We start from the raw sequence: 57,671 nt of genomic DNA on the forward strand, positions 1-57,671 counted from the left end.
CAGGAGCAGGACCTTGCTCGCGACCTGCGCCGTCGAGGTCCAGATCTTGCGGCCGGAAACGCGGTAGCCCCCCTCGACCTTCGTCGCGAAGGTCGTGATGTTGGTGGTGTCGAGCCCGGCATTCGGCTCGGTCACGCCGAAGCAGACCTGATCCTCGCCCGAGACCAGCCGCGGCAACCAACGCGCCTTCTGCTCGGGCGAGCCGTGGACGACGATCGGATGTGGGCCGAACATGTTGATGTGGATCGAGGAAGCCGCCGCCATGCCGCCGCCGTGATTGGCGACCGTGTGCATGACGAGCGCCGCTTCGGTGACGCCGAGCCCGGCCCCGCCGAACTCCTCCGGCATGGTTACGCCGAGCCAGCCATCGGCCGCCATCGCCTGGTGGAACTCGCGCGGGAAGCGCGCCTCGCGCTCGCAGGCGGACCAGTACTCGTCGTCGAAGCGCCTGCACACGGCGGCGACGCCGTCGCAGAGGGCGCGCTGGTCGTCGTTCAGCTCGATCATCACGGATTTCTCGCTGGTTCTAGAATGCGGTCTTGTCGGCGCCCTTGAGGCCGAGCATGGCGCGGGCATCGGCCGGGCTTGCGACCTCGAGCGAGAGCTCGCCGAGGATGCGCTTCATCTTCTCGACCTGCTCGGCGTTGGAGCGCGCCATCACGCCCTTGCCGAGATAGAGCGAGTCCTCCAGCCCGACGCGCACGCAGCCACCAAGGATCGCGCCCATCGTCACAAGGCTGGTCTGGTGGCGGCCGGCGCCGAGCACCGAGAGGATGTAGTCGCTGCCGAACAGGCTGTCGGCGACGCGCTTCATGTGCATCAGGTTCTCGGCATCCGGGCCGATGCCGCCGAGTACGCCGAAGATGCACTGCACGAGGAAAGGCGGCCGGACGAGCCTGCGCTCGACGGCCCAGGCCAGATTGTAGAGATGGCCGACATCGTAGCACTCGAACTCGAAGCGCGTCCCATGCTCGCTGAGCTCACGGATGCCGCGTTCGATCTGCGCGAAGGTGTTGGAGAGGATGAAGTCGCGCGTCATCTCCAGATAGCCCTGCTCCCAGGGCTGCTTGTAGGACTTCATCCTCTCGGCTGCCGGGAACAGGCCGAAATTGAGCGAGCCCATGTTCATCGAGGCGAGCTCCGGCTTCAGCGTGTTGGCCGCCAGCAGGCGCTGGTCGAGGCTCATGCCGAGGCCGCCGCCCGTGGTGATGTTCACCACCGCGTCGCAGCCCTGCCTGATGCGCGGCAGGAAGCACATATAGTCCTCGGGCGCCGAAGAGGGCGAGCCGTCGGTCTCGTTGCGGGCGTGCAGGTGCAGGATCGCCGCCCCTGCCCTCGCCGCGCCCAGCGCCTGCTCGGCGATCTGGTCGGCATTGACTGGCAAGGCATCGGACATTGACGGGGTGTGGATCGAGCCCGTCACGGCGCAGCTGATGATGACCTTGTCGAGACGCTTCATGTTCTAGGCTCCGGCTTGGCGGCAGGCGGCGACGATCGAGGCCGCCACAGTGCGGATCTCGGCATCGACCGCCTCGACATGGTTGTGCAGCCGGGCGAAGCCGTGCGGCAGGCCCGCCGCGCAACGATGGCTCGCCGGCACGCCGGCCGCCGCGAGCTTTTGCGCATAGGCCTCGCCCTCGTCGCGCAGCACGTCGTATTCGGCGGTAACGATCACCGCCGGCGGCAGGCCCGACAGGTCGGACGCACGCATCGGCGCGATGTCCGGGTCGTCATGGCGCTCGCGCGGCGCGTAATGGTCGAAGAACCAGAGCATGTCCTGACGCGTCAGCGGCAGGCCCTCGCCATGGGCGCGATAGCTCGGCCGCTCGAAATCGCTGTCCGTCACCGGATAGAGCAGGAGCTGGAGCGCAAATTCGGCACGCCCACGCAGCCTGCGGGCCGCGACCGTGCCGAGATTGGCTCCGGCGCTGTCGCCGGCCACGATTAGCGGGACGCGCGCGCCAGCAAGTTCAGCGATCGAGGTCGTGGCGAAGATGAGCGCATCCTCGCAATCATCGAGCCCCGCCGGGAAGGGGTACTCCGGTGCAAGCCGATAATCCGGCAGCAGAACGGCGCAGCCGCTCAACGCGACGAGCCGGCGCGCCAGGACCTCATAGTCGTCGAGCTCGCCCAGCACCCAGCCGCCGCCGTGGAAATAGACGACGAGCCCGGCGGGCGCGGCCTTCGGCAAGAGCAGCCGCGCTGGGACCGCGCCGGTGCGAGTCGGAAGCGCAAGGTCGCGGACGCTGCCGATCTCCGCACCCGGCCCGAGCGCCGCCCTCCCCGACGCGACGAGCGCCCGGCCCTGCTGCGGTGTGCCGGCCGACAGCGCCGGTCGCCCCGCAGCGGCGAAGCTTGCCATCATTGTCTCGAAGAACGGATGCAGCGCCATCGCCCGGCCTCAGGGCGTCAGCACGACGCGGCCGACGACCTTGCCGAGGCGCAGGTCATCGAGGGCGGCGGCGGCTTCCGCAAGCGGCCGTCTTTCGACCGGCGTCGAAGGCAGGCCACGCTCGCGCACCAGCGCCACCAGCTCGCGCAACTCGTCGGGACTGCCGATATAGCTGCCCTGGATCGTCAGCGCCTTCATCGGCACCAGCGGCACGGCGAGGTTCATCGCCCCGCCGAACAGGCCGACGATGACGAGCCTGCCGCCCTTGTCGAGCGTCTCGACGGCCAGCGTCGCGGTCTCGCCGCTGCCGACGAGGTCGAGCACGCCGAGCACGCTGCCGCCGAGCGCGGCGCGCAACTGGGCGGTGGCGTCCGGCACCCTAGGATCGATCGTTGCCAGCGCGCCCGCGGCCATCGCCGCCTCGCGCTTGCGCGGATCGAGCTCGACCACCACCGCGCCCTTGCCGCCGAGATGCTTGAGCAGGCCGATCGCGATCAGGCCGAGCCCGCCGGCACCGATGACGGCGAGCGGCTGGCGTTCGAGCAGCGGCCCGAACTTCTTCAGCGCGCTGTAGGTGGTCAGGCCCGAGCAGACCAGCGGAGCCGCGGCGACGGGATCGAGATTGCCGATCTCGACGAGGTAGCGCGGGTGCGGCACGAGGATGTACTCGGCATAGCCGCCATCGCGGTTCACGCCCATGAAGCGCGGCGCGGTGCAGAGATGCTCGTCCCCGGCCGAGCAGGCGACGCATTCGAGGCAGCCGATCCAAGAGCAGACCAGGCAGTTCGCGCCCATCGCGACGCCTTGCGCCTGCGGACCGAGCGCCACCACCTCGCCCGCCGATTCATGGCCGAGCGTCAGCGGCAGCTTCAGCCGATCGGCGAAGGAGAGCCGGCGCTCGCCGCCGAGATCGTAATGCCCTTCCCAGAGATGCACGTCGCTATGGCAGACGCCGGCGCCGCGCACCTTGACCAGCACCTCCGTCCCGGTCGGCTCCGGGCGCAGCTGCTCGCTTTCGGCAAGCCCCTGCCCGAAACCGGTCAACTGGTAGCAGCGCATCATCGCACGCATCGGCCTGTCTCCTCCCGGCGGCGCTTCTTCGGCATCGCGCCTAGCTCGATAGGCATATGGCTACTCCCCAAATATTTAATCGTCAAATGGTTTGACCATTTAACATCGCCTTGCTATCAGAACCGAAACGGGAGGATGGGATGGATGCGCTCGCGACGCCGATCGCTGGGACTGCGGCCGGCGGCTATCCCGCGGACGGGCTGCAGCTGCTGATCGGCGGAAAATGGCAGGCGGGACGCGGCTCTCCGCTTCGCATCAGCAACCCGGCGACAGGCCAGACCCTGGCCGAGCCGACCGGCGCCTCGCAGGAGGATCTCGACGCCGCGCTGACTTCCGCCGAAACCGGCTTCGCACTCTGGCGCCGGACGCCGGCGACCGCCCGCGCCGCGATCCTTTCCCGGGCAGCGCAGCTGCTGCGCGAGCGAACGAAGCCGCTCGCCCGGCTGCTCACCCTCGAACAGGGCAAGCCGCTGGCGCAGGCGGAACTTGAAATCACGCTCTGCGCCGAGACCTTCGACTGGTACGCGGCTGAGGCCGGGCGTGCCTATGGCCGGATCATTCCGGCGCGCAGCCCTGGCGCGCGGCAGATGGTGCTGCCGGAGCCGATCGGCCCGGTCGCCGCCTTCACGCCGTGGAACTTCCCGGCCCTGCTCGCCGCCCGCAAGGTCGCGCCGGCGCTGGCGGCGGGTTGCAGCTGCATCCTGAAGCCGGCGGAAGAGACGCCCGCCGCGGCGCTCGGGCTCGGCCGCGCCCTCGCGGATGCCGGCCTGCCGGACGGCGTACTCAACATCGTCTTCGGCGATCCCGCTATGATCTCGCGTCATCTCATCGCCTCGCCGGTGATCCGCAAGATCACCTTCACCGGCTCGGTCCCGGTCGGCAGGAGCCTCGCCGTCCTGGCGGCGCAGCAGGTCAAGCCCTGCACGCTGGAGCTGGGCGGCCATGCGCCGGTGATCGTGCTCGACGACGCCGATATCGACGCGGCCGCCGCCCTGTCGGCCATCGGCAAGACGCGCAATGCCGGCCAGGTCTGCACCTCGCCGACGCGCTTCTACGTCCAGCGGCCGGCCTATGAACGGTTCGTCGAGCGCTTCGGCGCGGCGCTCGGGCAAATCGCACTCGGCGACGGCCTAGACCCGAGATCCGAGATGGGTCCGCTGGCGAATGCCCGCCGGATCGAGGCGATGGAGCGGCTCGTCACCGATGCCACCCGGCATCAGGCGGAGATCGTGACCGGGGGAGCCAGAGAAGGCGACCGCGGCTTTTTCTGGTGCCCGACCCTGCTCGCCAACGTGCCCGACGACGCAGCGGCGATGACCGAGGAACCGTTCGGCCCGCTCGCTCTGGTGAGCCCGTTCGACGAGCTCGACGAAGCCATCGCCCGCGCCAATCGCAGCGCTGTCGGCCTCGCCGGCTACGCCTTCACCCGCTCGGCCGCCGCCGCGGTCCGGCTCGGCGAGGAGTTGGAAGTCGGCGTGCTCGGCCTCAACTCCTTCGCGGTCTCGCACACCGAAGCGCCGTTCAGCGGCGTGAAGGACAGCGGCTACGGCTACGAGGGCGGCAGCGAAGGCCTCGCCGGCTTCCTGCACCAAAAATACGTCCACCACAGCTGACGGAAGAAACGCGCCGGACAGGCCTCGACGCCCGTATCGGCAGATAGACGCTCAGGGAGGAGCAGCCATGTCATCGAACGCCTTCGTCCAGTCGCCGACCTCGCGCAGCCGGCGCTGCCTGCTCGGCAGTCTCGCCGCCCTGCCGCTCGCGCTTTGCCTGGTGCCCGGCGCACTCCACGCCCAGCAGCCGGCCCCTTTCAAGATCGGCGCGCTCAGCGACATGTCGGGCATCGTCGTCGACCTGTCGGGACCGGGGACGGTCACCGCGATGAAGCTCGCAGTCGAGGATTTCGGCGGCTCCGTCCTCGGCCGGCCGATCCAGATTCTCGAGGCCGACCACCTCAACAAGCCCGATGTCGGCATCACCGCGGCCCGCAAATGGTACGATGAGGGAGTCAGCGCGATCTTCGACATCGGCATCACCTCGGTCGCGCTCGGCGTGCAGGAACTCGCCAAGGACAAGAACAAGCTCGTCGTCTATCTGAGTTCGGCTTCCAGCGACCTCACCGGCAAGAACTGCAGCCCAAACGGAATCCACTGGACCTACAACAACTACAGCCAGGCGCTGGGCGTCACGAAATTCTACACGGATGCCGGCGAGAAGAACTGGTACTTCATGACCGTCGACTACGCCTATGGCGTCAACGTCCAGCGTGACACGACCGCGATGATCGAGGCGGGCGGCGGCAAGATCACCGGCGCCGCCCGCCATCCTTTCGATACCAAGGACTTTTCCTCCGACCTGCTTAAGGCACAGGGTTCCAACGCCAACGTGATCGCGCTCGCGACCACGACCGCGCATGTCGCCAACATCGTCAAGCAGGCCGACGAGTTCGGCATCCGTCCCAAGCAGAAGCTCGCCGCGCTCAGCCTGACCTTGCACGACGTCAAGGGCATGGGCCTGCCGACCGCGCAGGGGCTGATCGTGACCGCCCCCTTCTATTGGGACCAGAACGACGAGAGCCGCGCCTTCGCCAAGCGCTATTTCGAGCGCTTCAAGAAGATGCCGAACATGGTCCAGGCCAGCGCCTATGGCGCCGTCATGCACTATCTCAACGCGGTCAAGGCGGTCGGTGAGGACGATGCCGCCAAGGTTGCGGCGAAGATGAAGGAGACGCCGATCAACGACTTCATGACCAAGAATGGCCGCATCCGCGCCGATGGCCGCGTTATCCGCGACATGTACATCTATCGCGTGAAGGCGCCGTCCGCCTCGAAGGGCGAGTGGGACCTCTACGAGACGCTCGCGACCATCCCCGGCGAGGAAGCCTTCCAGAAGGCCGACCCGGCTCTCTGCCCGCTGGTCAAGGGCTGATCGCTTCCGCCGCTCCCTGTCCCATGCCAGGGTGCCGCGTCATGGTGAGAGCAAGGACAAGCCGATGAAGAACCGCCAGTGGCGCCTCGCCTCCCACCCCCAGGGCATGCCCTCGCTCGACACCTGGAGCCTGCACGACGCGCCGATGCCCGAGCCGGGGCCAGGCCAGATCCTGGTCAGGACGCAATGGCTCTCGCTGGACCCCTATATGCGCGGCCGCATCAGCCCCTCGACGAACTACGCCAAGGGCGTCGCCCTCGGCGAGGTGATGCAAGGTGGCGGGGTCGGCGAGGTCATCGCCTCGAACCACCCGGACTGGAAGCCGGGCGACATCGCCGAGGCGATGGGCTTCGGCTGGCAGGAATATGCGGTGCTGGCGCCGGACCTGCCCGGCGCGGCCAAGGTCAACAAGGTCGACCCGGCGCTCGCCCCGCCGCAGGCGACGCTCTCCTGGCTCGGCATGCCCGGGCTCACGGCCTATATCGGCCTCTTCGAGATCGGCCGGCCGAAGCCGGGGGACACGCTCGTCGTCTCTGCGGCGTCCGGTGCGGTCGGCCAGCTCGTCGGCCAGATCGGCAAGCTCTGCGGCGCCCGCGTCATCGGCATCGCCGGCTCCGACGAGAAGCTCGCCTGGTGCCGCTCCGTCGGCTTCGACGAGACGCTGAACTACAAGACCACCCCTGATCTCGCCAGCGCCCTTGCGGCGCTGGCGCCGGCCGGCATCGACGTCTTCTTCGACAATACCGGTGGACCGATCCACGATGCCGTCATGCGCAACCTTGCCGTCGGCGCGCGTGTCGCTATCTGCGGGCGCATCGCGCTCGCCAATGATTTCGAGCAGGAGGATGTCGGACTGCGCGCCTCCTCCCGCCTGATCGTGACGCGCGCCCTGGTCCAGGGCTTCATCGCCTTCGACTGGTGGCACCGGCGCGGCGAGGCGATGGCGCGGCTCGCCGCCTGGCACGGCGACGGCAAGATCACGACGAAAGAGGATGTCCTGGACGGTTTCGAGCGCATGCCCGAGGCCTTCCTGCGCATGATGACCGGTCGCAATTTCGGCAAGCAGCTCGTACGACTGGTGACGTGAGCGATTCCAGAGCACCAACTCCCCCGCCCTTCGCCGGCATCCGCGTCGTCGACCTCACCGCCATCGTGATGGGGCCGCTGGCGACGCAGCTGCTCGCCGATCTCGGGGCCGACGTCATCAAGATCGAACCGCCTGAGGGCGACATCCTGCGCAAGGCCGGCGCGCCCCCAGGATCGGACCGCGGCCCGCTCTTCGTCCATCTCAACCGCAACAAGCGCAGCGTCGTGCTCGACCTCAAGAAGCCCGACGACCACGCAGCGCTGCTGCGGCTCGTCAGCGGCGCCGACCTCCTGGTCCATTCGATGCGCCCGCAAGCCATGGAACGGCTCGGTCTGGGCTATGAGACGCTGGCCGCGCTCAACCCGCGGCTGATCTATGCCGGCCTGTTCGGCTTCGGCCAGCGTGGCCCCTATGCCGAGCAGGGCGCCTTCGACGACCTGATCCAGGCGATCTCCGGGCTTGCCGAGCTGCTCGGCCGCACCAGCGACGGCCGACCGCGCTATGTGCCCGCCAATCTCGCCGACCGGACGGTCGGTCTCTACGCCTTCGGCCTGATGAGCGCGGCCTTGTTCCAGCGCGAGCGCACCGGCGTTGGCTGCGAACTCGGCATCCCGATGTTCGAGACGCTGGCCAGCCTGCTCTTCGGCGATCATCTCTTCGGCGCGACCTTCACGCCAGCCTCCAGCCCGCTCGGCTATCCGCGCCTGATGGTCCGCGACCGCGGCCCGTTCCCGACCAGGGACGGCTACATCTGCTGCATGATCTACACCGATGCGCAGTGGCGAAGCTTCCTCAAGGTGGTGGGACGCGATCCTGACCTGTCGCGCGACATCCGGCTCTCCGACATGACAGCGCGCACGGTCCACAGCGATGCCCTGTTCGAGATGGTGAGCACGATCACCCGCGACCAGCCGACGGCCCATTGGGTCGCGACATTGCGAAAAGCAGGCCTCACCGCCGTCGCGATGCGCTCACTCGAAGAGCTCTGCGACGATCCCCACCTCGTCGCCACCGGCTTCTTCCAGGACGCGACCTGCCCCGACGGAGAGAAGCTGCGCCTGTTCGGCCCGGTCGGCGACTGGAGCAACTGGCGGCCGGAGCTGCGCCACGCGCCGCCGCATCTGGGCGAACACACACGGGACGTCCTCGATCGGGGGGGATGGCGCTGACCGCGACGCTCGACGGCATTTGCTCTTACCATTAGATCTTTTTTCGTTTATAATCCCGCCTTCTGCCAGCGGAACTGATCGAGATGACGAAGCCGGACGACACTCCGGAGCCGATGCTGGGACGGATTTCCGTTCCGAAATCCTATGAGGTGCTGGCCGACAGGCTACGCCAGACGATCCTCGACGGCTCGCTGGCGGAAGGCGAAAGGCTGCCGACCGAGCGCGAGCTCGTCAGCCAGACAGGGCTGAGCCGGGGCTCGGTGCGCGAGGCGCTGCGCAAGCTCGAGGTCGAGGGCCTGGTCAAGACGAAGCTCGGCCGGCTCGGCGGCAACATCGTCAGCCGCCCCGGCAACGACTCGATGGCGCATGTCATCACCCAGTTCGTCCGTGGCCGCCGGCTCTCCCTGCGGACCTTGCAGGAGACGCGCGAGGCGCTCGAGCCGAGCCTGGCCCGCCTCGCAGCCGAGCATCGCAGCAAGGACGACATCGTCCGGCTGCGCGAACTGAATGCGGAGATGGGACAGGCCCTCGACGATCGCAACCGCTTCGCGGCGATCAACATCGCCTGGCACAACGCCGTCGCGACCGCCAGCCGCAACGACCTGCTCGCCGCCTTCCTCTACGCGATCTCCTACGATGTCGTGGCCTCGACCGTGAGCGAGGAATACGACACGCCGGGCCTGCGTAAGGAGGTGGTGGGCGTGCATGAGCGCATCATCGTCGCGATCGAGGCTGGCGACGGCGACGCCGCTTTCCGGCGCATGGAACGCCACGTCAAGGCGACGCGCGCCAAGACGAGGGCTCGCGAGGACTCCGACCTGCCGCCCGACTAGCCTGGCGGTTCAGCCTTCCGCCGCTGCGACGATGGCACGGGCCAGCTTGAGATGCGGGATGTCGTACATCTTGCCGTCGATACCGACCGTGCCGATGCCGGGATCGGCATCGAAGGCAGCGACGATCCGCCTGGCCTGCGCCAGATCCTCCGCCGACGGCGAGAAGCAGCGATTGATGGTCTCGACCTGATCGGGATGGATCGCGATGCGGCCGGTGAAGCCGTCGCGCTGCGAAATCCGGCAGCTCTCCTCCAGTCCCGCCGGGTCGCGGAAATCAGCGTAGAGCGTGTCGATGCGCGCGACCTCCGCCGCCGCCGCCGCGAACAGGCACATGCTGCGGACGACACGGTAAGGCTGCGTCCAATCCCCGTCCGGCTGCTTGTTGGCGCTGGAGCCGACCACGGCGCCGAGATCCTCCGCGCCCCAGGTCAGGCCGGCAAGGCGCTCGTGCGCCGGCGCATAGCTGCCGAGATTGAACATCGCGACCGCAGTCTCCGTAGCCACGACAACGATCTTCACCGTGCCGCGTGCCATGCCGGAACGCGTCTCCAGCGCATCGAGATAATGGCCGATGCGCACGATGTCGGCCGCGCCATTGGCCTTCGGCACCATGATGCCGTCGAGCCCCGGCCTCACCACCGCCGAGAGATCCGCGAGTGTCAGCCCGGTATCAAGCGCATTGATCCGGACCCAGAAGCTCCAATTCCGGTGATTGTCCTTCGCGAGCAGCTCCTGGACCAGCTGGCGGGCCTCCGGCTTGCGGGCCGGTGCTACGGAATCCTCGAGATCGAGGATCAGCCCGTCGGCGCCGCTGGCCTGGGCCTTGGCGAATTTCCGCTCGCTGTCGGCCGGAACGAAGAGCAGTGAACGCAGCCTCATCGGATCCTCTCCCTCCTGTCAGGCCGACAGCGTTAGCGCGCTCGGTCGATAATCGTCAAATGGTTTGACCATTTTATATTTTGCTCTAGCCTAGTTGCAACGGACGGCTGAACGCGCCGCCACCAGGCAGGAGGTGACGATCCATGGCGAAGGACGCAGGCGGCGTACATGCCGGTCAAAGCCGCTTCGATGTCGTGATCGTCGGCGCCGGTTTTTCCGGCCTCTACATGCTGCACCGGCTGCGAAGGCTCGGCTTCTCGGTCCACGTCTTCGAGGCGGGCTCGGATGTCGGCGGCACCTGGTACTGGAACCGCTATCCCGGCGCGCGCTGCGACGTGGAGAGCATGCAGTACTCGTACTCCTTCGACGAGGCGCTGCAGCAGGAATGGCGCTGGAGCGAGCGCTTCGCCGGCCAGCCGGAGATCCTGCGCTACATCAACCACGTCGCCGACCGCTTCGACCTGCGCCGCGATATCAGCCTCGATACCCGCGTCGCATCCGCGACCTATGACGAGGACGCCGCCGAATGGACGCTGACGACGCGGGCGGGCGCGCGGATCGCAGCACGTTTCTGCATCATGGCGACCGGCTGCCTCTCCGCCGCTCGCACGCCCGATTTTCCCGGCATGGCCGCCTATCGCGGCCGTATCTTCCACACCGGCCACTGGCCGCATGAGGGCGTCGATTTCAGCGGCCTGACCGTCGGCGTCGTCGGCACCGGCTCGTCGGCGATCCAGGCGATCCCGCTAATCGCGGCGCAGGCCAAGCAGCTCACCGTCTTCCAGCGCACGCCGAACTTCAGCGTGCCGGCGCGCAACTGGGCGATGACGGAAGCCTACGAGCAGTCCTGGAAGAGCGACTATGCCGGGCTGCGCCGCCGCGCCCGCGAGGAGACCCGTTCCGGCACGATCTACGAATTCAGCGACAAGGGCGCGCTCGCCGTCGATGCCGAGGCGCGAGAGCGCGAATATGAGCGGCGCTGGCAGAAGGGCGGCGCCAATTTCATGCACGCCTTCAACGACATACTGGTCGACAAGGCCGCCAACGACACCGCCGCCGATTTCGTCCGCAACAAAATCCGCCAGAGCGTCACCGATCCGCGGACGGCTGAGGCGCTGCTACCTCACGACCATCCCCTCGGGGCCAAGCGCATCTGCGTCGACACCGACTATTACGAGACCTTCAACCGGGGCAATGTCGCCTTGGTCGATGTCCGCGAGGCGCCTATCGAAGGACTGACCGCGGCGGGCCTGCGCGTCGGCGGGCGCGACTACGCCTTCGACGCCATCGTGTTCGCCACCGGTTTCGACGCGATGACCGGCGCGCTCGACGCGATCGACATCCGCGGCTGCGACGGCTCCTCGCTCAAGCAGGCCTGGTCGGCCGGCCCGCGCAGCTATCTCGGCCTGATGAGCGCCGGCTTCCCCAACCTGTTCACCATCACCGGCCCGGGCAGCCCCTCGGTGCTGAGCAACGTCATCGTCTCGATAGAGCAGCATGTCGACTGGATCGCCGACTGCCTCGCGCATCTGCGGCGCAACGGCCTGAACCGGATCGAGGCCGACCGGCAGGCGCAGGAGGACTGGGTCACCCATGTCAACGAGGTCGCCCACCGCACGCTCTATCCGCAGGCGAACTCCTGGTACATGGGGGCGAACATCCCCGGAAAGACCCGCGTCTTCATGCCCTATATCGGCGGCGTCAACGTCTACCGGCAGATCTGCAGCGACGTCGCGGCCGAAGGCTATCGCGGCTTCCGCCTCGCCGCCGCGCCGGCACAGCAAACCAAAAAAGAACAGCACGCAGCGCTCTAGCGCATGCGCGGGAACGATCATCCAGGGAGGTCGGGAATGAAGGGTATCATGGCAAGAGCGCTGCTAGTCGCGGCCGCGCTGGCGGCTGGGCTCGGTGCAACGCAGGCGCTGGGCGAGACCTTTCCGCAGCGCCCGGTCACCCTGATCGTGCCCTTCCCGGCGGGAAGCGCCACCGACGCCGTGGCGCGCAAAGTCGGCGAAGGTCTGCAGCGGCATCTAGGCCAGGGCTTCATCGTCGAGAACAAGGCCGGTGCCGACGGCATCATCGCCGCACGCCAGGTCGCCGGTGCAGCACCTGACGGCTACACCCTGCTGATCACCACCAACACCACCCACGCGGCCAATCCGAGCATCTACCGGCAGTTGCCCTACGATCCGAAGAAGGACTTCGCGCCGATCGGCGGGATCATCCGCATCCCCTACATGCTTGCGGTCCGCGCCGACTTTCCGGCCAGTGACTTCGCCGGTTTCCTGAAGGCGGCGAAGGCGGCCAATCCTCCGCTCTCCTATGGCAGCGGCAACACCGGCGGCCGGGCCTCGGGCGAACTGCTGAAGTCGCTGCTCGGCTTCGACATGGTCAACGTGCCCTATCGCGGTACGCCCCAGGCGATGACCGACCTGATCGGCGGCCGCATCGACGTCTTCTTTCCGGACCCCGCCAGCGCGCTCGGCATGGTGCAGGAGAAGAGATTCAAGGTGCTGGCGGTGACCGGGCCGAAGCGCATCGCGAGCCTGCCCGAGCTGCCGACGCTGATGGAACTCGGCGTCCGCGACTTCAACATCGTCGCCTGGGTCGCCGCCTTCGCGCCGGCCGGCACGCCGCAACCGGTGGTGCAGAAGCTCAATACCGCGCTCAACACGCTGCTGCGCGAGCCGGAGATGATCGCCTTCGTCAACCAGATCGGCTCGGAGATCCTCTCGACCAGCCCGGCTGAGCTCGGGACCTTCGTCGAGGAGGACGCCAGACGCTGGGTCGACCTCGTCGAGATCGCGAAGATCGAGCGCAAATAAGCGCCGGCGCTCACTCGGACAGCAAGTGAAGGCGCCCTGTCAGGGCGTGGGAGACAGATTGTGGTCAAGCCACTCCAAGGTGTGAAAGTTCTCGACCTCAGCAAGGTCCTCGCCGGCCCGCTCTGCGCCCAGTATCTCGGCGAGATGGGCGCCGACATCATCAAGGTCGAGCCTGTCGGCACCGGCGACGAGACGCGCGGCTGGCCGCCCTTCCGTGCCCCGGGGCTCGGCGCCGTCTTCCTGAGCGCCAATCGCAACAAGCGCAGCATCGCGGTCGACCTCAAGACCGACCAAGGCCGGGCGATCGTACATCGCCTGGCCGAGACGGCGGATGTCGCGATCGAGAGTTTCAGCACCGGCGTCGCCGAACGGCTCGGCATCGACGCGCCGACCCTGCAGGCCCTCAATCCGCGCCTGATCCATTGCAGCATCTCCGGCTTCGGCCGGACCGGCCCGATGCGCGATGCGCCCGGCTACGACGTGATCCTGCAGGCCTTCTGCGGAGTGATGGCGCTGACGGGCGACGCGGCCGGCGGCCATATCCGCTCCCCGATCTCGCCGATCGACCAGATGACCGGCACGCATGCGCTGAGCGGCATCCTCGCTTTGCTCTACCAGCGCGAGCTCACCGGACAGGGCGGCACCGTCAACGTCTCGCTCTACGACACGGCGATGGGCCTGCTCGGCTACAACCTCCAGACCTTCTGGGAAAAGGGCGTGCAGCCGGCGAAATGCGGCTCGAGCCACGAATCGCTCTGCCCCTACCAGGCCTTCGAGGCCGCGGACGGGCCGATCATGCTCGGCGTCGCCAACGACAATCTCTGGCGCAAATTCTGCGCCGCCGCCGGCCTGCATGAAATCGTCGACCATCCGGACTTCCGCAGCAATGCTGACCGGGTCAGGAACCGGGCGAGGACGCTGGCCCATGTCCAGGCGGCGCTCGCCCACGGCACGGTCGGCCATTGGCACGAGACCTTCTCGCAAGCTGGTATCCCCTGCTCGCCGATCAACTCGCTGGAGCAGCTGCTCGCCCATCCGCACACGGCCGCCAGCGGCATCGTGATGGAGTACGAGCATCCCAAGGGCGGCGCGCTGAAGGCGATCGGCCAACCCGTGCGCTTCGACGGCAAGCCGCCTGAGCCCGGCCTGCCCCCGCCCGATCTCGGCCAGCATACCGATGCCGTCCTCGCAGAAATCGGGTTTTCCGGATCCGAGATTACGGCGCTGCGCGCAAGCCGCGCGATAGGCTGAACGGGAGAACCTCGATGTCGATCGATCTCGCCATCGACGGAGCGGTCGCGATCGTTACGATCAATCGCCCGGAGCGGCGCAACGCCATGGACGCTGAGCACTATGCCGGCCTGTCCCGGGCCTGGATCGAGGTCCGCGACAATCCGGCGATCCGCACCGCGATCGTCACCGGGGCCGGCGACAAGGCCTTCAGCGCCGGCGCCGACCTGAAGAGCTTCACCGCCGATGCGCCGCCGCTCGCCGACACCCTGCTGACCCAGCAGGGGCAGTTGCTCAACCGTGGCCTGGAAGTCTGGAAGCCGGTCATCGCGGCCGTCAACGGCGCCTGCCTCGGCGGCGGCACCACGCTCCTGCTCGCGACCGATATCCGCATCGCCGTGCGGCACGCGACCTTCTCGGTCTCCGAGGTCAAGCGCGGGCTCTTTCCCGGCAATGGCGGCACACAGCGCCTGATCCAGCAGCTGCCGCATGCGATCGCCATGGAACTTCTCCTGACCGGCGACGGCATCGACGCTGCGACCGCCGAGCGCTGGGGGCTCGTCAACCGTGTCGTCGAGCCGGACGAGCTGATGCCGACCGCACTCGCCTATGCCCGGCGCATCGCCGAGAACGCGCCGCTCGCCGTGCAGGCCGCCAAGGAGCTCGCCCTGCGCAGCCGCGATGTCGATCTCGCCACCGGGCTGAGGCTCGAGCAGCTGATGCTGCGCCTGCTCCAGACCAGCGCGGATGCGCGCGAGGGCTCGGATGCCTTCGGCGAAAAGCGCCCGCCCCGCTTCACCGGCGCCTGACCGGCGCTGCCATCACCCGAGGACACAGATCATGGCAGGCCTCTACTTCGACGAGCTCACTGTCGGGCAGCTCTTCCGGCACGAAATCCGCCGCACCATCACCGAGGCCGACAATGTCTGGTTCAGCGCGCTGACCCACAATCCGGCCTATCTCCACCTCGACGAGGAGTATTGCCGCACGCAGACCGAGTTCGGGCAGCGCATCGTCAACAGCGCCTTCACGCTCGGCCTGATGGTTGGCATCTCGGTCGGCGACACCACGCTCGGCACCGCCGTCGCCAATCTCGGCTGGGACGAGGTCCGGTTTCCGAAGCCGCTTTTCCATGGCGACACGATCAGGGTCGAGACCGAAGTGATCGAGCTCCGCGAGAGCCGCTCGCGCCCGGATGCCGGCATCGTCACCTTCCTGCACCGCGCCTACAACCAGCGCGAGGAACTGGTCGCGCAGTGCCGGCGCAGCGGCCTTCAGCGCAAGCGGCAGGAGAGGCAGGCTCCGCCCACACTCTGATGGACCAGAATTGATCCCGATCAGCGGAGCTTCCCAGCCGCCACGGTAATCGGTCACCGCCTTCCACCCGCGCACAAGCTGACCGCAAGCACGGTGGCTGGAGCGCGCCCTTTTGAGGCACACTCCAGCCAAGCACTCGCCGATGGTCAGCCCCGCACCGACAGCGCTCGCCATATGACCATCTCGCATCGTCATTCTCGGTTCGCGCACGGCGGATCGGGAGCGGCTCACATCCCAAGATAGGCGGCCTTGAGCGATCCGTTGTCGCGGATCATCCGCGGCGGGCCCTCCGCCACGATGCGCCCCTGCTCCATCACATAGAGGCGGTCGGCGAGCTCGATCAGCGCTTCCGCATCCTGTTCCACGATGAGAACCGAGATGCCCTCGTCGGCGATTTTGCGGACGGCCTCAAAGATCTGGACCTTCAGGCCGTGCGCGATGCCGACGGACGGCTCATCGAGGATGAGCACCTTCGGCCGCCCCATGAGAGCCCGTCCGATCGCGACCATCTGCTGCTCTCCACCGGACAATGTCCCGGCGCGCTGGCCGGCGCGCTCGGCAAGCTTGGGGAACAGCGCATGGACTTTCGCCATCATCGCCGCATTGGCGTCGGCAGTGTGTATGAAGCCGCCGAGCTCCAGGTTCACCCGGACCGGCAAGTCCGGAAAGAGCCGTCGCCCCTCCGGGCAATGGCAAAGGCCGAGCCTCACCAGTTCGGGCGCGGCGACGCCTTTCAAGCTCCGCCCCTCGAGAAGGATATCGCCGGAGGCAACATCCATCATGCGCGAGATGCATCGCAGGAGCGTCGTCTTTCCGGCGCCGTTCGCTCCCAGGACCGCCAACAATTCGCCCTGACGCAGATCGAGGGAGACGTCGTCGAGCACGCGGATCCGGCCGTAGCCCGCCACGACATTCCTGACAGTCAGGAGATCAATGCTCATAGGCTCTCTCCCCAAGATAAGCCGACAGGACCTTCGGATGTTTGACGACCTCGGCAGGCGTTCCTTCCGCGACCACTTCACCGGCCACCATCACGATCACGGTTTCGACGAGCTTGAAGAATTCGCGCAGCTTGTGCTCGATGATCAGGACCGTGACCTCTTCCCGGTCGCGGATCTCGTGGATGAGCTGCGATACGGTCTCGATCTCTCCGGCTCCGAGCCCAGCGAAGGGCTCGTCGAGCAAGAGAAGCTTCGGGCGCAGCATCAGGGCGCGCGCGATCTCGAGCCGCCGCAGGTCGCCATAGGTAAGGGACTCCGAGGTCGCCTCCGCCTTCGCCGCGAGGCCGACGCGATCGAGCAGATAGGCCGCCCGCTCACGCGCCTGGCGCCGATCCTGTCCCGCCCCGACGCGCAGGGCCGGCAGCAGGACTGTCTCCTCCACTGTCAGGCCCGCCAGCGGTTTTGCCAGCTGGAACGTCCGGACGAGTCCTCGCCGCGCCAGGAGGTGCGGCGGGAGGTTGGTGATGCGCTCCTGCTGCAGATAGACCTCGCCCGCGCCGGTCTTGGTGAAACCGGTGAGCAGATTGAAGAAGGTTGTCTTGCCAGCGCCATTCGGACCGAGGATGCCGGTGATTGAGCCGGTGCGCACCGCGATCGAGACGTCGCTGACGGCTTTGATGCCGCCAAAGGCGCGCGTGAGGCCGACTGCTCGGAGTATCGGGTCAGTCATGCCAAACGCCCCTTGAGCCAGCGCCAGAACGGATCGACGAAGCCGTGGCGCGTCAGGCGCACCACGACGAGCAGGATCAGGCCGTAGACGAGCAGGCGGTACTCGCCGAAGCCGCGCAGATATTCCACGATCAGGGCGAGGAAGAGCGCCGCGACGGCCGGGCCGTAGATCGTGCCCATGCCGCCGACATAAGCCATGACCACGATGGTTATCGACAGGCCTGAAGAGAGCAGATCGGGCGCCGCGGTCAGTTGATAGCCGGCAAATAACGCCCCTCCCAGCCCGGCGAAGGCAGCGCTGAAGGCGAAGGTCGTGATCTTGTAGGCGTCGACGTCGATGGCGGCCGCCCGGCAGATTGCCTCGTCGGAGCCGATGGCGCGCAGCACAAGCCCGGCATCGGACAGAGCGAAGAGCTTCATCGCGGCGATCGAGACGAAGCCAATGGTCAGGACGAGGTAATAGTAGTCCGACTGGGAGCCCGCCATGGGCAGAATGCCTGACAGGCCCTCCTCGCCGCCCGTCACGCGCCAGAGCAGCAGACAGAGCGTGTGGGCGATGGCCGAGGCGACCAGCGTCGCGAGCGCGAAATAAGGCCCTTGCAGCCGCAGCGTCGGCAATCCGATCAGTGCGCCGAGCGTGCCGCTCACGAGCGGCGCGACGACGATCCCCCAGCCAAGGTCGATGCCGTAGGCCGTGTTGAGATAAGCGGCGGCATAGGCGCCGGCGCCGATGAACAGGCTGTGGCCGAAATTCTCCCGCCCCGTCAGCCCCGAGAGCAGATCCCAGCTGCCGGCCCAGATGGCATAGCAGATGGCGGTGATCAGGATGCCGAGAACATAGTTGTCGCTCGTCAGCAGCGGCACCGCGGCGAGCAGTGCCAGCGCGGCGAGGCTCACGACGCTATCCGTCCGATTAAAGAAGCGCATGGTCGTCCTCCTCATTTGCCGAAAAGTCCGGACGGGCGGACGACGAGCGTGACGAAAACGGCGACGAGGGATACGATCTGCGCCCATTCGGTCGAGACCAGATAGGAGACGATCGTCTCGCTGTAGCCGAGGAGCAGCGCAGCCGCGATGCTCCCGCCGATCGAGCCGAGCCCCCCGACGATGACGACCGAGAAGGCCTTGATCATCGGCATCAGCCCCATCTCGGGCGAGACGGTCTGCATCGGCCCGACGATCGCCGCGCTCAGCGCCGCCATCGCGGCGGAGACGGCGAAGACAACGGCGAAGACCGTGCTGGTCCTTATCCCGACGAGTTGGGCGCCGACCGGATCCTGGGACGTTGCGTAGATCGCCTTGCCGAGCTTCGCCTTGTGCAGGAAGAGCCAGAGCGCACCGATGACGACGATGGCGACAGCGATCAGAAGCAGCCCCTGCGCGCCGATCCGCACGCCGAGCAGCGAGACCGGCCCGTCGAGAATGAGCGGAATGTTGCGCGATTGCGAGCCGAACGTGATCAGCAGAGTCTGCTCCGCAACGATAGACAAGGCCAGCGTCGACATCAGCACCGCCATCGGGCGCGCCCGCAGCGGCTCGACGAAGAAGCGATTGACGATCGCTCCCACGGCGGCGAGGACGGCGATCGCGGCCAGGACTGCAATCGCAGGGGCGGCACCGAACGCGGCGCAGAAGCCGTACATCGCGTAGGCTCCGCAGGCGTAGAAGGCGCCATGGGCGAGGTTGAGGACGCGGGCCACGCCGAAGACCAGCGTGAAGCCGACCGCCATGAGCGCGTAGGACGCGCTACTGGCCGCGCCGTAGAGCAGTATCTCGGCCATGGATCACGGCTTCTTCAGCCAGGGGGCGGAAATCATCGGGCCAGTCGCCAGGTCCTTTGGCCAGATCACGACGCGCCTTCCACCTTCCTGCCACTGGATCCAGAGCGCGTTGACGAGCCCGGGACCGGCGACCAGGTCATGGCGCTTGTCGAAGGTAATCGTGCCACGGACGCCGGTATGACGGGTGTTTTCAAGCGCGCTCACGACCGCGTCGCTCGCGAAGGACCCGGCACGTTTCACCGCATCCGCATAGACATGGACGGCATCGTAGGCGCCTGGCGCCGTGAATTGCGGCTCGCGCCCGAAGCGCGAGACGAACTCGTCCCACCAGGGGATGGTCTTTGCCGTCAGCGGCGCGCGGGTGATGTAGTTGATGGCGGTTTCACTCAGCGACTTCCCGCCGATCCGCTGGAAGAAGTCGGCGTCGAGCGACCCTGTGTCGACGCCGCCCATCTCGACCGGGACGGCCATGTCGTACCACTGCTTCACGAAGAGATCGGAAGGCGTCGCGGCGAGCATCGGGATCATGTACTGGGCGCCGCTTTTTGCGACCTTGCTGAAGAGCGGGGCGAAATCGGGCGTCGCCGGATCGAAGTACTCCTCGAAGACGATCTCCACCCCGGCCGCCTTCGCGATCTCGGCAGCCGGTTCGATCATGTCGCGAGCCCATTTCGCGTTCTCGGCGACGATGGCGACCTTCTTGAAGCCTCGCTCCCCGTAGACTTTGCCGACGATGAAGTCGCCGATCGACTTGGAGATGTCGATGGAACTCAGCGGATTGACCCGGAAGATGTACTTATACGCAGCGTAGTTTTTCTCCACCATGTCTTGGATGGCCGGCGCCGATGCACCGACACCGAGATATATCGTCTTTGCGCGGGACAGATGTGGAAGCTGTGCCAGCGTGATGCCCGAATTGTAGCCGCCGACGACGACATCGACCTTCTCACTGATCAGCTTGTTGATGGCACCGACGCCTTCATTGGTCGTCTTCCCCTCATCGGCCACGACGAGTTCGATCTTCCGCCCGGCAAGGCCCCCGGCGGCATTGATCTCGTCGGCCGCCATCTGCGCGGCCGAGACCGTATCCTTGCCACGATCGAGCTGAATTGCTGTCGCAATACCGATCTTCACGGGTTTGTCGGAAGTTTGGGCGAGAGCCACCGAACTCGATAGAGCGGCAAACACGCCGATCGCGAGCTTGATGCGTGTTTTCTGCATTTCTGTTCCCCTCATTTTTTCAGCTTGTTGAATTGCGTTGAACCGCTTCGTCCTCTCCTCAGGGAGAAAGCGGTTCTCCCGGGCGCAGCGACGCCCAATCGAGGGCGGCTTCGATTTCGGCCGAGACCGACAGGATGAGCGCTTCGGATCCGAGCGGCCCCGTGAGCTGGACACCGATGGGGAGTCCGCTGTCAGCCCAGAAGGTGGGCAAGCTCGCCGCTGGGAGACCGCAGACATTCGCCGGCGCGGTGAAGGCGAAGGAGTCGATCACACGGCGATACGCCTCCTCGTCACTTGAATTCCTCGGGTCGAAGAAGCCGAGGCGCGGAGGGGGAAAGGTCACCGTAGGCGTCAGCCAGAGATCGAAGCTCTCGAAGAAGGCGCCGAAGCTGCGTGTGAGACTTTGGAAGGTAACGAGGTCCTGGATGTAATCGACTGCGAGGCGATTGCGGCCGAGGCGGAAGATGTGCTGGTTGAGCGGCTCGAGCTCGGCGGCCAGGACGTCGACGTCGACCGCGCGCGCCGTGGCCAACGCGGAGAGCGCTCTGGCGATGGTCATCGGCCAGAAGCTCGCCAGGGCGTTGCGAAACACCTCCGCATCGGCGCGCGGCCTGGCGATCTCGATCACATGGCCTTCCGCCTCGAGAAGCCGGGCTGCCTCCTCGACAGCGCGGCGGCAATCCGGAGCGAGTTCAGTTTCAAACAGCGCTTCATACGAAACGGCGATCCGAAGGCGGCGTGGCGGCTGCTTCGTCGCGGCCAGGAAGGAGCCGTTGTCCTCGGTCGTCACGTAAGGGTCGCCGGGCATGCCGCCGGCCGTGGCGTCGAGTACGGCGGCGCTGTCGCGGACCGAGCGGGTCACCACATGCTCGGCGGTGATGCCGCCGATGGATTCGCCGACATCCGGTCCCAGCGTGATGCGCCCTCGCGAAGGCTTCAGCCCGTAAAGCCCACAAAAGGCTGCCGGAATTCGCGTCGAGCCGGCGCCGTCATTGGCATGGGCGATGGACACCATGCCGGCTGCGACGGCCGCGGCCGAGCCTCCGCTGGAACCGCCGGCGGTATGGCCGAGGTTCCAGGGGTTGCGGGTCGGACCGGTCGACGAAGGTTCCGTGGTGCCGATCGTCACCATTTCAGGCACCGCGGTCTTGCCGAGGGCAACGAAGCCGGCCCGGCGATATCGGGCCATGAGTTCACTGTCGTGATCGATGATGTTGTTGGCCAGCAGCAGGGATCCGCCGATGGTCGGCTTTCCCTGCATGTGACAGTAGAAGTCCTTGACCAGGAACGGGACGCCACGGAACGGCCCGGCCGGCAGCCCGCGACGCGCAGAGGTCAGCGCCTCGTCGAAATAGCGTTGCGTCAGGGCGTTGATCTGAGGGTCGAGGCGTTCGATTCGCCGGATGGCTGCAGCGACGAGTTCGTCGGCACGGATCTGTCGGGTGCGAACGAGTTTCGCCTGCTCGACGCCGTCGAGCCGGAGGATGTCTTCCATAACGATGTCCCGTCTTGTATCGGCTCAGTGCCGGTCCAGCGCGTCGAGAGCCCGATGGAAGCGCCCGAAGAGCTCCTCCAGTTCGCTCTCCGTGATGATCAGAGGCGGACAGATCGCGATCGTGTCCCCAAGGGCCCTGATGATGAGCCCTTCCGACAGAGCGAGATCTAGGAAACGTCTCCCAGTCGCTCCGTCGCCGTGTCCGCGCAGCTCGACAGCCCCCAGCAGCCCGACATGCCGGGAAGCCTCCACCACTTGATGGTTTGCGAGCGAGGCAATCAGGCGCCCGAAAGGCAAAGAGAGCGACCGCACGCGGCCGAGCAGGTCCATCTCCTGATAGATCTGCAGGGTTTCGAGCGCCACGGCGCTCGTGACGGGATGGCCGGCATAGGTGAAGCCATGCCCCAGGACGCCGAGTCGGCTCGCCTCTTCGGCGATGCCCTCGTAGACGGGCCCCGACAGGATCGTCGCGCCGATCGGAAGATATCCGGACGAGATCGCCTTGGCGGCGCTGACCATGTCGGGCTGGAAGCCGAAACTCTGGCAGCCGAACCAGTGGCCCGTGCGGCCGAAGCCGCAGATTACCTCGTCGCTCAGAACGAGGATATCGTGATCGCGCAGCAGATGTTCGACCCGCGGGCAATAGCCTTCCGGCGGGATGATGACGCCGCCGGCCCCCATGACCGGCTCCATGATCATCGCGGCAAGGTTCTCGGCGCCCTGCGCGCGGATCAACTCGGCCAGTTCGTCGATCAGGCGATCGACGAATTGCAGCTCCGTCTCACCAGGCCGCGCATCCCGCCGAAAATCCGGAGCCGAGGCGAATACGACCTCTGCGTTCGGCGAAGCGAAGGCTCCCCTGACAGCCTCGATGCCGCTCAACGCGGCTCCCATGACGGTATTGCCGTGGTAGGCCTTGTGTCGACTGATGATCTTCCGCTTTTCCGGCTTGCCGCGCCCCGCCTGATAGAGCCAGGCGAACTTGATCATCGTATCAACGGCTTCCGAGCCGGAGTTCGCGAAGGAAATCCGGGCATCCGGCATCGGCGCGATCCCGGCAAGGCGCTCGGCTAGAGCGATGGCTCGCGGGTTGGAACGGCGGTTGAAGGTATGGTAGGTCGCGAGTTCGCGCATCTGCTGCGACGCGACATCGGCCAGCCGCTCATTGTCGAAACCGAGCGCTGCGCACCACAGGCTCGACATGCCTTCGATATAGGTTTTGCCGGCCGTATCGGAAACGGTCACCCCATCTCCACGTTCGATGATCAGCGGTCCCATCTCGGCCAGTTGGCGGGGATTGGTCTGCGGATGGAGATGTGATTGCAGGTCCGAGGTGATCAATGCGTTCTGCACGGCGGCCTCAGATGTCCGAGCGAGCAGCGATGCCGTCGACTTCGAGACGCCATTCCGGGCGTCCGAGCTTCGGAACGAGGACAAGAGACATCGCCGGAAAGGGCTCCTTGAGACGGCTGTCGCGGACACGCCTGATTTCCGGCAGGTCGTCGGAGGAAACGACGAAGAAGTTGAGCTTGACGATGTCCTCAGGCCCCATGCCGGCAGCCCTGAGGATCAGGTCGATATTGTCGAAGATGCGGGCGGTCTGGGCGGCCGCGTCAGGTGGAAGTGTACCGTCCCGCTCGACACCGACCTGACCAGCGATATGCAGCGTCCTGGCGCCCGCCGGCACCTCGACGGCATGACTGTAAGGCCCGAAAGCCGGAGCCATCTCTTCGGGACTGAAATGCCTGTTTGATGACATATGACATTATCCCTATGTATTCGTTTGCTAGAGGGCGGAGATGCGCTTGATCGCTGCCGTATAGACCTCGGCATTCTCACGAAAACGCTCGGCCGGCGCAGACAGGGCGATCGAGAAAGGAGAACTTCCTTTCTCCAGCGGCGCGGCCATGCAGCACACCCCCATGGCAAACTCTTCGAGATCGGTGGCGAAGCCTTGCTGACGGATCCGCGTGAACTCCTTGTCGAGTTCCGCCGCCGTGGTCAGCGTGTGATCCGTCAGCCGGATCGAGGGGTGACGGGCCAGATAGTCCCGACGCCTGTCGATCGGCGAATAGGCGAGCAACAGTTTACCTGCCGCTCGCGCATGGGCGTGCTCGTAGTGTCCATGCGGCATCTCGGCCGTCCGCACCGGGTTCGTCCCTGGTGCAACGGACAGCACCACGATCTCTCCTTGAGACCATCCGACGCCGTAGCTGGTCTCGCCCGTTTCCCGGGCGAGGGTCCGCACGAGTTCGTTGAGATAATCCGGCGCCGAGAATTGCCGTTGGAACGGTTCGATCAGGTTCCCGATACGAACACCCAGCCGATACCGACGATCGACATCGCGGGCGATCATCTGAAGATCATCGAGCGTATGCACCAGATGATAGGTCGTCTGCCGTTCGATCCCGATGAGATCGCTGATCTCTCTGACGGTCAGCCCGTTCACGCTCTTCGCGATGGCCTGAAGAATATTCACCGCCCGAACGACCGAATTGATCTGCTGGCGGCCGCCGGAGGCCTCCTTCGTCGACCTTTTGGAAGTCTGTTCCATTATCGTGCCCTCGTCTTTCGCGGCCTCTCGACGACCAATTCCAGGGCGGCGGATCGGATTGCGGCGCTGTTCGGCAACAGGGCCGATTGGAGCACCGGCGAGGCGGGAATGCGAACATCCGGCGTCGCCACACGACGAAACGCGATGCCCTCGGGCAGGCGCTCCAGCAGGCGCGTCACGATCTCGGCGCCGAAGCCGCCCGTCAGATTCGCCTCGTGCACCACCACGACCTTGCCGCCGCATTCCGAGACCGCCTCGCAAATCTGATCGAGATCGAGCGGGGAGAGCCAACGCAGGTCGAGTACGGCTGCCGAAACTCCGTCCTGGGTCAGTTCATCGGCCGCCGCCATGACGGCCGGCAGGGTCGATCCCCAGGTAACGAGACAAATATCGGTGCCGTCACGACGGCGCACAGAGCCCGCGGTCGGCTCGATAGGCGCCGCAAGAGCGACGGGGCCCTTGTCCCGGTACAACGACCGCGATTCGATGATGATCGTCGGATCTTCCGACGCCACTGCAGCACGCAGCATGGAGTAGGCATCCTGCGGTGTTGCGGGCAACCCGACGCGCAAGCCGGGAATATGGCTCAGTAGCGCTTCGAGGCATTGGGAGTGCTGAGCCGTCGAGCCGGGAGTAGCTCCTTGCTGCACGCGCACGACCAGGGGAACGGTTTTCTCGCCCCGCGTGAGATAGCGGATGTTCGCGGCCTGATTGATGATCTGGTCCAGGGCGACGAGCAGGAAGTCGGCCCACATGATCTCGACGACGGGACGCTTTCCCGAGATGGCTGCGCCGACGGCCGAACCGAGGATGGCCGCCTCGGCGATCGGCGTGTCGAAGACACGCTCCTCCCCGAAATCACGCTGGAGATAGCGGGTAGCTCCGAAAATGCCGCCAGCGTGACCGACATCCTCGCCGAAGACGATGACGTCATCCCGCGTTTCGAGCTCCGCTCGTAGAGCGGCGTTGACGGCTTCGATGTAAGCCATTTCTTTCGTTGAGACTTCGGCGGACCCCGGTGGGACCACCTTCGGCCATTCGATTGCGCCGATGACGTGCAGTCGCGCGGTGCTCGGATCCGGCGTCGCACTTTCCTTCGCAAAGGCGACCGCCGCCTCGATCTGCTTGTCGACCCTCTTCCGGATCAGGTCCAACTCGTCGGCGCTGGAAAGCCCCTTCGCGACCAGCGCCTCTTCCAGCCGCAGGATCGGATCGCGCCCGCTCGCATCTTCGCGATCCGCCTTAGGGCGATAATGCTCGATATCGCGGTTGTAGTGGCCCCAGAGGCGGGGAACGGTGCATTCCAGCAGCACCGGACCGTTGCCCCTGACCAGCTCCTCCCGCGCCATCGCGACGGTATCGCGGACAGCGATAGGATCAGTGCCGTCGATCGTTGCGCCCTTGAAGCCGTAGCCGGCTGCCCGGCCGGCTATCCGCTTCGTCTTCAGGATGCGCGAGGTCGGCGTCATCTCCGACCAGGAGTTGTTCTCGCAGACGAAGACGACCGGCAGGCTTCTGCTGGCGGCAAAGACGAGACTCTCGTGCAACGCCCCCTGGCTGGTCGCGCCGTCTCCGAACGACACGACCGTCACGGCGTCGATATCGTTGAGGCGGGCAGCCAGCGCAACGCCGCAGGCGATCGGCCCGCCCGCTCCGACAATCGAATTTTCGCCGATGAAGCGGTGGTTCGGAAAAGTGACGAGAGCGGAACCGGACCGACCTCCGTTCACGCCGGTCGATTTGTGCAGCAATTCCGCCATCAGGCCTTCGACGGAAACGCCGCATTCGAGAGCCCAGCCATGTCCGCGATAGGTCGCGATCACCTGGTCTTCTTCTTCGAGCGCCAAAGCAGCTCCGACGGGAACCGCCTCCTGGCCGGCACAAAGATGCACCGAACCTGCGATCGACGGCTCCTTCTCGATACTCAGATCGTAAGCAGCCTGCTCGAACCGGCGGATCAAGCACATCCGCTCGAAGGCCCGAAGCTGTAGCTCGTAATCGTTTGCGCTGCGCATTCGCCTAAATCCGGCCTCGTTCCGTCAGCCGCCAGTCGCGGCCGAACAAACATGCCCTACCGGCAACTTGAGTCAATAATATTTTTCTATTATCATTATTTTGACAAAACGCCTGCTTTTCGGCGCTGAACTGCGTGTGGGTCGCGCAGCAGCACCGCGGCGCGCTCCAATGCCGGCAACAGCAGATTGGGGCCGTTCGGACGTTGGCTTCCAGAAAGAAGCAGCCTGATGAGGCTGCGATTTCGGCCGGCTCAGGCGTGGCCGTACTTCGCCAAGGCCGGCGAGCGAGAACCCGAGCGAGGGCCCCTGTCGAATCTAGACCTCGACGGCGGTCGGCTGCTCGGCCTCGGCCAGCACCTATTTGATCCGCGACGCAGAATGTCGCCACCGAGCTAAGGCAAGGCGTCGCGCTCCTGCACCAGCTTCAGAAATAGATCTTCTCCTCTGACACGCACGTGACCAGTGTCAGAGGAGAGAGAAACAATCGACGATCGATATCCATTCCTGGACGCCCTGATCGTTTTCAGTCGGGGGACCAAGATCTAGGCTGTTTCGGCTGGTCACCGGCGGAATGCTGGGCTTTGCGGCCGTGTCTTGGTGGACCTCTAACCCGGCGTCCTATTCCCATTTCGGGGATTCATCGCGCTCATCTGAACGGAGGCGAATATTGCAGCCCTCCCGCCGTCCACAGCGCGTTGGGACCGCGCGGCAGCTTGATTCGCGACTGGCCGCCGAGATTCCGGTCGAAACTTTCGCCATAGTTGCCGACTGCTGCGATTATCCGAACGACCCAGTCATTGGTCACACCCAGCCCCTCGCCGAATTTGCCGTCCTTTCCGAGCAGCCGGCGGATCTCGGGATTGGTCGAGGTCTCCGCCAGTTCCTTGACGTTGGCCTGCGTCACGCCGAGTTCCTCCGCGTTGATCAACGCAAAGAGCGTGAAGCGCACCAGGTTGAACCAGGCGTCGTCATCGCTGCGCACCCAGGGCCCCAGAGGCTCCTTGGAGATGACGTCGGGCAGAATGACGTGCGCGTCCGGATCGTGGAACTTCAGGCGTTCGGACGAGAGACCCGAAATATCGGTGGTGTACACATCACAGCGGCCGGCCTCATAAGCCTTCAGCGCCTCCTCGGTGGTGGAGAACGCGATAACCTCGTACTTGATGCCGTTGCGGCTGAAGAAATCGGCGAGGTTCAGCTCACTGGTTGTCCCCTGTGGCACGCAGATCGAAGCGCCGTCCAGCTTGGCGGCGCTCGAAACGCCGAGCTTCTTCGGCACCATGAACCCTTGCCCGTCATAATAGTTCACCGCCGTGAAGGTCACTCCCTGACCGGTGTTGCGCGACAGCGTCCAGGTCGTCGTGCGGGGCAGCACATCGACCTCACCGCTCTGGAGCGCCACGAGGCGATCCTTCGACGAGAGCGGGACGAACTTGACCTTCTCGGCATCGTTGAAAATCGCGGCGGACAATGCGCGGCAGATGTCAGTGTCGAAGCCGTTCCAGCGCCCCTTGGCGTCCGGGATCGAAAAGCCGGCGACACCGACGCTGCTGCCGCAGATCAGTTGCCCCCGGTCGGTAACCCGCTTCAGCGTATCCGCGGCCTGGCTGGCCGACGCCACCCCCAGGATCAAAGCCGTGGCCGATAGAAATCCCATGGCCCATTGATTCATCGGAATATCCCCTTGTTTTCGTTGGCGAGTTTGAGCGTGCGGGCCGAGTTCCACATGGTCGCCGTTGGCCGTCTCAGGCGACCTTCGCGACATCCGCCTTCAGCGCGTGCAGCATCTCCTCGATATCGGCCCAGAGATCCTGCGGATCCTCAAGGCCGATGCTGATGCGCAGAAGTGTGCCTTGTCGCGTCCAAGGACTGACTGTGCGCTCTCCCGCGACCGCCATGGGAGCGACGAGGCTGCGCGTTCCGCCCCAGGAGGCGCCGATCGCGAAGACCTTGAGCGTCGCCAAGGCCGCCTGCAGCGTCTCATCGGCGACGGGCCGGAGCGCGATGCTGAAGACGCCGGAAGACCGGCCCATATCCCGTTTCCAGACCTCATGGCCGGGACAGGACGGCAAGGCAGGGTGCTGAACGGCTTCCACGGCGGGCGCCTGGGCCAGCCTGCGCGCGAAATCCTCTGAAACGCGGCCGATATGGGCGAGGCGTACGCCCATGGTCTCGATGCCGCGCAAAGCGAGCTGGCATTCGTCGGGCGAGACGCCGATGCCCATGCCGCGCAGCGTCGTCACGATCTGCCGGCGCAGCCCGAGATCGGACACCGTGATCGAGCCGAGCAGGAGGTCGGAATGGCCGCCGACATATTTGGTTAGCGCTTCGCAAGCGAAATCTGCTCCATGCGCCAACGGCTTGAAGATCAGCGGCGTCGCCCAGGTGTTGTCGCAGCCGACGAGTGCGCCCTTGGCCTTGGCTGCGGCGGCGATCGCCGGAACGTCCTGGATCTCCATCGTTCCCGAGCCGCAGGGCTCGACCCAGACCAGCTTGACGCTGTCATCGATCAGGCCGGCAATGCCAGCGCCGATCAGCGGATCATAGACCGCATAGTCGATGCCGCGGGGCTTCAGATAGTCGCGGCAGAAGCTGCGTACCGGCGGATAGACATGATCCGGGATCAGCACCTTGTCGCCCGGCATCAGCACCGACAGCATGACGGCCGTGACCGCCGCCTGCCCCGATGGAACGAGGATCGTGCGCTCGCCACCATGCAGCGCTGTGAGCTGGGCCTCCAGCACCCGCGTCGTCGGTGTGCCGTGGAGGCCGTAAGTGTAGTCGTCGAGGCTGCGCTGGTGGCGCGCCGCAAAACTGTGCGGATCCGGATAGACGATCGTCGAAGCCCGGTACGTGGCGACGGCGAGGCTGGCATAGCCAGTCTCGTTCACGGCAGGGTGGTGCACGCAACGTGTCAGATCCAGCATCGTCCGCTCCTTCATCTGGAGGAACAATGACTCTGCGGCATGGCCTATACCATGCCTTGGACATCTGGATTCGATCCGCTGCAGTTATGACCTGCGCTCAACGCGCTTCCATCAGGCAGTCGATCAGATCGCGCACCATGCCGGAAATCGGCCGGTCCATCGGCAGGACAAGAAGGCTTTTCGTGTGGATCGCCGGCTCGAAAGGACGCAGCACGACCTTCGTGGCATCGATTCCCGCCGCGGCATAGGCACTGACCAGACCGACACCCAAGCTTTCGGCGACGAGCGCGCAGACCGTCGCGGCATAGAGCGTCGAGACCACGATGCGCGGTGCGACGCCGGTCTCGGCGAAAACCCGGTCGAGCTGCTGGCGCGCCCGATCCTCCCGCACGTAGTTGACGAAAGGGATGTCGGCCAGGTCCTCCGGGCGGATGACGCTCCTGCCGGCGAGCGGATGCCCCGCAGGCATGATGCAGGAGAGGCGCGGGCGAACGAACAATCGCTGCTTGACCCCGCTCACATCGATCTCGTCGGAGGTGAGGCCGAGATCGAACGCCCCCGAGACCACCCCGTCCCGGATGTCGCGCGACGGCAGCACCATCAGCGTGACCTCGCTCTGCGGATGCCGCTCGCGGAAGCGCTGCAGCGCCCTGGGGACCAGGGACGAGCTCAGCACAGACTGGCAGCCGAGCCGCAGGCCTCCCGATCCATGGTCGCGAATTCGGGCCGCCGTGGCGCGCAGGTGATCGAGCCCCCGAAACGAGGCTTCCACCTGGTCGTAGAAGAGCCGGCCCTCATGGGTGATCACCAGGCGGTTGCGTACGCGATCAAACAAGCGGAAGCCCAAAGCCTGCTCCAGCTCGCCGATGCTGCGGCTGACCGCAGGCTGGCTGATACCAAGGGCTTCAGCGGCGCGCGACACCCCTCCGGCCTTCACGATCGCCTGCAGGATCTCGATGTGCCGATGGTTCAAACGTAGCACCTGCCGACGGGAGCGATCATGCTCGGCCGCCCGCCGTCTGGGCACGCCGCCAAGGAAAGATACCTATCTCGAAAATCCGCTCAACAGCCCCATCGACATCCCATCGATTGAATAGCTTCTAGTCTTGCTTAGTCCCGGCACTCGACGGATCGGATAACTCTTGAACGTCGTATTCGCGGTCGTCTCGCCTTCGATCTCGGGCAGGCGACTGATCCCATGTTGCTGCAAGCAGCGATTCTGGAACGCCCGCGTCGGCGTCGGGATGCTCAGTTGCAGGGCTTAGCGGCAATCGTCGAGCGGGAGCAATGTGTGGCGCCGAAGGGCGATGCTCACCGCCTCTTCGACGACCATCAGGCCCCTCCAAGTCGGGTTCTTCCGCCCCCCAAGCCGCTCGGCGTTGGCTACACCGCCTTTGCGACCGGCTGCCAGGCCTCGGGAAGACCGAGGTTTCCGCGCAGCGTGGACGCGGCATAGTCCTGCCGGAAGACCTTGCGCTCCTGCAGGATCGGAATGACCTTCTCGACGAACTCGTCGAAGCCGCCGGGCGTGAGATGAGGCGCGAAGACGAAACCGTCCGCCGCATCCGCCTGGACATACCGATCGATCTCCTCGGCGACCTGGGCCGGCGTCCCGACGAACTGTTTGCGCGCGGTCACCTTGATGATGAGTTCGCGGATGCTGAGCTTCTCGCGCTCAGCCACTTCGCGCCAGGCACGCGCGGTCTCCAGGCGGTTGTCGTAGCGGGCGGCGCGCCCCTGGGCGAGCTGCTCGACAGCGACGTCTGGATCGACATCCGGCAGCGGACCGTCCGGGTCGTAGGCCGTGAGATCGCGGTTCCAGACCTGTTCGAGAAAGACGATGGCGTTCTTCGGACTCACCTGCTGCAGGCGGATGGCCTTCTGCTTTTCCAGCGCGTCTTCCAATGTCTCGCCCAGGACGAAATTGGCCCCCGGGAGGATTTTCAGGGCATCGCGGCTGCGCCCGTATTTCGCGAGCCGCTGCTTCACGTCGGCGTGGAAGGTCTGCCCCTCCTCGAGGGTTCCATGGCGCGAATAGATGAGGTCGGCATGGCCGGCGGCGAGCTCCCTACCATCGTCGGAATCGCCGGCCTGCGCGATGACCGGAGCGCCTTGCGGCAACGGGCCCCAGCCGGTGCGGCCCGCAATGTCGAAATGGGGCGAGCTGGCGTAGAAGTCGCCGCCCCGCCACACCGAGCGCGCGGTTTCGAGAAAGTCCCGCGCGCGTTCGTAGCGCTCGCGGAACGGCAGATGGTCGCCGCGGCGGAAGTTCGCTCCGGTGAAGGCTCCGGGCGAGGTCACGACGTTCCAGCCGGCACGCCCGCCGGACAGAATATCGAGCGTCGCGAGCTGGCGCGCGAGCGGATATGGCTCGTTGAACGTCGTGGTCAGCGTCCCGATCAGTCCGACATGCCGGGTGATCGAGGCAAGCGCAGTGAGGATGGCCAGCGTGTTCGGTCGACCGACGACATCCAGCTCATGGAAGCGCCCCTTCTGCTCCCGAACCCTCAGGCCCTCGGCCAGGAAGATAAAGTCGAACTTGCCGCGCTCGACGCTTTCGGCGAAGTGCCGGAAGGAGGAGAATTCGATCTGGCTGCCGGCGGCTGGATCGCTCCATACCGTGAAATTGTTCACGCCCGGAAACTGCGCCCCGAGGATGATCTGCTTCTTGGACATGATGTTCCTCCGGGCTCAGGCAGCCGCGGCATAGCGATTGCGGACGGCAGGCAAGCTGAAGCGGCTACGCAGATGTCCGCCCAAAGGCGGATCGGCCAGGACGTCCGCGCGTAGAGCGGGCACCAATGTGTCGACGACGTCTGCGATCTGTCGGTGCGGGTCGGGCAAGATCAGGCGGACGCCACGGGCTCCCTGAGCCGCGGAAGTTCTGATGGCGGCAGCCAGATCCGAGGCGTCCCATCCATCGGGCCCGACGTGCAAATCCGCAATGAGCTTTGGTTCCTTGCCCGGGCCATCGCCCCGAAGCTTCGCCGCCATTCCGGCAAGGTCGCCCGCCGCTGGCACGAAGACCACATCGGCCGCGCGCGCCAGCGCCAGATCCGCATCCGCTGTCCAGCTGACAGCGACCGCCGGTTGGCCCTGAGGAGGTCTGGGCGTGATCGACGGCCCGAGCACGCGGAAATCGGCATTCTGGAAGTCGATATAGTGAAGCTTCTCGCCATCGACATAGCGTTGGCTCGCGACGTCGCGGATGACCGCATGGTCTTCCCAACTGTCCCAGAGCCGCCGCACCACTTCGATGGCGGCCAGCGCGTCGCTGTCGAGAGACGGCTGTTCGATCGCCGGAAAGCCGTTCAGCGCTCCGATCGCGCGACCAGCCTCGGCGCTCCGCTGCCAGCCGAGGCGCTGGGCCAGGAGGCCTGCCCTGCCCTCGCTCACATAGTCCAGCGTGGCGATCGCGGTCGAGACATGGAACGGCTCGACGAAGTTTAGAGGCGCTCCCGCGATGATCCCGATCTGGCGGGAGCGCGGCGCGAGCCAATTTGCCAGAAGGATGGCATCGAGCCCGTCCTGGCCGGGATCGGCAAAGCGATCTTCCAGGGTCAGGAATTCGGCCACACCGTCGAGACGGCCGACCAAGCCGCCCCAGAAGCCGCGCCAGTCCGGATCGTCCCCATGGGCACCGGCATGCAGTCCAAGGCCCAGCAAGAAGTTGGATGTCTGCGTCATCGTTCAATCCGATCCGGTATATGCTCAGGCCGCCGAAGCCAGATGGGCCGCCAGCCGCGCGGATACCTTCGCTTCCTGCTCGGCTTTGATCACGGCGACGCGCTTCGTAGCGTCCTCCAGTGACGTGGCGGGCGCATAGACCGGGTAGGTCCCGGCCTGCCCCGCCTTTGCGCCGATATGCTTCTCGAAAGGCAGGGAGCGGTAGAGCGTGGGGTCGACGGCCGTATCGAAGAGCGGCCGATAGCCAAGCGCGATGTACAGGGCCGATGCTTCGGGCTGCCGAAACCCGGTCGTCAGGTAAGCGCGCGTATAGCCCAGCTCGGCCGCCGCCTCTTCGAGGGCGAGGACGATTTGCCGGGCAAGACCCTGCCGGCGCAGATCCGGGCGCGTCCAGATACGCTTGAACTCCGCCGTCTCGTCGTCGTGACTCATGAACGCCCCGCCAGCGATCGTTGCGCCGTCGCGCTGCACGAGCAGGAACACGCCTAGCGGCGGCGCGAACGCCTCGGCCGGGTAGCGCGTTATCTCGGAGCGCGCCCCGCCGGGCCGGCTCGCCGGGCCGTAACGCCCGTCATACTCCGAGATCAGGCCCTCGAGCAGCGGCTCCGCCGCCGTGTCGAGAGGCGAAGACCGCACAAAAAGGTCAGCCATGACATTCTCCGAAATCGCCGCGGCCTCGCTTGCTCGCTGGCGCTTGATCAATCAATCTATTAATTCTATAGACTATTAGAACAACATGAACTGTCAATGCCCGACGAGGCCGAATGCCCTACCGACTGAGCTTCCTCGACAAGAGTCCCCTGCAGGCGAACGAGACCTCCGCCGACGCGCTAGCGCGGACGCTCTCACTGGCAAAAGCGGCTGAAGAACTGGGTTTCGCGCGGTTCTGGCTGGCCGAACACCACAACGCGGCGAAGCTGGCGAGCTCGTCGCCGGAGGTTCTGATCAGCTTCCTGCTGGCACACACCAGCCGCATCAGAATCGGCTCCGGCGGCGTGATGCTCCAGCACTACAGCGCCTACAAGGTCGCCGAGAACTTCAACCTGCTGGCGGCGCTGGCGCCGGGCCGCGTGGATATCGGTATCGGCAAGGCGCCGGGCGGGATGCCACTGTCGACCGATGCCCTGCAGGGCGCTTACGACCCGGCCCGCAAGCCGAGCTTCGACGCGCAACTCGTGGAGCTCGACCGCTTCCTGCGCGAGCACCATGACGGCAGCGACGCCGGCAATCGGCTCGCTGCCTTCCCGGCGCCGGCGCAGCCCCCAGGCCGCTTCCTGCTCGGCGCCAGCATCGAGAGTGCGCGGCTTGCCGCCAGTCTCGGCTGGAGTTTCGTCTATCCCGGCCACATCCATGGCGAAGAGACCGCTATTCGTGAATCCCTGTCGGCCTATCGTGCCGCCGGCGGCACCTCGGCGCTCCTCGCCGTGGGCGTGGCTACCGCCGAGACCGACGACCTGGCCCGAACTCTCGCGCCCGATGCGCGTCGCTTCCGCGTCGATATCGAGAACGGCCCGGGCGTCAACGTCACGAGCCGGGAGCAGGCCCTCGAATACGTCCGGCAGACGGGCTCGCGCGAGTACCGCATCGACGAGCGCAGTTCGCTGCTCCTGCGTGGCGTGCCGGAACGTATCCATGCCGAGCTGCAGCGGCTGCAGCGGAAGTTCGGGATCGACGAATTCATCGTCGATTGCCCCGTCAACGAAGGCGCATGGCGCCTGAGGACAATCGAGCTTCTCGCGGCGGCGGCCCGCACCTCCCTCGCCGCCTGAGCCCGTCAGAAGGATTGGACATTATGATCACACGAAGAATGCTCCTGGGCGGAGCGGGTGCAGCGGCGCTGGCGGCGGCGGCGCCGGGCCGAGCCGGCGCGCAGACGAAGGAAGCGCCCGTCAAGGGCGGCTCGCTGACCTGGGGCGTGGAGACCGAGCCCGGCACCCTCAATCCCCATCTCAACGGCCAGGCGAAAGCCAAGCTCATCCTGCGCAATGCCTACGAGACGCTGCTCGCCCGCACGCCCGATGGCGGCTACGTGCCCTGGCTCGCGAAGGACTACGCCATTTCGGAGGATGGCCGGACCTACACCTTCACGCTCAGGGACGACGTGTCCTTCCACGATGGCGAGAAGCTGGATGCGGCCGCCGTCGCACTGAACTTCACCAAGCTGAAGGAACCGGCCTATTCCGGCAGCATCAGCGCCGGACATGTGTCGCATGTATCCGAAGCGCTCGCTGTCGACGCCCGCACGCTGGTCCTGAAACTCAGCCGTGTCTACGCACCGTTCCTCGACGGCGCGGCCGGGCTCGAGATCCTGTCGCCGAAATCCTTCGCCTCGCCCCAGCTCAAGGCCGGCGGCCCGGACATCGCCGGAACGGGGCCCTTCAGGATCGAGCGCTATGTGAAGGGTCAGGAGATCCGCTTCGTCAGGAACGCAGCCTACAACTGGGCGCCGGCCAATGCCGGGCATCAGGGCCCGGCCTATCTCGACCGCGTCACCTACCGTTTCCTCCCCGAAGCCGCGGTCCGGACCGGGGCGCTGACCTCTGGCCAGGTGGATGTGATCGAGGGCGTTTCCGGCAACGATGCCGGCCTGTTCAAGGACAATCCCGAATTCACCTATCAGAGCGCGCTCAACACCGGCACGCCCTACACGCTCTACCTGAACGTGACGCTAGGGCCGACCGAGGATGTCCGGGTCCGGCAGGCCGTCCTCGCCGCCATCGATGTCGAACGGGTCATCCGCTCCGTCTATCGCGGCGAACGGCAGCGCGCCTGGGGCATCCTCACGCCCGCCGACACGGACTTCTACGACCGCAGCATCGAGGGCAGCTACGGCTTCGATCCGAAGCGCGCCAATCGGCTGCTCGACGAGGCCGGCTGGAGCAGCCGCGATGCGGAAGGTTTCCGCACCAGGAACGGCCAGCGCCTCAGCGTCGAGATCGTCCAGTCGCAGGCGACCCTGCGGGACCAGCGCGACGTGCTGCTCCAGGCGGTGCAGGCCCAGGCGCGCCAGAATGCCGGGCTGGACATCGTCCTGCGCTATGTCGACGCCGGCACCTACACGACCCGCCAGAACGACGGCCAGTACGGCATCATCCCGAACTCGACCACGACGCAGGAAAACGGCGTCACGATCTATTTCCACTATCTGCCCCGCAACAAGGGCGGCTCGATCAATTACAGCCGTACCGAGGCCCCCGAGATCTCGGCATGGCTCGACGAGGCGGCCTCGACGCTCGACGCAAAGAAGCGCTTCGACATCTACGCGCGGCTCCAGCGCTTCGCTCTGCTGGAGCAGGCCTATGGCCTGCCGCTCTACGTGCCCGACGATCAGATCGCCGCCTCGGCGCGCGTCAAGGGCGTCGGCTTCCGGCCGTTCAAGCGCCTTCCTGAAAACGCCTACGACATCTGGCTGCAGGCTTGAGCCCGCAGCCCGCCAATCGACCCACACGGAGACTATCGAACATGCTCGCTCGCAGGCATTTCCTGAGCCTGAGCGCCGCGCTTCTGACGGCGACCGCCCTCGTCTCGCCCACTCTGGCAAGCGACCGGAAACCCGCAAGAGGCGGCAAGCTGACCTGGGGCGTCGAGACGGAGCCGGCGACGCTCAACCCGCAATTGAACGGCCAGGACAAGACCAAGCTCCTGCTGCGCAATGCCTATGAATCGTTGCTCGCCCGCACTGCCGATGGCGGCTACGTGCCCTGGCTCGCGACCGGCCACGAGATCTCGCCGGATGGCCGCACCTATACTTTCAGACTCCGCGAGGGCGTGAAGTTCAGCGACGGGCTGGCGTTCGACGCGGCCGCCGTCGCGACGAACTTCAGCAAGCTGAAGGATGCGAGCTATTCGGGCAGCGTCAGCGCCGGCCCCGTCGCCCGGATCGCCAAGATCGACGCCCCCGACGCGCGGACCGTCTCCTTCACGCTCGACCGGATCTACGCTCCGTTCCTCGACTACGCCGCCGGGCTGGAACTCCTCTCGCCCGGCGCCTTCGCCTCCGCCCAGATCAAATCGGGCGGCCCTGAGATTGCCGGCACTGGCCCCTTCATCTTGCGGCGCTACGCGAAGGGCCAGGAAATCCGCTTCGTCCGGAACCCGGACTACAACTGGGCACCGGCCAACGCGGGACATCAGGGCCCGGCCTATCTGGACGAGGTGACCTATCGCTTCCTGCCGGAATCCTCGGTGCGTACCGGCGCCCTCGCCTCGGGCCAGGTCGATCTCATCGAAGGCGTCTCCGGCAACGACGCCGGTCTGTTCAAGGACAGCGCCGACTTCAGCTATCAGACGGCGCTCAACACCGGCACACCCTATTCCCTGTTCCTGAACGTCACCTGGGGCCCGACCCAGGACGTCAAGGTGCGCAAGGCGCTCATCGCCAGCATCGATGTCGATGCGGTGCTGAAATCGGTCTATCGCGGCGAGCGTACCCGTGCCTGGGGCATCACCTCGCCCATCGACACGCAGTTCTACGACAAATCCATCGAGAAGACCTACGGAGCCGATCCGAAACGAGCCAACCAGCTTCTCGACGAGGCCGGCTGGACCGGCCGCGACCCACAGGGCTTCCGCACGAAAGACGGGAAGCGCCTGACGATCGAGGTCGTGCAAGCCCAGGCGACCGTGCGGGACCAACGCGACGTCCTGCTTCAGGCCCTGCAGGCCCAGGCCCGGCAGAATGCCGGCATCGATCTCGCCATCGTCTTCGTCGACGCCGGCACCTACACCGAGCGGCGCAAGACGGGCCAGTTCGGCTCGATCGCCAACTCGAACACACCGACCGACGCGATCGACATCGAGTACCACTACCTGCCGGTCGACCAGGGCGGCTCGATCAATTACAGCCGCGCCGCCGCGCCGGAGTTGTCGCAGTGGCTGAAGGAAGCTGCCGCGACGCTCGATCACAAGACGCGCTTCGATCTCTACGCCAAGCTGCAGCGTTTCGCGATCCTCGACCAGGCCTACGCCCTGCCGCTCTACGAACCTGAAGATCAGGTCGCGGCGGCACGCTACGTCAATGGCATCAGCTTCCGCCCCTTCAAACAGATGCCAGAGAGTGCCTACGGGGTCTGGCGCAGCGAATAGCCGATCTCACGCCTCATCCGCAGCCGGCGAGCGCCGGCTCATGCGCTGGAACGGACAAGCATGGATTCCCGGAACACTTCCGTCGCCACCCCTGTACCTGCCTTCGCCGTCTCGCGCCTTTTCCGGCTGCGGCGCAATGGCTTGACGGCGCAAATCGCGGGCAGGATCGGCTCCGGCCTGCTCGTGCTCTGGGCCGCGGTGACGCTGAGCTTCGTCAGCGTGCATCTCGCGCCCGGCGATATCGTCAGCCTGCTGATCGGCGAGCAACTGCGGACCCCGGAGGTCGAAGCGGCCATCCGCGCCGAATGGGGGCTCGACGAGCCGCTGCCGGCGCAATATCTCAGCTATCTGACGCGCGTCCTGCACGGCGATTTCGGCCGCTCCTACATCCTCCAGACGGAGGTTTCGCAGCTCGTCCTGTCGCAGATCCTGCCGACCCTGAAGCTCACCGCCGCCGCACTCTTCGTCGCGATCGTTTTCGCGCTGGTGAGCGCCGTGCTCTCCGCCGGCCGGCGCGTCCCGCGCAGCATCGCGGGCGCTCTCGAGCTGACACTCGTCTCGACGCCGTCGTTCTGGCTCGGCATCCTGCTGCTGTACCTGTTCTCGTTCACGCTCAAGCTCTTCCCCGTCTCGGGGGACCGCAGCTTTTCGGCGCTGGTGCTGCCGGCGCTGGCGCTGGGCCTGCCGCTCGGAGCGGTGATTGGCCAGGTACTGCGGCAGGGGTTGGAGCGCGCCCTCGAAGAGCCTTTCGCGCTGACCGTCCGGAGCTGGGGCACCAGTGAGTTCGTGCTGCGGCTAAGGCACGGGCTGCGCCATGCGGCCCTGCCGGCGGTGACCCTGACGGGCTGGCTCGTCGGCAGCCTGCTATCCGGCGCTGTCATCACGGAATCGGTGTTCGGCCGGCCGGGTCTCGGCCGCGTCACGGTCGAGGCCGTGCTGGGCCACGACATGCCGGTGGTGCTGGCCGTCGCGATCCTCTCCGCCCTTGTCTATGTGACCCTGAGCACGTTGGTCGATGTGCTCTATCTGTGGCTCGACCCGCGCCTGCGCAGCGACAGCCGGGAGGCGGTCCGATGAGCGCCCTTTCATCACGGGCAAAGCGCGAGACCGCACCCGCCAGCCAGTTCCTGCGCTTGCTGCCGGCCAATCCTGGCCTGGCCCTGGCGGCACTTTTCCTGGCCGTCATCGCGATCGCCACGGTTGCGCCGGCCCTTCTGACAACAGCAGATCCCATCGCCGCCGACCCGCTGCAGGCTCAGCTTCCGCCCTCCTGGGAGCATTGGTTCGGCACCGACCATCTCGGCCGCGACGTCTTCGCTCGCGTCGTTCACGGGGCACGCTACTCGATCCTCATCGGCGTCAGCGCAGTCGCGCTCGCCGCGACGGCTGGCTCCCTCCTCGGCCTGGTCGCCGGCCTGTCCCGCGGCCTCGTCGACGAGGTCGTCACCCGCCTTCTCGATGTCGTTTCAGCCTTTCCCGATCTGCTGCTGGCGCTGGTGCTGATCTCCTTCACCGGCCCTGGCACGACCAACCTGATCTTCGCATTGGGTGTCGCCTTCGTCCCGCGCTTCGCGCGCGTCGTTCGGGCGCAGACCTTCGTGATCGCACGCAGCGGCTACGTCGAGCAGGCGCGGACCTTCGGCCTGAGCCGAACGGTCCTCGTGCTGCGTCACGTCCTGCCGCATGCCGTCGCGCAGGTGCCGATCCTCGCCACCATTGGCCTCGGCAGCGCGATCATCGGCGCAGCCGGCCTCAGCTTCCTCGGCATGGGCCCACAGCCCCCGGCACCGGAATGGGGAGCGATGCTGGCCGAGGCGCGCAATTACCTGCGGGTCGCCTGGTGGATCGGCGTCTGGCCCGGCCTCGCAATCACCCTGACGGTCATCGCGATCAGCGTACTCGGCCGGCGCTGGCAGGCAGCCTTCGAAGGCAGGAGGTCGGAATGACGCCGCTCGTCGATATCCGAGACCTCACCATCGCCTTTCCCCACGGACGGCAGGACAACCGCGTCGTCCATGGTATCGACCTGACGATCCATGAAGGCGAAACCGTCGCCTTGGTCGGCGAGTCCGGTTCAGGCAAGTCGGTGACCGCTCGCACGCTGATCGGTTTGTCCGCCGGCGTCGTCGGCGCGAGCCGCTTCGACATCGCCGGCGACAGCACGCTCGGTTTCCGCGAGCGCGACTGGCGGCGCCTGCGCGGCACGAAGATCGGTTTTGTCCTGCAGGATGCGCTCGTCTCGCTGGACCCGCTGCGCACGGTGTCGCAACAGCTCTCGGATGCCTTCGGCCATCCCGGCTACTTCGGCCGCCGAGACGGTCGCGAGGAAAGCAGCGCCCTGCTGCTCTCCGTCGGGATTCCCGATCCCGAGCGCAGGCTGCCACAATACCCCCATCAGCTGTCGGGCGGATTGCGGCAGCGCGCGCTGATAGCCACCGCGATCGCCCGGCAGCCTTCCCTGCTGATCGCGGACGAACCGACCACCGCGCTCGACGCGACCGTCCAGAAGCAGATTCTCGACCTGCTGGCGGAGCGAAAACAAGCCGGTCACACGCTGCTCCTGATCAGCCACGACCTCGCGGTCGTCGCGCGCCTGGCCGACCGCGTGCTGGTGATGAAGCAGGGGCGGATCGTCGAGCAGGGACCGACCAAGCAGATCCTGACCCAACCGACGCACCCCTATACGCGCCAGCTCCTCGATGCCGTGCCGTCCGCCAGTTCCCGGGGGTTTCGGCTATCGCCCGCGACGCAATCCGAGACCGACGCGCCCGCTTTGCCCGCCGCGCCGGTCCAGCGGCGTCTTCCGCTGCCGCCGAAGCGGATCGACGCGACGCAGCGCGTGCTCTCGGCCAGAGGCCTGGTGAAGCGCTACGGCGTCGATAGCTTCGCGGTCAACAATGTCTCCTTCGAGTTGGCGGCCGGCGAAGCGCTCGGCATCGTCGGCGAGTCGGGCTCCGGCAAGACGACCGTGGCGAAGATGGTGCTCGGCCTGGTCGAGCCCGACTCCGGAACGGTGCTCGTGGATGGCCAACCCTGGAGCCACCGCAGCGAGGCCGAGCGCCGCGCCCGCCGCGCCGGCATGCAGTTGATCGCCCAGGACGCGCTGAGTTCGTTCGACCCGCGCTACACCGTCGAGAAGATCGTTGGTGAAAGCCTCGACACCGTCGGCGTGTTCGGACGGGACCGGCGCCAGCGTGTCGTCGAGGTCCTCGATGCGGTGCGCCTGGGGCCAGATCTCCTCCACCGCTATCCGCGCGAATTGTCCGGCGGGCAGCGCCAGCGCGTCGCCATCGCGCGCGCCTTCGCACCCCGCCCGAAACTCCTGATAGCCGATGAGCCGGTCAGCGCGCTCGACGTCTCGGTCCAGGCTCAGGTGCTGGACCTGCTGGCCGAGCTCCAGGCGGCCTCCGGCACCGCCCTGCTGTTCATCTCCCACGACCTTGGCGTCATCCATCATCTCACCGACCGCGTGCTGGTCATGAAAGACGGACGCACCGTGGAAACCGGCGCGGTCGAGACGGTCTTTGCCGCGCCAGCACACAGTTACACCCGCGCTCTGCTCGATGCCGTGCCCGCCCTGCCCTGAGCGGCACTGGCTGGCACATCGGAATCCCCCAGTCACAAGCGATCAGGATAAGGACGCTCACATGTCGTTGCCCACCCGCCGCCGCCTCAAGACCCTGATGGGCGCCTCCAACGTGATCGCCGCGACAAACGATGCCGATCCGGCAACCGGGGCGAAGCGCGCCGCCGAATTCGCCCGGAGAGCCGAAGCCGAGAAGATCACCGGGCTCTTCACCGCCGACCTGCTGCAGATCGACCCCGCAGGCCTCGCCGGCACGGCCGGGGTGCAGGACCCTCTGATTGCGCTCGCCGCGCTGAGCCAGGTTACGTCGCATATCGGCCTCGTCGCGACGATTTCGACGACATTCCATCATCCCTACAATCTGGCGCGTCTGATCGGCACGCTCGACCATGCCAGCGGCGGCCGCGCTGCGTGGAATGCCGTCACCTCTTCGGTCGGCGAGGAGAATTTCGGCGCCGCCCTGCTCAGCCCTGAGGAACGCTATGCCCGCGCTGCGGAATTCATCGAGGTCGTGAACGCTCTGTACGATGCGAACGAGAACGACGCCGTAACGCGCAAGGCCTCCGGCGCGCTCGCTCTTGATCCGGCCAAGTTCCACCGCATCGACTATCGCGGCCGGCACTTCACCGTTCAGGGCCCGCTCAACGTGCCGCCGCTACCACAGGGCCGTCCCGTACAGTTCCAGGCTGGCCAATCCGAAGCGGGCATCAATGTCGGCGCGCGCTATGCCGAGGTGGTGTACACGTCGCAGCCGAAGCTGGAAGGCGCGATCGCCTTCGTAACCGAGCTGCGTCGACGGGCTGCAAGCTTCGGACGCGGCGCCAACCTGCCCTTCGTGATGAACTCGTTCCATTCGGTGATCGGGGAATCCGACGCGGACGTCGCCCGGCGCCTGAAGGAAAAGCACGAGCGTATCGATTACGAGCTCGGGCGCCTCAAGCTCGCCGACATGCTGGGTGGCGATATCGACCTGTCGGGGCTGCCGCTGGACAAGCCCCTGCCCGACAGCCTGCTGCCCGAGATCACCAGCACCAACCGGCGCCGCGGACGTGTCGAGATCTTCAGCCGCTACGCGAAGCAAGGCCTGACTCTCCGCGAACTCATCATCGAGGCGCAGGAAACCGGGCATTGGTCCGTCGCGGGCACGCCCGAGCAATTGGCCGATGCGATCGAGGAGCGCTTCCGCGCCGGCGCGCTGGATGTCCTCACCCTTCACGGCCTCGGCAACCCGGACCAGGAAGACCTTCTCCTGAACGGCCTCCTGCCGGAGCTTCGCCGTCGCGCGCTGATCGATACCGACTATGTCGGAGACGATTTCCGCTCCAATCTGGAGCTTCCTCGCCTAGCACCGGCCGCCCCATTGGCCCGGAGCGCGTGAGCGCGCCCAGGGAACGGGCCTCCCCGCCCGTTCCCGCCAAGCCACGCCAATCGCAGCATCGAGATCGTTTTTCTCCGCAGTCGCGACGCATAGAACGATCGTATTGAAATTAATCCAGAACTTGATAGGAAAACTGTACATTTAACGCGTGGATGGCTCCGGTGCTGACCAACAAGGGCAAATACGGCCTCAAGGCGATCGTGCACCTCGCCCGGCTCGAAGCCGGCGAGACCGCGCAGGTTGCCGATGTCGCTCAGCGGAACAACATTCCCAAGAAGTTCCTGGACGCCATCCTGCTCGATCTGCGCAATGCCGGCATGCTGCGCAGCAAGAAGGGGCCGGGCGGCGGCTACGCCCTGGCCAAGCCGGCCCGGTCAATCAAGGTCGGTGCCGTGATCCGGGCACTTGAAGGGCCGATCGCCCCGATCGCCTGCGCCAGCCGCTCGGCCTTTCGGGCCTGCGAGGACTGCGGCGACATCGCCACCTGCCCCGTCCGCTCGGTGATGAGTGACGTACGCGATGCCATCGCTGGGGTCGTCGACAATACGACTGTGGCCGACCTCGTGCAGCGCTCGATAGCGAACGCCCCGGTCCATGCCGATTACACAATCTGATTGTCTACTAATTTTATAGACAATAAGACAGCGACCGCTTAAGACACGCGGGCGGCGTTCGGAGCCGCACGAGGATGCGGTCACGGATGAATCAGCAGGCTTCACCTGTCGCTGGTCGCGACATTCACGTCGATGCCTTCAAGGCGGTGATGAGAAATGTCGCCGGCGCCGTCAGCGTCGTTACCGCGGCCCATGATCGACGCCGCGCCGGCCTGACCGCGACTTCGCTGACAGCACTCTCCGCCGATCCGCCGACCGTCATCGTCTGCGTCAACCGCAATGCCTCGGCCTGGCCGACCATCGAGGCCGCCGGTCATTTCGCTATCAACGTCCTCGCGGCCCGACACCAGAGCATCGCGGACCGCTTCGCCGGGCGCGGCGACTTCAAGGGCGAGGCGCGCTTCGACGAAGGCGACTGGGCGCGCCTGACAACCGGCGCTCCGACGCTCGACGGCGCGCTTGCCGTGCTCGACTGTCAGACAGAAGAGGCGATCGAGCGCTACTCGCACACGATCCTGATTGGCCGCATCAAAGCGATCCGGCATGCGCAAGACGAAGGCGCCCTGCTCTATTGGCGTGGCCTTTATGGCAAGCTCGACGAAAGCTTGCAGCACGGTGCCGGCATCTAGATCGACGGCTTCAGCAAGCGTTGGACATTCGGATTGGCGAGATAACTGTCCCTAAACCGGCACCAGGGCAGGCAACCGTCCTCTAAATCAGTCCAAATTTGCCAATCCGTTTCATTGACCGAACGCATTGGCCGGGCCGATGATCGACGCAGCACGAGGGAGCTGCGCCATGTCCGTCCTCATCGTTCCCGGTCTCCACGATTCCGAGCCCGCGCATTGGCAGAGCCGGTGGGTCGCCGAGATTGACCAGGCCGAACGCGTCCAGCAGCAGAACTGGCACCAGCCGGATCTCGAAACATGGCTCCATACGCTGCATCGGCATGTGCTGCGGCGGCCAGGCGCCGTGCTCGTCGGCCATAGCCTCGGCGCTACGCTCATCGCGCATCTGGCGGCACGCTTCCCCGAACTGCCGGTCAATGGCGCCCTGCTGGTTGCGCCAGCCGATCCCGAGCTGAGAATCTCAAAAATTCACGGCATCGCCTCGTTCGGCCCGTTGCCGGACGTGCCCTTTCAGTTCCCCGCGATCGTGGTGGCGAGCCGCACCGACCCGTACATGGCGATCGAACGCGCACGGATCATCGCCAACATATGGGATGCCGCCTTCGTCGACCTGGGCGATGCGGGGCACATCAACGTCGCCAGCGGCCACGGCGGCTGGACCGAGGGGCTGCGCCTGCTGGACCGGCTCCTTTGCCGGCGCAGTGCTGGGCGGGAACACCAGACTGCCCCGTCAGGCCCGGTATCCCGGCTGCATTGAAGCCGCGGGAGGGTGAATCATCCCTTGGCACCGGCAGCCACAGCGAATTCTTACCCGCACCCGAATGTAATTGGAAAGACATTCGATTGACGAGGAGCCGGCATCGAACAATAAATAATACTGTCATCACAGCCAAAACCATGATGACCGCGGGATTTGCTGGAGCAGCTTGCACCGCGTCACCAATGCTAAAAGCACCACGCGCATTGCCGTGGGCTCCTTTACGCGAGGAAGACCCGTGATCATCCCATTCAATTTTATCGTTCACGTCCTGCTGCGCCTGTCGGCATTCCTGCACTGGGCGCGCACCGGCGAAACCCGTCGCCGCATCGGCAAATAGCGCATCGGCACCGGCGCACACCTCTAACGACCATCGATTTCCGACACGCCAAAGGCTTCAGGTTGCAGCCGTCGCAGGCGCACGCCTATGCCCTTTTGTTCCGAAGGCAGCTCCATGAACCAGGCCGATTTTCCCACGCTCCACCGCAACTCGCAGTCACGTCATCAGGAAAACTCGAGGCTCCGCGGACGTTACCTACGCGCGGCGATTGCAGCCTTCACCCTTCTTGCCGCCGGATCTCCGGGTTTCGCCACCGACAACCAGGCGGGGGGCAAGCCCGTCGCGGGAGGCACGCTGACCTTCGGCCTAGCAAGCGACACCGCGATCATCGATCCCTCGATCACCGGCAATTCGATCACGGCGCTGATCACCCGCAACCTCGTCGATTCCCTTGTCGGCCAGGCCGAGGACAACCGCTTCACGCCGTGGCTGGCGGAACGCTGGGAAGTGGATGCCGACAACACGGTCTACACGTTCCATCTTCGTAGCGGTGTGACCTTCAGCGACGGCACGCCGCTCGATGCAGCTGCGGTCAAGTTCAACTTCGACCGCATCCTCGATCCAAAGACGACATCGAGCTATGCGAAATCCCTGCTCGGACCGGTGGCTAGCATCGCCGTTCCCGACGCCAGGACGGTCGTGATCTCCTACAAGCAGTCCTTCGCGCCGCTGCTGCAGGGGTTGAGCCTGCCCTATCTCGGTATCCAGTCGCCAACCTATCTGCGCGACGCCAAGAGCACGACCAACACCGTCGTCGGTTCCGGTCCTTTCCTGCTCGAGAGTTTCACCAAGGGCAGCGGCAGCCGGCTGACCAGGCGTGCCGATTACAACTGGGGGCCCGGCTATGCCGCGCATCAAGGTCCGGCCCATCTCGATGCCATCGTGTTCCGCTACCTGCCGGAATCGGCGGTTCGCCTCGGCGCGCTCAGCAGCGGGCAGGTCCAGGCGATCGACGAGGTGCCGCCGGCCAATTTTCGTTCCGTTCAGGCCGATAGCCGCCTGCAGGTGGTGACGCGCGAAAACCCTGGCGTGAACCGCTCGCTGTTCCTGAACACGAGCAAGGGCCCCTTCGCCGACGCGCGCGTGCGTCAGGCCTTTCAAAGCGCCGTCGATGCGCCCGGCGCCGTCAAGGCCGCCTTCTTCGGCAGCCTCAAGCCGGCGGACAACATATTCGGCCCCTCGACGCTGTATTACGACCCAAAGATCGCGGGCAGTTGGGGCTTCGATCAGCAGAAAGCCGCGAAGCTGCTCGACGAGGCTGGCTGGAGCACGAAGGATGGCGAGGGCATCCGCTCGAAAAGCGGCGAGCGGCTGAGCGTCCGCTTTGTCTACGACGCCGCAGCGTGGAGCGCGTCGGACCAGACGGTAGCCCAGGCGGTGCAGTTCTCGGTCAAGAAGGCTGGCTTCGACCTGCAGCTCGACCCCGTCGACGCCGGAGGATACACTGCCCGGGCGGCGGCGAACGACTACGATCTCACTTCGCTTTACTATGTGCGCGCCGAGCCGGACATCCTGCGGACCGTCTTCCATTCGGCCTATATCCCACCGAACGGCGCCAACAATGCGCGGGTGAAGAGCCTCGACGAGATCCTGACCAAGGCGATCGGCGCGTCCGGCGACGAGCGGCAGCGCCTCTACGCCCAGGCTCAGGCCGAGATCATCGGCCAGGCCTATGCCGTGCCGCTCTATGTCGTCGCCTATCAGCTCGGCGCCTCGAAGAAGCTTCAGGGCATTAGCTGGGCGACGAACGCGAAGCCGAATCTCTACGATGCCTGGCTGGCTCGCTAACGCCCTGCCCACGGGGCTGAAACGCCTCGGGGTGATCGTCGCCGTGCTCTGGGGCGCGGCCACGATCACCTTTGTCGCGGTCAAGGCAATCCCCGGCGATCCTGTCGCGGTTCTCACCGGGGGCGAGAACATCGTCGATGCGGCCGAGCGTGAGATGCTGGTCCGCCAATTCGGGCTCGATCAGCCGCTGCCAATCCAGTACGCGCGCTATATCGGCCAGGCACTGCTCGGCGATTTCGGCCAGAGCTACCAATATCGGCAGCCGGTCATCGACGTGATCAGCGAAGCCGCCGGGCCGACGCTCCAGCTCGCAGGCACTGCGATGGCGCTGGCCCTCGGCTTGGCCTTCGTCAACGCGCTTGCCACCGCCGGACGGCGAAAGGGGCTGCGAACCGCTCTCGCGGGGCTGGAACTCGTCGTGCTGAGCACGCCGGTCTACTGGGTCGGGCTCCTCCTGCTGACGGTCTTCAGCTTCTATCTCGGCTGGTTCCCGATCATTGGCGGCGAGGGCATCCATGCGCTCATCCTGCCCGCCATCGCGCTGAGCCTGCCGCTTGCGGCCCTGCTCGCGCAGGTCCTGCGCGACGGGCTGGAAGAGGCGTTGCTGCAGCCCTTCGCCCTGACCGTGCGGACGCGCGGCGTCAGCGAGACGCAGTTGCGCCTGCGCCATGCACTACGCCATGCCGCGCTCGCCGTCTCGACGCTGACCGGCACGCTTTTCGCGGGCGTCCTGGCCGGCTCGATCCTCACCGAGACCGTGTTCGGACGGGCCGGCATCGGCCAGATCACCTTGCAGGCGATCAAGACGCGCGACATGCCCCTCTTGCTCGGGCTGGTGATGCTGTCGGCGCTCGTCTCCGTGCTGATCAACCTCGCCGTCGATGCGCTCTACCTGCTGATCGATCCGCGGCTGCGAAGAGCGACACGATGAGCCAGGCCCTCGACATCATCGCTCGCGTCCGCGGAGGTGAGCGGGCGGGAAATCCGTGGCGCTCACCGGGTCTCGTCGTCCCGCTCGCCCTCGTGCTGCTTCTCGTGCTGGCAGCCAGCGCGCCGCACTGGTTCACTGCACTACCGCCCGATGCAGTCGATACCGACGCGATCCTGCTGCCTCCCGGCCTGACCCACTGGTTTGGAACCGATCAGCTCGGCCGGGACGTCTTCACCCGTGTCGTCTATGGTACCTCGCAATCCCTGGGCATCGGCATCGGCGCGACGCTGATCGGCTGCGCGGGCGGCGTGCTGCTGGGCACGGCAGCCGGCCTCGCCCCGCCCGCTCTGCAGCGTGTGCTCGCGCGGCTGATCGACATCCTGCTCGCCTTCCCCGAGATCCTGCTCGCCCTGCTGATCATCGCCGTGCTCGGCCGGGGGCCGACGAACACGCTGCTCGCGGTCGGGCTCTCGAGCATCGCGGGCTATGCGCGGCTGGTGCGCTCCCAGGTGCTGCGCGTCTGGCAATCCGGCTATGTCGAGCATGCCGTCGCGCTCGGCGAGACGACGCCAGCGATCATTGCCCGACATGTCGTCCCGAATGCCACCCGGCCGCTCGTCGTCCTGGCCACGATCGGTGTCGGCAATGCCATTCTCTCCGCCTCGGCCCTCAGCTTCATCGGGCTCGGCGTGGTGCCGCCCGCCGCCGAATGGGGAGCCCTTTTGGCCGATGGCCGGAACTTCCTCGATACCGCGCCCTGGATCAGCTTCCTGCCGGCTACCGTCGTCGCGGTCTCGGTCATTGCGATCACGATCCTCGGGCGCCGCCTGCAGCTCCTGCTCTCACAGGGAGACACGCCATGAATGTCCAGCTCGTAAGGCGGCAGGACATGGCCGCGGCAGCACCGGCTCCCCGCCCAGCGATCCTCGAGGTCGAGAATCTACGCATCAGCTTCCCGAGCGGGCGCGGGCCCCGGGAGGTCGTGCGTGGCATCTCCTTCACCATCGGCGCGGGCGAGATCCTCGCTATCGTCGGCGAATCCGGCTCGGGAAAATCGGTGACCGCCCGCGCGCTCGTCGGACTGGCGGGGCCTGGATCACGGGTGCGGGCCGACGCGCTGCGCCTCTCGCGCCCTGGCGATGAGTCAGTTGAGCTGATCGGCCTTCCAGAACGGCAGTGGTCGAAGATTCGCGGTCGGGAGATAGGCTTCGTACTGCAGGACGCCCTGGTCTCGCTGGATCCTCTGCGCACGATTGGCCGGGAAGTCGGCGAGCCGCTCCTGACTCACGCACTGGTTCCACCCAGCGAGCTCGGCCTGGAAGTCGAAACCCTGCTCGCACGCGTCGGCATTCCCGATCCGGCGGTTCGGGCCGCGCAGTATCCCCACGAGTTGTCGGGCGGGCTGCGGCAGCGAGCGCTCATCGCCTCGGCGCTAGCCGCCAGTCCGCGCCTGCTCATCGCCGACGAACCGACCACGGCGCTGGATGTCACCGTCCAGCAGCAGATCCTCGGCGTATTCGGAGGGTTAGCCGAGGCCGGACACGGCATCCTGCTCATTACGCATGATCTGGCGGTCGCAGCTCAGCTCGCCGACCGGATCGCCGTCATGCAGAACGGCGAGCTGGTCGAGACCGGCCCGGCGCGGGAGGTTCTGCGGAAACCGCGCCACGCCTATACGCGGCGCCTGCTGTCTGCCGTGCCCGGCGCGGCGACGCGAGGTCGCTGGCTGTCCGAGGCCGGCACGCGGCCGGTCAAAGCGCAGCCCGACCTTAGCAGGCCGATCCTCGCGATGCGGGACATTGCCGTCAGCTTCGCCCGCCCGGATCGCGGCGTGACCCATGCTGCGAACGGCGTCTCGCTTCACGTCTACCCAGGCGAAACCCTCGGCATTGTCGGGGAGTCAGGTTCCGGCAAGACGACGATAGGCAAGGTAGCGCTTGCGCTGCGAAAGCATGACGCGGGCGAGGTCCTCTTCCGTGGTCACGCGTGGAGCCAGCTCTCGGAAGGCGACCGCCGACCGCTCCGGCGGCATATCCAGACGATCGTTCAGGACCCGCTGAACTCCTTCGACCCGCGCTACACCGTCGCGCAGATCATCGAGCAGCCGCTGCGCCTCGACACCGACCTCGGCAAAGCAGAACGGGCAGCGCGCGTGCAGGAGCTGGTGCGACTGGTCAATCTTCCGCCTGATATTCAGGACCGAAGGCCGACCGCATTGTCGGGAGGCCAGCGGCAGCGCGTCTCGATCGCGCAGGCGCTCGCCAGCGAGCCCGATCTGCTGATTTGCGACGAACCCGTCTCCGCACTCGATGTCACGACCCAGGCACAGGTGCTCGATCTGCTGATTGCGCTCCAGCATCGGCTCGGGCTGGCCATGCTCTTCATCTCCCACGATCTCGGCGTGATCCGGCACATGAGCGACCGCATCGCCGTGATGAAGGACGGCATCATCGTGGAGACCGGCCCGTGCGAAGATGTCTTCGTCGCTCCCAAACACGCCTATACGCGCCGCCTGCTCGAAGCGGTGCCGCGGCTTTAGCGGCCGGCTCTGCTGTGGCCCCTGAAGTGGCCTGCCCCGCGTTGGGATCTCGCTGCCGACGAAACACCGGCTTCGGCTGTGCAGCGGTGACGATCAGTAAGGTTGGTGTAAGGCGGGCCGCCCTAAGGTCCTCTCACGGAACGACCCGGCCCGGACGGTCGGACGAATGGAGAGAGGAAGAAGCCGATGACCAAGCAGGACCTGAACAACATCGCCCTGACCGACGAAGAGCTCGAGGCCGCGGCCGGCGGCGCCGGTCAGTGGGTCGCCCCCGTCAGCGGCCAGTGGTGGGTCTGGAAGGAGAGCCAGGCTTCGTTCACCGGCAACAACGCCGGCTTCCATGCGACGGGCGGCAGCGGTAGCGGCAACGTTCGCAGCGAGCTGATCGACGGCAAGCGCCACTTCATCAAGTTCGACGGCACCAAGGAGGTCACCGTCGCCATCCGTTGATACGGTTGCGGTGATCCTTTGATCGCCCGGCTCCCTGGGGGAGCCGGGCGATTGTGTTTTGAGAAGACGTGGCAGCGCCCTGCTGCGTCGGCAAACCCTGTCGGCCAATCGCCCGTGATCGTCGGCGGTTACGCCATCTGGCGGCGGATCAGCCCGGCGAAGACTCCGCCGGCCGCGGCCAGCGTCTCGTAATTGCCCTGCTCGACGATGCGCCCCTCCGACAGCACGTAGATCAGGTCGGCATCACGCACCGTGCTCAGCCGGTGGGCGACCACCACGCGAGTCACGTTCATCTCTGCGAGCGTTGCCATGACATGGGCCTGGGTGGCGTTGTCGAGCGCGCTCGTCGCCTCGTCCAGCAGCATGATCCGCGGCCGCCTCGCAATGGCGCGGGCAAGCAGGAGCCGCTGGCGCTGGCCGCCGGACAGGGTCGCACCGGCATCGTCGACATAGGTGTGCAGCCCCATCGGCATCGCCGCGACGTCGGGACCGAGGCCGGCGAGACTCGCCGCTTCGAAGGCCGCCTCCAGGCTCATCGGCGCGGTGCCGGCGATGTTATGGTAGAGGCTGCCCGCCTCGATGCGGCTGTGCTGCAGCACGACGCCGAGCTGGCGCCGGACGGCGGCCCGGTCGAGGTCGCGCAGATCATGGCCGTCGAGCAGCACCGCGCCGCTGTCGGGCTGGTCGAAGCCGAGCAGCAGCCGCAGCAGCGAGGATTTCCCTGAACCGGAGGGGCCGACCAGCGCGACGAAGGCGCCGGCGGGAATGCGCAGCGAGACATCGTCGAGCGCGCTCTGGCCGCCGGGATAGCTGAAGCTGACGCGCGACGCCTCGATCTCGCCCTGTAGCGTTCCCGGCTGAAGGCTCCCCTCATTGTCCTCCGTCGGCTCGACCAGGATCGGGCGAGCGCGCTCCCACAAGGGCAGCACCGTCGCCAGCGCCGGGATCAGCCCTGCGAGCGAGAGGATGGCCGAGACGAACTGGGCGGAGACGCCGGAATAGGTGACGTAGTCGCCGAGCGACATCTTGACCCCGCCGAAGCCGACGAGCCCGATCAGCGCCGCCATGACGAGGATGTTCCAGCCGGCGCCGAAGGCGCTGACCGCACTGCCGACCACGTTTGCGCGGAAGTTGACGGCCTGATCGACTGCGAAGAGATGGGTCCAGCGCGCCAGGAAGCGGTTCTCGGCGGCGGCGACGCGCAGCTTCGAAATGCCCTGGAAGATCTGCACGGTGAGCGTCTGCATCGCTCCGCCATTGGCGAGGGCGCGCCGCTGCAATTGCAACTCGAACAGAGTCATGCCGAGCAGGATCACCAGCTGGACGGCGCAGACCGCAAGCGCGAGCAGAGCGGGCTTCAGCCCGTAGCTCAGCAGCACGACGAGGTTGACGCAGGAGAACAGCACGCCGAGCAGCGCCGTGATGCTGGCGACGCCGACGGTCCGGCGGATCTGGTTAACCGCATCGGCGCGCAAGGCGAGATCGCCTGCCCCGTAACGGCGGAAGAAACCGGGCGAGAGTCGCAGCAGCCGGCTCCACAGCGCGCCCTCGACGGCCGAACCAAGCACGGATTCGACGCGCAGCACAGCAAGGCCGCGCACCAGCTCGAACCCCATCACCCCGAACGCGACCGCGACCATGATCAGGATGAGCTGCAGGATCTCGCTGCGCACCCCGTCCGGGATGACCGCTTGCACCAGCATGCCCGAAAGAAACGGTGTCGCCATGGCGAGCAGGCCGGCAGCGAGGCTCGCCAGCGCGATCAGCGCCATCTCCCCGCGCACGATCGCGAAGACGAAGGCGGCCAGCGCCCGGCCGGGACGCTCCTCGCTGCCCGAGAAGCTGCGATAGAGGACATGGGCATGTCCGGCCAGCGTGGCCGCGACGCCATCGTCGACCCCGATGTCTTCGTCGCTGCCGGGGCGGACCATCCGCCAGCCGCTGCGCGCCGGCAGGAGCGCGACCGGCGTGCCGTCGCGCAGCTGACCGACCATCGCTTCGCCCGCCCGGCGCCACCAGCCCTCCTGCAGCCGAAGCTCGCGTGATCTCAGCCCGGCCTTTGCCGCGTAGGCCGCCAGGGCGTCGTCGTTCCCGCCGGCGGCGCGCAGGCGGCCGAAATCGGTCGGCAGCCTGACGCCCGTCGCCCGGGCGACTGTCCGGACCGCCGTCGCGACCGGTGGCTCGGCGCCGGGGCCTTCCTGCGTCGCGCGCGGCGCAGCCCGTCCCGCGACCCTTGCCATTGCCGCCGAGAGCGCGGCGGCATCCGCATCGGCGACAGTCGCGACATGCTGGCTGAGGGCGGCCATCCTGGCGTCGGACCAGGTCTGCAACAGCCGGCCGAGCGCATCGTTGAAGTCCGCGAGCGCGGCAAGCAGGGTGCCCTCCCGCGCCAGCGTGCTGCTATCCGCGATGAGGATCTCGCTCGCCTGTTCCGCACGCAGCGGTGCGCTGCGCAGCAAGGGCACCGGCGGTTGCTGGGAGCCGGCGCTCCGCCCCCAGTCATTGGCGCATGCGCCCGCCTGTGCCCGGCACCAGAGCAGGATATGCGATCCGCCCGGGAGGGCGGCTTCGCCCACAGCCAGGCTGTGAAGCCCGGGCTCCAGCCGGTGCGGTGGCAAACTGTCGGTAGCGCCTGTGTGCGCCGGAAGCTCGGCCAGATGCCGTGCGCGTTCGGCCATCACCGCGATCCAGGACTCGGCGTAGCGCGCGAAGAGGTCCGGCCTTCCGGCCAGATCGTGCAGGGTGGTCGTCTCGACCTGAGTACCGTCTTGCGGGATCAGGACGAAGTGCATGCCTTGGCCCGCGAGACCGAAGGCAGCGGAGCCTACGCCGAGCGTCGCGATATGGCGCAGGCTCCCCGCCTGACCCTGCTGCGCGATGAAGAGGTCGGCACCCGCGCCGGTCAGCCGGTAGGCGAAGCCCTCCTCGCAGGTGATGCGGGTTGGGGCTTGCTCGCTTGCAGCCACGGCACGTTCGAGCAATTCACTCTGCACGGATCAGCTCCGCATAACGGCCCTCGGCGGCGATCAGCGTCTGATGCGTGCCACGTTCGACGACACGGCCGCGGTCGAGCACGATGATCTCGTCGCAGTCGCGCACCGTGCTGAGCCTATGCGAGATCACGAGGGCGCTGACGCCGCGCCGGCGCAGATTGGCGAAGACCTCCGTCTCCGTGACGGGATCAAGCGCCGAGGTCGCCTCGTCGAGGATCAATATCGCCGGGTCGATCGCGAGCGCGCGGGCGAGCTCCAGGCGCTGGCGCTGGCCACCGGAGAAGTTCAGCCCGCCCTCGGCGACATCGGCGCCGTACTGGCCGCGTCGGCGCACGATCTCCTCATGGACGCCGGCATCGCGCGCCGCCGCGATGATCCGGGCATCGTCGAGCGAGCCGTCCCAGAGCGCGATGTTGTCGCGGATCGAGCCCGCGAACAGCACGACGTCCTGTTCGACATAGCTCAGCGAGCCCGCGAGCACGCGGCGCGGCACGTCGCCGGCCGCGGTTCCGTCGAAGCTGATGCTGCCCTCGGCCGGTTGCAGCAGTCCCGCCACCAGCCGCGCCAGGGTCGACTTGCCGCTGCCGGAGCCGCCGACCACCGCGACCCACTGGCCCGGAGCGATGGAAAGGTCGAGCTTCTCGATCAGCCCGGCCTGGCCGGGATAGGCGAAGCCGAGTCCGCGGATATCGATCCGGCCGGAGAGCCGGCCCTGCTGCGCCGGCCAGTTTGCGGAGACCGCCGCATCGCCTTGCAGGCGGGCGGCGGGCGCATGGCGCATCGTGTCCTGCACGCGCTCAAGGTCGCCGCGCAGCTCCTGCAACCCCGCGACGGCGCCGACCAGCGACTGGACGGGCGTGTGGAAGGCCTGGAGCACGGCGAGGAAGGCGATAAGCGTGCCCACCGTCATCTCGCCGTCCATCACCTTCAGCGCGCCCCAGCCGAGCAGGGCGGCATAGGACAGGCTCTTGATCACCGAAGGTGCCAGGGTGAGGAAGAGCGTCGAACGCTCCAACTCCTGCATCATGTTGAGCAGCTGGGCCTGCGCGCCCATCAGCTTGGCGAAGAAGGCATCCTCCGCGCCGGAGGCCTTGATCGTCTCGATCGACTGGATGCCGCCCAGCGCGACGCTGGCCATGCGCGCGCGCTGGACCACGACGCGCCTAACGCCCTCGACCCGGATGCGGGTGATGAAGGCGATGGCCGCGACGTCGGCGGACGCGAAGGCAAAGCAGGCGAGCGCCATCGGCACGTCGTAGACCATCATGATGGCGGCGCTGATCAGCGCGCCCATGATGCTGAAGAGCGCCGAGGAGATCGAGACCACGGCGCTGTGTGACAGGCGGCGCGCGGCCTCCATGCGCGAGGCGATGTCGCCGACATGGCGCTGCACGAAGAAGCCGATCGGCAGGCGCAGCATATGCGCCATCAGGCCGACGGCCGATTCCGTGCCGAGCCGCCGCTGCAGCCGCGCCAGTACCAACCCGTGCAACCAGGACAGCAGCATCGAGAGCAGGGCCGAGCCGATCAGCGCCAGCAGCAGCGGCCGCAACCAGCTCGTCGCGTGCTGGACCATGATGTTGTCGGCGAAGATCTTGCCGGCCGCGGGTACGAAGATCGGCGGCAGCACGTTGCAAAGCGCGATGATGCCGAGGAAGCCCAACGCCGCGCGGGTTTCGCCGCCCTTCGGCAGCAGCGCGCGCAAGAGGCTCGGCCGCTCGCCGCCCGGCTTGAAGCCGGGTGTGGGCGCGAAGGTCAGAAGGATGCCGGTGAATGCGCCGTCGAACTCGGCCGCATCGACGCTGCGCCTGCCGTGGGCGGGATCGTTGATCTGGACGCGCCCGCGCGCGACGCCCTCGATCACGACGAAATGGTTCATCTGCCAGAAGGCGATCGCTGGAAACCGGTGCTGCGCCAGCGCCACCGGCTCGACGCGCCAGCCCTTGGCCTCCATGCCGAAGCTGCGCGCGGCGCGCAGCAGCGATGCTGCCGTGGCGCCGTCGCGCGTCACCTGGCAGGCCTCCCGCAGCCGCTCCAGCGGCAGCCAGAGCCCGTGATAGGCCAGCACCATGCCGAGCGCCGCGGCGCCGCATTCCACGGCTTCCATCTGCAGCATTGTCGGCACGCGGCAGGGCCGGCCGGCATTCGGAAGGGGCGGCGCGGCTGCCGCCGCTGTCGCGCTCTCAGCCATGCTCGCGCGCCCTCAAAGCCCGGTCCAGCGGCGCAGGGCGGGGATGATGAGTGTGATCGGCGCTGCGCGCCTCACCGTGACGTTCGCCGTGAGAAGCAGCCCGCTGCTGAGCGGGATTTCCTGCCCGCGCTGCGAGGTCCAGGCATAGCCGCCGGCCTCGCCGGGCGCTGGCTCCAGCGTTGCCCGCACTTCGAAGGGCGCGCCGTTGCGCGCCATCTGCCGCGCGAGGTCGGGATTGCCCAGCCTGTCCGCGATCTCGGCCTGCCCCTCCGGCTGCGGCGAGATCGAGACGACCTTGCCGACGACCATGCCGTATTCCTCGCGCGGTGCGATCGAGGGCGAGATCCGCACCTCCATGCCGGGCGCGATGCGCTTGCCCATGTCACCGGGGACGAAAAACAGTGCCTCCAGCCGCTCGCCGCCGGTTTCAAGCGTTACGATGCGCTGGCCGGCGCTGACGAGGGCATTCACCGTGACCGGCACCAGGGCGACCACGCCGTCGCGCGGCGCCCTGATCTCGTCGGCGAGCTTGCGGCTCAGCCTTGCCTGTTCGAGCTGTCCCCTGAGATCGAGGATCTGGCGCTGGCTCGCCTCCAGCTCCTGGTCGCGCGTTCCGCCCAGCGCGAGGATCGCGCCGTTCAGGGCGGCGAGCTCGGATTGCGTGCGCGACAGGCTCGAGCGCGCGCTGAACAGCCGTTCCCGCGCCTCCTGCACGCGGTCGGTGGTGCCCGCGCCGCGCGAGAACAGCATCTCGCGATTGGCCAGCGTCCCCTCCGCCTCGGTGATCCGATGCCGGGTCAGGTCGACCGCCTCGTCCAGCTCCTCGCGCCGGCGCTGCTGCGCGACGGTCTCGGCGGCGACGCGAACCTCGTAGCGCTGGGTGATGGCAGTGCGGTGATCCTCGGCCTGGTCGATGCGGCGCTCCAGGTCGGCGATGCGCGCATCCTCCTCCGGCGTCGTCAGCGACGCCACGATCTCGCCGGAGGCGACCTTCTGGCCGGCCGGCACGAGCCCGTCGACCCAGCCCGATTTCGGCGCGTTGAGGCCGATGAAGACGCCGCCGCTGCGCACGAACATGCCCGGCCCCTCGACCGTTTCGCGATAGCGCGCGAAGCAGGCCCAGATCACGACGCCGATACAGAGCGCCAGGCAGAGCAGGCCGGCGATCCATTCGACGCGGCCCACCACGCGCAGCGGCGCGTGGAAATCCTCCGGCCGGTCCAGCTGCTGCAGGGACTGCTGCCGGAACAGGCTCCCGGCTCCCCGCTGCGTCGCCGGGGGTGACTCAACCTCTGACATCCGCAGCGAT

The 57,671-nt window shown here is 66.6% G+C and carries 49 protein-coding genes and 1 pseudogene (1 of these 50 only partly in view); 25 read left to right on the plus strand and 25 right to left on the minus strand.

The features are described from left to right. The 4 genes in view from DK26_RS06535 to DK26_RS06550 are tightly spaced (at most 16 nt apart) and all read right to left on the minus strand, a layout consistent with a single transcriptional unit that may run on beyond the window. On the minus strand, nucleotides 1-510 hold the 5' end (the start) of the coding sequence (locus DK26_RS06535; protein WP_157089537.1) for an acyl-CoA dehydrogenase family protein. It extends 657 nt beyond the left edge of the window; 510 of the gene's 1,167 nt are visible here — the first part of the coding sequence; it begins with the start codon at nucleotides 508-510; its stop codon lies beyond the left edge, outside the window. A 16-nt stretch (nucleotides 511-526) separates the two neighbouring features. Continuing rightward, a complete protein-coding gene (locus DK26_RS06540) occupies nucleotides 527-1,459 on the minus strand; it encodes a 3-keto-5-aminohexanoate cleavage protein (RefSeq protein ID WP_066469545.1) in 933 nt (310 codons plus the stop codon). Between the two features lie 3 nt (nucleotides 1,460-1,462). Beyond that, nucleotides 1,463-2,392 (minus strand): alpha/beta hydrolase, encoded by a 930-nt coding sequence (locus DK26_RS06545; protein WP_066469547.1) that lies wholly within the window; start codon nucleotides 2,390-2,392, stop codon nucleotides 1,463-1,465. Nucleotides 2,393-2,401: 9 nt separating this feature from the next. Beyond that, the gene (locus DK26_RS06550; protein ID WP_066470190.1) at nucleotides 2,402-3,451 is read right to left on the minus strand and encodes an alcohol dehydrogenase; all 1,050 of its coding nucleotides are present in this window, start codon (nucleotides 3,449-3,451) and stop codon (nucleotides 2,402-2,404) included. 152 nt (nucleotides 3,452-3,603) lie between these two features. Between DK26_RS06550 and DK26_RS06555 the strand changes: the two genes are divergently transcribed. The 5 genes from DK26_RS06555 to DK26_RS06575 all read left to right on the plus strand — a co-directional run bounded on the left by DK26_RS06555 (nucleotide 3,604) and on the right by DK26_RS06575 (nucleotide 9,480). Beyond that, the gene (locus DK26_RS06555) at nucleotides 3,604-5,076 is read left to right on the plus strand and encodes an NAD-dependent succinate-semialdehyde dehydrogenase (RefSeq protein WP_066469549.1); all 1,473 of its coding nucleotides are present in this window, start codon (nucleotides 3,604-3,606) and stop codon (nucleotides 5,074-5,076) included. Between the two features lie 67 nt (nucleotides 5,077-5,143). After that, nucleotides 5,144-6,391, plus strand: a complete 1,248-nt coding sequence (locus DK26_RS06560; RefSeq protein WP_066469550.1) for an ABC transporter substrate-binding protein — start codon at nucleotides 5,144-5,146, stop codon at nucleotides 6,389-6,391. Between the two features lie 64 nt (nucleotides 6,392-6,455). Next, nucleotides 6,456-7,478: an NADP-dependent oxidoreductase gene (locus DK26_RS06565; protein ID WP_066469552.1), complete on the plus strand. Its 1,023-nt coding sequence runs from the start codon at nucleotides 6,456-6,458 to the stop codon at nucleotides 7,476-7,478. Continuing rightward, nucleotides 7,475-8,647: a CoA transferase gene (locus DK26_RS06570; RefSeq protein WP_066469554.1), complete on the plus strand. Its 1,173-nt coding sequence runs from the start codon at nucleotides 7,475-7,477 to the stop codon at nucleotides 8,645-8,647. The genes DK26_RS06565 and DK26_RS06570 overlap by 4 nt, the downstream gene beginning before the upstream one ends. Nucleotides 8,648-8,730: 83 nt before the next feature. Continuing rightward, entirely contained in the window at nucleotides 8,731-9,480 is a 750-nt protein-coding gene (locus DK26_RS06575; RefSeq protein WP_066469556.1) for a FadR/GntR family transcriptional regulator, read from the plus strand. Nucleotides 9,481-9,489: 9 nt separating this feature from the next. Here the strand turns inward: DK26_RS06575 and DK26_RS06580 are convergent, their stop codons facing one another. Further along, nucleotides 9,490-10,359, minus strand: coding sequence for a CoA ester lyase (locus DK26_RS06580; RefSeq protein ID WP_066469562.1), 870 nt, complete (start codon nucleotides 10,357-10,359; stop codon nucleotides 9,490-9,492). Nucleotides 10,360-10,502: 143 nt separating this feature from the next. Here DK26_RS06580 and DK26_RS06585 point away from each other — a divergent pair, with 143 nt between their 5' ends. Genes DK26_RS06585 through DK26_RS06605 form a run of 5 tightly spaced genes read left to right on the plus strand, consistent with a single transcriptional unit; the run spans nucleotide 10,503 to nucleotide 15,731 of the window. Then, nucleotides 10,503-12,173: an NAD(P)/FAD-dependent oxidoreductase gene (locus DK26_RS06585; protein ID WP_066469564.1), complete on the plus strand. Its 1,671-nt coding sequence runs from the start codon at nucleotides 10,503-10,505 to the stop codon at nucleotides 12,171-12,173. A 48-nt stretch (nucleotides 12,174-12,221) separates the two neighbouring features. Then, entirely contained in the window at nucleotides 12,222-13,184 is a 963-nt protein-coding gene (locus DK26_RS06590; RefSeq protein WP_184231663.1) for a tripartite tricarboxylate transporter substrate binding protein, read from the plus strand. 60 nt (nucleotides 13,185-13,244) lie between these two features. After that, nucleotides 13,245-14,435: a CoA transferase gene (locus tag DK26_RS06595; protein WP_198162291.1), complete on the plus strand. Its 1,191-nt coding sequence runs from the start codon at nucleotides 13,245-13,247 to the stop codon at nucleotides 14,433-14,435. Between the two features lie 14 nt (nucleotides 14,436-14,449). Then, a complete protein-coding gene (locus tag DK26_RS06600; RefSeq protein WP_066469571.1) occupies nucleotides 14,450-15,223 on the plus strand; it encodes an enoyl-CoA hydratase/isomerase family protein in 774 nt (257 codons plus the stop codon). A gap of 31 nt (nucleotides 15,224-15,254) precedes the next feature. After that, nucleotides 15,255-15,731 carry a MaoC family dehydratase gene (locus tag DK26_RS06605; RefSeq protein ID WP_066469573.1) on the plus strand — a complete coding sequence of 159 codons (477 nt, stop codon included), beginning with the start codon at nucleotides 15,255-15,257 and terminating at the stop codon, nucleotides 15,729-15,731. A gap of 227 nt (nucleotides 15,732-15,958) precedes the next feature. Here DK26_RS06605 and DK26_RS06610 read toward each other — a convergent pair whose 3' ends face one another. The 17 genes and pseudogenes from DK26_RS06610 to DK26_RS06685 form a co-directional block, all read right to left on the minus strand. Beyond that, nucleotides 15,959-16,672 carry an ABC transporter ATP-binding protein gene (locus DK26_RS06610; protein WP_066469575.1) on the minus strand — a complete coding sequence of 238 codons (714 nt, stop codon included), beginning with the start codon at nucleotides 16,670-16,672 and terminating at the stop codon, nucleotides 15,959-15,961. Then, complete coding sequence (locus tag DK26_RS06615; RefSeq protein WP_066469577.1) at nucleotides 16,662-17,402, minus strand: ABC transporter ATP-binding protein; 741 nt, start codon at nucleotides 17,400-17,402, stop codon at nucleotides 16,662-16,664. The genes DK26_RS06610 and DK26_RS06615 overlap by 11 nt, the downstream gene beginning before the upstream one ends. Then, on the minus strand, nucleotides 17,399-18,298 hold the full coding sequence (locus tag DK26_RS06620) for a branched-chain amino acid ABC transporter permease (protein WP_184231662.1): 900 nt from the start codon (nucleotides 18,296-18,298) through the stop codon (nucleotides 17,399-17,401). The genes DK26_RS06615 and DK26_RS06620 overlap by 4 nt, the downstream gene beginning before the upstream one ends. Nucleotides 18,299-18,339: 41 nt before the next feature. Next, nucleotides 18,340-19,182 (minus strand): branched-chain amino acid ABC transporter permease, encoded by an 843-nt coding sequence (locus DK26_RS06625; protein WP_066469581.1) that lies wholly within the window; start codon nucleotides 19,180-19,182, stop codon nucleotides 18,340-18,342. Between the two features lie 3 nt (nucleotides 19,183-19,185). Continuing rightward, a complete protein-coding gene (locus tag DK26_RS06630; RefSeq protein WP_184231661.1) occupies nucleotides 19,186-20,577 on the minus strand; it encodes an ABC transporter substrate-binding protein in 1,392 nt (463 codons plus the stop codon). Further along, complete coding sequence (locus DK26_RS06635; protein WP_066469585.1) at nucleotides 20,462-21,898, minus strand: amidase; 1,437 nt, start codon at nucleotides 21,896-21,898, stop codon at nucleotides 20,462-20,464. The genes DK26_RS06630 and DK26_RS06635 overlap by 116 nt, the downstream gene beginning before the upstream one ends. Before the next feature lie 24 nt (nucleotides 21,899-21,922). Then, nucleotides 21,923-23,251, minus strand: a complete 1,329-nt coding sequence (locus DK26_RS06640) for an aminotransferase (RefSeq protein ID WP_066469589.1) — start codon at nucleotides 23,249-23,251, stop codon at nucleotides 21,923-21,925. Nucleotides 23,252-23,258: 7 nt separating this feature from the next. Further along, nucleotides 23,259-23,657, minus strand: a complete 399-nt coding sequence (locus tag DK26_RS06645) for a RidA family protein (protein WP_083533013.1) — start codon at nucleotides 23,655-23,657, stop codon at nucleotides 23,259-23,261. 27 nt (nucleotides 23,658-23,684) lie between these two features. Further along, nucleotides 23,685-24,452 (minus strand): IclR family transcriptional regulator, encoded by a 768-nt coding sequence (locus DK26_RS06650; RefSeq protein WP_066469591.1) that lies wholly within the window; start codon nucleotides 24,450-24,452, stop codon nucleotides 23,685-23,687. Continuing rightward, entirely contained in the window at nucleotides 24,452-26,467 is a 2,016-nt protein-coding gene (locus tag DK26_RS06655; protein WP_066469592.1) for an alpha-ketoacid dehydrogenase subunit alpha/beta, read from the minus strand. Before DK26_RS06655 ends, DK26_RS06650 begins: the two co-directional genes overlap by 1 nt. A 646-nt stretch (nucleotides 26,468-27,113) precedes the next feature. Continuing rightward, entirely contained in the window at nucleotides 27,114-28,124 is a 1,011-nt protein-coding gene (locus DK26_RS06660) for an amino acid ABC transporter substrate-binding protein (RefSeq protein WP_157089568.1), read from the minus strand. An 88-nt stretch (nucleotides 28,125-28,212) separates the two neighbouring features. After that, nucleotides 28,213-29,394: a PLP-dependent transferase gene (locus tag DK26_RS06665; protein WP_066470192.1), complete on the minus strand. Its 1,182-nt coding sequence runs from the start codon at nucleotides 29,392-29,394 to the stop codon at nucleotides 28,213-28,215. A gap of 97 nt (nucleotides 29,395-29,491) precedes the next feature. Next, nucleotides 29,492-30,367, minus strand: a complete 876-nt coding sequence (locus DK26_RS06670) for a LysR substrate-binding domain-containing protein (RefSeq protein WP_066469595.1) — start codon at nucleotides 30,365-30,367, stop codon at nucleotides 29,492-29,494. A gap of 192 nt (nucleotides 30,368-30,559) precedes the next feature. Beyond that, nucleotides 30,560-30,718, minus strand: a pseudogene (locus tag DK26_RS29605) (IS481 family transposase); the annotation flags it as partial. A gap of 59 nt (nucleotides 30,719-30,777) precedes the next feature. Next, nucleotides 30,778-32,070: an LLM class flavin-dependent oxidoreductase gene (locus DK26_RS06675; protein WP_066469597.1), complete on the minus strand. Its 1,293-nt coding sequence runs from the start codon at nucleotides 32,068-32,070 to the stop codon at nucleotides 30,778-30,780. A gap of 15 nt (nucleotides 32,071-32,085) precedes the next feature. Next, on the minus strand, nucleotides 32,086-33,081 hold the full coding sequence (locus DK26_RS06680; protein WP_066469599.1) for an LLM class flavin-dependent oxidoreductase: 996 nt from the start codon (nucleotides 33,079-33,081) through the stop codon (nucleotides 32,086-32,088). Nucleotides 33,082-33,105: 24 nt separating this feature from the next. Next, a complete protein-coding gene (locus DK26_RS06685) occupies nucleotides 33,106-33,732 on the minus strand; it encodes a GNAT family N-acetyltransferase (protein ID WP_066470195.1) in 627 nt (208 codons plus the stop codon). 113 nt (nucleotides 33,733-33,845) lie between these two features. On the opposite strand from DK26_RS06685, the gene DK26_RS06690 reads away from it, so the two are divergent. The 15 genes from DK26_RS06690 (at nucleotide 33,846) to DK26_RS06760 (ending at nucleotide 51,178) form a co-directional block, all read left to right on the plus strand. Continuing rightward, on the plus strand, nucleotides 33,846-34,850 hold the full coding sequence (locus tag DK26_RS06690) for an MsnO8 family LLM class oxidoreductase (protein WP_066469601.1): 1,005 nt from the start codon (nucleotides 33,846-33,848) through the stop codon (nucleotides 34,848-34,850). Between the two features lie 23 nt (nucleotides 34,851-34,873). Next, nucleotides 34,874-36,502, plus strand: a complete 1,629-nt coding sequence (locus DK26_RS06695) for an ABC transporter substrate-binding protein (RefSeq protein ID WP_066469603.1) — start codon at nucleotides 34,874-34,876, stop codon at nucleotides 36,500-36,502. A 41-nt stretch (nucleotides 36,503-36,543) separates the two neighbouring features. Continuing rightward, a complete protein-coding gene (locus DK26_RS06700; protein WP_066469605.1) occupies nucleotides 36,544-38,166 on the plus strand; it encodes an ABC transporter substrate-binding protein in 1,623 nt (540 codons plus the stop codon). Nucleotides 38,167-38,226: 60 nt separating this feature from the next. Then, nucleotides 38,227-39,243: an ABC transporter permease gene (locus tag DK26_RS06705; protein WP_066469607.1), complete on the plus strand. Its 1,017-nt coding sequence runs from the start codon at nucleotides 38,227-38,229 to the stop codon at nucleotides 39,241-39,243. Further along, a complete protein-coding gene (locus tag DK26_RS06710; protein WP_066469613.1) occupies nucleotides 39,240-40,112 on the plus strand; it encodes an ABC transporter permease in 873 nt (290 codons plus the stop codon). Before DK26_RS06705 ends, DK26_RS06710 begins: the two co-directional genes overlap by 4 nt. Then, the gene (locus tag DK26_RS06715; protein ID WP_066469614.1) at nucleotides 40,109-41,752 is read left to right on the plus strand and encodes an ABC transporter ATP-binding protein; all 1,644 of its coding nucleotides are present in this window, start codon (nucleotides 40,109-40,111) and stop codon (nucleotides 41,750-41,752) included. Before DK26_RS06710 ends, DK26_RS06715 begins: the two co-directional genes overlap by 4 nt. Before the next feature lie 61 nt (nucleotides 41,753-41,813). Then, nucleotides 41,814-43,130, plus strand: coding sequence for an NtaA/DmoA family FMN-dependent monooxygenase (locus DK26_RS06720; protein WP_066469615.1), 1,317 nt, complete (start codon nucleotides 41,814-41,816; stop codon nucleotides 43,128-43,130). A gap of 161 nt (nucleotides 43,131-43,291) precedes the next feature. Next, complete coding sequence (locus DK26_RS06725; RefSeq protein WP_083533060.1) at nucleotides 43,292-43,744, plus strand: Rrf2 family transcriptional regulator; 453 nt, start codon at nucleotides 43,292-43,294, stop codon at nucleotides 43,742-43,744. An 86-nt stretch (nucleotides 43,745-43,830) separates the two neighbouring features. After that, the gene (locus DK26_RS06730; RefSeq protein ID WP_066469618.1) at nucleotides 43,831-44,373 is read left to right on the plus strand and encodes a flavin reductase family protein; all 543 of its coding nucleotides are present in this window, start codon (nucleotides 43,831-43,833) and stop codon (nucleotides 44,371-44,373) included. Between the two features lie 169 nt (nucleotides 44,374-44,542). Further along, nucleotides 44,543-45,130 (plus strand): alpha/beta fold hydrolase, encoded by a 588-nt coding sequence (locus DK26_RS06735; protein ID WP_083533014.1) that lies wholly within the window; start codon nucleotides 44,543-44,545, stop codon nucleotides 45,128-45,130. 454 nt (nucleotides 45,131-45,584) lie between these two features. Continuing rightward, on the plus strand, nucleotides 45,585-47,258 hold the full coding sequence (locus tag DK26_RS06740) for an ABC transporter substrate-binding protein (RefSeq protein ID WP_083533015.1): 1,674 nt from the start codon (nucleotides 45,585-45,587) through the stop codon (nucleotides 47,256-47,258). Next, on the plus strand, nucleotides 47,239-48,189 hold the full coding sequence (locus DK26_RS06745; RefSeq protein WP_066469620.1) for an ABC transporter permease: 951 nt from the start codon (nucleotides 47,239-47,241) through the stop codon (nucleotides 48,187-48,189). Before DK26_RS06740 ends, DK26_RS06745 begins: the two co-directional genes overlap by 20 nt. After that, complete coding sequence (locus DK26_RS06750) at nucleotides 48,186-49,052, plus strand: ABC transporter permease (protein ID WP_066469622.1); 867 nt, start codon at nucleotides 48,186-48,188, stop codon at nucleotides 49,050-49,052. Before DK26_RS06745 ends, DK26_RS06750 begins: the two co-directional genes overlap by 4 nt. Continuing rightward, nucleotides 49,049-50,728, plus strand: coding sequence for an ABC transporter ATP-binding protein (locus DK26_RS06755; protein WP_066469624.1), 1,680 nt, complete (start codon nucleotides 49,049-49,051; stop codon nucleotides 50,726-50,728). Before DK26_RS06750 ends, DK26_RS06755 begins: the two co-directional genes overlap by 4 nt. A gap of 186 nt (nucleotides 50,729-50,914) precedes the next feature. Then, nucleotides 50,915-51,178 carry a hypothetical protein gene (locus DK26_RS06760; RefSeq protein ID WP_066469625.1) on the plus strand — a complete coding sequence of 88 codons (264 nt, stop codon included), beginning with the start codon at nucleotides 50,915-50,917 and terminating at the stop codon, nucleotides 51,176-51,178. 128 nt (nucleotides 51,179-51,306) lie between these two features. Here DK26_RS06760 and DK26_RS06765 read toward each other — a convergent pair whose 3' ends face one another. Genes DK26_RS06765 through DK26_RS06775 form a run of 3 tightly spaced genes read right to left on the minus strand, consistent with a single transcriptional unit; the run spans nucleotide 51,307 to nucleotide 57,661 of the window. After that, nucleotides 51,307-54,171 (minus strand): NHLP bacteriocin export ABC transporter permease/ATPase subunit, encoded by a 2,865-nt coding sequence (locus tag DK26_RS06765; protein ID WP_157089541.1) that lies wholly within the window; start codon nucleotides 54,169-54,171, stop codon nucleotides 51,307-51,309. Next, the gene (locus DK26_RS06770; RefSeq protein ID WP_083533016.1) at nucleotides 54,161-56,362 is read right to left on the minus strand and encodes an NHLP family bacteriocin export ABC transporter peptidase/permease/ATPase subunit; all 2,202 of its coding nucleotides are present in this window, start codon (nucleotides 56,360-56,362) and stop codon (nucleotides 54,161-54,163) included. The genes DK26_RS06765 and DK26_RS06770 overlap by 11 nt, the downstream gene beginning before the upstream one ends. Nucleotides 56,363-56,374: 12 nt before the next feature. After that, nucleotides 56,375-57,661, minus strand: a complete 1,287-nt coding sequence (locus DK26_RS06775; RefSeq protein WP_066469627.1) for an NHLP bacteriocin system secretion protein — start codon at nucleotides 57,659-57,661, stop codon at nucleotides 56,375-56,377. Nucleotides 57,662-57,671 lie beyond the last annotated feature (10 nt).

The sequence above is a fragment of the Allobosea sp. WAO genome (genome assembly GCF_001509835.1).
In the GTDB taxonomy this organism is placed as follows: Bacteria; Pseudomonadota; Alphaproteobacteria; order Rhizobiales; family Beijerinckiaceae; genus Allobosea.

Excerpts from the sequence above, each read along its gene's own strand:
- DK26_RS06540 (WP_066469545.1), bottom strand. The coding sequence starts at position 1,459 with ATGAAGCGTCTCGACAAGGTCATCATCAGCTGCGCCGTGACGGGCTCG.
- DK26_RS06545 (WP_066469547.1), bottom strand. The coding sequence starts at position 2,392 with ATGGCGCTGCATCCGTTCTTCGAGACAATGATGGCAAGCTTCGCCGCT.
- DK26_RS06550 (WP_066470190.1), bottom strand. The coding sequence starts at position 3,451 with ATGCGCTGCTACCAGTTGACCGGTTTCGGGCAGGGGCTTGCCGAAAGC.
- DK26_RS06555 (WP_066469549.1), top strand. The coding sequence starts at position 3,604 with ATGGATGCGCTCGCGACGCCGATCGCTGGGACTGCGGCCGGCGGCTAT.
- DK26_RS06560 (WP_066469550.1), top strand. The coding sequence starts at position 5,144 with ATGTCATCGAACGCCTTCGTCCAGTCGCCGACCTCGCGCAGCCGGCGC.
- DK26_RS06565 (WP_066469552.1), top strand. The coding sequence starts at position 6,456 with ATGAAGAACCGCCAGTGGCGCCTCGCCTCCCACCCCCAGGGCATGCCC.
- DK26_RS06575 (WP_066469556.1), top strand. The coding sequence starts at position 8,731 with ATGACGAAGCCGGACGACACTCCGGAGCCGATGCTGGGACGGATTTCC.
- DK26_RS06580 (WP_066469562.1), bottom strand. The coding sequence starts at position 10,359 with ATGAGGCTGCGTTCACTGCTCTTCGTTCCGGCCGACAGCGAGCGGAAA.
- DK26_RS06585 (WP_066469564.1), top strand. The coding sequence starts at position 10,503 with ATGGCGAAGGACGCAGGCGGCGTACATGCCGGTCAAAGCCGCTTCGAT.
- DK26_RS06590 (WP_184231663.1), top strand. The coding sequence starts at position 12,222 with ATGGCAAGAGCGCTGCTAGTCGCGGCCGCGCTGGCGGCTGGGCTCGGT.
- DK26_RS06600 (WP_066469571.1), top strand. The coding sequence starts at position 14,450 with ATGTCGATCGATCTCGCCATCGACGGAGCGGTCGCGATCGTTACGATC.
- DK26_RS06605 (WP_066469573.1), top strand. The coding sequence starts at position 15,255 with ATGGCAGGCCTCTACTTCGACGAGCTCACTGTCGGGCAGCTCTTCCGG.
- DK26_RS06610 (WP_066469575.1), bottom strand. The coding sequence starts at position 16,672 with ATGAGCATTGATCTCCTGACTGTCAGGAATGTCGTGGCGGGCTACGGC.
- DK26_RS06615 (WP_066469577.1), bottom strand. The coding sequence starts at position 17,402 with ATGACTGACCCGATACTCCGAGCAGTCGGCCTCACGCGCGCCTTTGGC.
- DK26_RS06625 (WP_066469581.1), bottom strand. The coding sequence starts at position 19,182 with ATGGCCGAGATACTGCTCTACGGCGCGGCCAGTAGCGCGTCCTACGCG.
- DK26_RS06635 (WP_066469585.1), bottom strand. The coding sequence starts at position 21,898 with ATGGAAGACATCCTCCGGCTCGACGGCGTCGAGCAGGCGAAACTCGTT.
- DK26_RS06645 (WP_083533013.1), bottom strand. The coding sequence starts at position 23,657 with ATGTCATCAAACAGGCATTTCAGTCCCGAAGAGATGGCTCCGGCTTTC.
- DK26_RS06650 (WP_066469591.1), bottom strand. The coding sequence starts at position 24,452 with ATGGAACAGACTTCCAAAAGGTCGACGAAGGAGGCCTCCGGCGGCCGC.
- DK26_RS06655 (WP_066469592.1), bottom strand. The coding sequence starts at position 26,467 with ATGCGCAGCGCAAACGATTACGAGCTACAGCTTCGGGCCTTCGAGCGG.
- DK26_RS06660 (WP_157089568.1), bottom strand. The coding sequence starts at position 28,124 with ATGGGATTTCTATCGGCCACGGCTTTGATCCTGGGGGTGGCGTCGGCC.
- DK26_RS06665 (WP_066470192.1), bottom strand. The coding sequence starts at position 29,394 with ATGCTGGATCTGACACGTTGCGTGCACCACCCTGCCGTGAACGAGACT.
- DK26_RS06675 (WP_066469597.1), bottom strand. The coding sequence starts at position 32,070 with ATGTCCAAGAAGCAGATCATCCTCGGGGCGCAGTTTCCGGGCGTGAAC.
- DK26_RS06680 (WP_066469599.1), bottom strand. The coding sequence starts at position 33,081 with ATGACGCAGACATCCAACTTCTTGCTGGGCCTTGGACTGCATGCCGGT.
- DK26_RS06685 (WP_066470195.1), bottom strand. The coding sequence starts at position 33,732 with ATGGCTGACCTTTTTGTGCGGTCTTCGCCTCTCGACACGGCGGCGGAG.
- DK26_RS06690 (WP_066469601.1), top strand. The coding sequence starts at position 33,846 with ATGCCCTACCGACTGAGCTTCCTCGACAAGAGTCCCCTGCAGGCGAAC.
- DK26_RS06695 (WP_066469603.1), top strand. The coding sequence starts at position 34,874 with ATGATCACACGAAGAATGCTCCTGGGCGGAGCGGGTGCAGCGGCGCTG.
- DK26_RS06700 (WP_066469605.1), top strand. The coding sequence starts at position 36,544 with ATGCTCGCTCGCAGGCATTTCCTGAGCCTGAGCGCCGCGCTTCTGACG.
- DK26_RS06705 (WP_066469607.1), top strand. The coding sequence starts at position 38,227 with ATGGATTCCCGGAACACTTCCGTCGCCACCCCTGTACCTGCCTTCGCC.
- DK26_RS06710 (WP_066469613.1), top strand. The coding sequence starts at position 39,240 with ATGAGCGCCCTTTCATCACGGGCAAAGCGCGAGACCGCACCCGCCAGC.
- DK26_RS06715 (WP_066469614.1), top strand. The coding sequence starts at position 40,109 with ATGACGCCGCTCGTCGATATCCGAGACCTCACCATCGCCTTTCCCCAC.
- DK26_RS06720 (WP_066469615.1), top strand. The coding sequence starts at position 41,814 with ATGTCGTTGCCCACCCGCCGCCGCCTCAAGACCCTGATGGGCGCCTCC.
- DK26_RS06730 (WP_066469618.1), top strand. The coding sequence starts at position 43,831 with ATGAATCAGCAGGCTTCACCTGTCGCTGGTCGCGACATTCACGTCGAT.
- DK26_RS06735 (WP_083533014.1), top strand. The coding sequence starts at position 44,543 with ATGTCCGTCCTCATCGTTCCCGGTCTCCACGATTCCGAGCCCGCGCAT.
- DK26_RS06740 (WP_083533015.1), top strand. The coding sequence starts at position 45,585 with ATGAACCAGGCCGATTTTCCCACGCTCCACCGCAACTCGCAGTCACGT.
- DK26_RS06745 (WP_066469620.1), top strand. The coding sequence starts at position 47,239 with ATGCCTGGCTGGCTCGCTAACGCCCTGCCCACGGGGCTGAAACGCCTC.
- DK26_RS06750 (WP_066469622.1), top strand. The coding sequence starts at position 48,186 with ATGAGCCAGGCCCTCGACATCATCGCTCGCGTCCGCGGAGGTGAGCGG.
- DK26_RS06755 (WP_066469624.1), top strand. The coding sequence starts at position 49,049 with ATGAATGTCCAGCTCGTAAGGCGGCAGGACATGGCCGCGGCAGCACCG.
- DK26_RS06760 (WP_066469625.1), top strand. The coding sequence starts at position 50,915 with ATGACCAAGCAGGACCTGAACAACATCGCCCTGACCGACGAAGAGCTC.
- DK26_RS06770 (WP_083533016.1), bottom strand. The coding sequence starts at position 56,362 with ATGGCTGAGAGCGCGACAGCGGCGGCAGCCGCGCCGCCCCTTCCGAAT.
- DK26_RS06775 (WP_066469627.1), bottom strand. The coding sequence starts at position 57,661 with ATGTCAGAGGTTGAGTCACCCCCGGCGACGCAGCGGGGAGCCGGGAGC.